49 protein-coding genes, 3 tRNA genes and 3 rRNA genes (1 of these 55 only partly in view) are annotated in these 57,671 nt (G+C 39.3%); 10 read left to right on the top strand and 45 right to left on the bottom strand.

Translation table 11 applies throughout. The features are described 5' to 3' along the window. Window positions 1-89 precede the first annotated feature (89 nt). Both LG375_RS08470 and mutY read left to right on the top strand, forming a co-directional pair. Window positions 90-1,043 carry a hypothetical protein gene (locus LG375_RS08470; RefSeq protein WP_225745619.1) on the top strand — a complete coding sequence of 318 codons (954 nt, stop codon included), beginning with the start codon at window positions 90-92 and terminating at the stop codon, window positions 1,041-1,043. A 1,167-nt stretch (window positions 1,044-2,210) separates the two neighbouring features. Beyond that, window positions 2,211-3,362: an A/G-specific adenine glycosylase gene (gene mutY, locus LG375_RS08465; RefSeq protein WP_070575310.1), complete on the top strand. Its 1,152-nt coding sequence runs from the start codon at window positions 2,211-2,213 to the stop codon at window positions 3,360-3,362. 143 nt (window positions 3,363-3,505) lie between these two features. On the opposite strand, the gene LG375_RS08460 is transcribed toward mutY, so the two are convergent. The 11 genes from LG375_RS08460 to LG375_RS08410 all read right to left on the bottom strand — a co-directional run bounded on the left by LG375_RS08460 (window position 3,506) and on the right by LG375_RS08410 (window position 19,592). Continuing rightward, window positions 3,506-3,706: a Blp family class II bacteriocin gene (locus LG375_RS08460; protein WP_021143608.1), complete on the bottom strand. Its 201-nt coding sequence runs from the start codon at window positions 3,704-3,706 to the stop codon at window positions 3,506-3,508. A gap of 267 nt (window positions 3,707-3,973) precedes the next feature. Then, window positions 3,974-5,035 (bottom strand): DUF6287 domain-containing protein, encoded by a 1,062-nt coding sequence (locus LG375_RS08455; RefSeq protein ID WP_225745618.1) that lies wholly within the window; start codon window positions 5,033-5,035, stop codon window positions 3,974-3,976. A 67-nt stretch (window positions 5,036-5,102) separates the two neighbouring features. After that, window positions 5,103-5,414 carry a hypothetical protein gene (locus tag LG375_RS08450; RefSeq protein WP_225745617.1) on the bottom strand — a complete coding sequence of 104 codons (312 nt, stop codon included), beginning with the start codon at window positions 5,412-5,414 and terminating at the stop codon, window positions 5,103-5,105. A 67-nt stretch (window positions 5,415-5,481) separates the two neighbouring features. Beyond that, a complete protein-coding gene (locus tag LG375_RS08445; protein WP_225745616.1) occupies window positions 5,482-6,057 on the bottom strand; it encodes a hypothetical protein in 576 nt (191 codons plus the stop codon). A 60-nt stretch (window positions 6,058-6,117) separates the two neighbouring features. Then, the gene (locus tag LG375_RS08440; protein WP_225745615.1) at window positions 6,118-8,724 is read right to left on the bottom strand and encodes an LPXTG cell wall anchor domain-containing protein; all 2,607 of its coding nucleotides are present in this window, start codon (window positions 8,722-8,724) and stop codon (window positions 6,118-6,120) included. 719 nt (window positions 8,725-9,443) lie between these two features. Beyond that, window positions 9,444-12,083 carry a DNA polymerase I gene (gene polA / locus LG375_RS08435; RefSeq protein WP_225745614.1) on the bottom strand — a complete coding sequence of 880 codons (2,640 nt, stop codon included), beginning with the start codon at window positions 12,081-12,083 and terminating at the stop codon, window positions 9,444-9,446. Window positions 12,084-12,163: 80 nt separating this feature from the next. Then, window positions 12,164-12,760: a response regulator gene (locus LG375_RS08430; RefSeq protein ID WP_037598477.1), complete on the bottom strand. Its 597-nt coding sequence runs from the start codon at window positions 12,758-12,760 to the stop codon at window positions 12,164-12,166. After that, window positions 12,741-14,297 (bottom strand): sensor histidine kinase, encoded by a 1,557-nt coding sequence (locus tag LG375_RS08425; protein ID WP_002891869.1) that lies wholly within the window; start codon window positions 14,295-14,297, stop codon window positions 12,741-12,743. The genes LG375_RS08430 and LG375_RS08425 overlap by 20 nt, the downstream gene beginning before the upstream one ends. Window positions 14,298-14,351: 54 nt before the next feature. Further along, a complete protein-coding gene (locus tag LG375_RS08420; RefSeq protein WP_002891872.1) occupies window positions 14,352-16,358 on the bottom strand; it encodes an FtsX-like permease family protein in 2,007 nt (668 codons plus the stop codon). A gap of 471 nt (window positions 16,359-16,829) precedes the next feature. After that, complete coding sequence (locus tag LG375_RS08415; protein ID WP_013991193.1) at window positions 16,830-18,848, bottom strand: FtsX-like permease family protein; 2,019 nt, start codon at window positions 18,846-18,848, stop codon at window positions 16,830-16,832. A gap of 9 nt (window positions 18,849-18,857) precedes the next feature. Beyond that, a complete protein-coding gene (locus LG375_RS08410; RefSeq protein ID WP_002889290.1) occupies window positions 18,858-19,592 on the bottom strand; it encodes an ABC transporter ATP-binding protein in 735 nt (244 codons plus the stop codon). Window positions 19,593-19,796: 204 nt separating this feature from the next. Between LG375_RS08410 and LG375_RS08405 the strand changes: the two genes are divergently transcribed. Continuing rightward, the gene (locus tag LG375_RS08405; RefSeq protein WP_225745613.1) at window positions 19,797-22,145 is read left to right on the top strand and encodes an endonuclease MutS2; all 2,349 of its coding nucleotides are present in this window, start codon (window positions 19,797-19,799) and stop codon (window positions 22,143-22,145) included. 102 nt (window positions 22,146-22,247) lie between these two features. Here LG375_RS08405 and LG375_RS08400 read toward each other — a convergent pair whose 3' ends face one another. Together LG375_RS08400 and zapA are read right to left on the bottom strand one after the other, a co-directional pair. Beyond that, on the bottom strand, window positions 22,248-22,790 hold the full coding sequence (locus LG375_RS08400; RefSeq protein WP_225745612.1) for a CvpA family protein: 543 nt from the start codon (window positions 22,788-22,790) through the stop codon (window positions 22,248-22,250). Then, window positions 22,787-23,101 carry a cell division protein ZapA gene (gene zapA, locus LG375_RS08395; RefSeq protein WP_004183554.1) on the bottom strand — a complete coding sequence of 105 codons (315 nt, stop codon included), beginning with the start codon at window positions 23,099-23,101 and terminating at the stop codon, window positions 22,787-22,789. The genes LG375_RS08400 and zapA overlap by 4 nt, the downstream gene beginning before the upstream one ends. Window positions 23,102-23,417: 316 nt before the next feature. Here zapA and rnhC point away from each other — a divergent pair, with 316 nt between their 5' ends. Genes rnhC through LG375_RS08380 form a run of 3 tightly spaced genes read left to right on the top strand, consistent with a single transcriptional unit; the run spans window position 23,418 to window position 27,515 of the window. Beyond that, a complete protein-coding gene (gene rnhC, locus LG375_RS08390; RefSeq protein WP_225745611.1) occupies window positions 23,418-24,308 on the top strand; it encodes a ribonuclease HIII in 891 nt (296 codons plus the stop codon). An 18-nt stretch (window positions 24,309-24,326) separates the two neighbouring features. Then, window positions 24,327-24,950, top strand: coding sequence for a signal peptidase I (gene lepB / locus LG375_RS08385; protein WP_013991198.1), 624 nt, complete (start codon window positions 24,327-24,329; stop codon window positions 24,948-24,950). Between the two features lie 60 nt (window positions 24,951-25,010). Continuing rightward, entirely contained in the window at window positions 25,011-27,515 is a 2,505-nt protein-coding gene (locus LG375_RS08380) for an ATP-dependent RecD-like DNA helicase (RefSeq protein WP_225745610.1), read from the top strand. A gap of 51 nt (window positions 27,516-27,566) precedes the next feature. On the opposite strand, the gene LG375_RS08375 is transcribed toward LG375_RS08380, so the two are convergent. The 5 genes from LG375_RS08375 to tsaB are packed head-to-tail and all read right to left on the bottom strand — an operon-like array spanning window position 27,567 to window position 30,738. Beyond that, window positions 27,567-27,893 (bottom strand): AzlD domain-containing protein, encoded by a 327-nt coding sequence (locus LG375_RS08375; RefSeq protein WP_073686400.1) that lies wholly within the window; start codon window positions 27,891-27,893, stop codon window positions 27,567-27,569. Continuing rightward, entirely contained in the window at window positions 27,880-28,572 is a 693-nt protein-coding gene (locus LG375_RS08370) for an AzlC family ABC transporter permease (RefSeq protein WP_225745609.1), read from the bottom strand. The genes LG375_RS08375 and LG375_RS08370 overlap by 14 nt, the downstream gene beginning before the upstream one ends. Window positions 28,573-28,623: 51 nt before the next feature. Then, window positions 28,624-29,637, bottom strand: a complete 1,014-nt coding sequence (gene tsaD / locus LG375_RS08365; RefSeq protein WP_225745608.1) for a tRNA (adenosine(37)-N6)-threonylcarbamoyltransferase complex transferase subunit TsaD — start codon at window positions 29,635-29,637, stop codon at window positions 28,624-28,626. After that, a complete protein-coding gene (rimI, locus tag LG375_RS08360; RefSeq protein WP_225745607.1) occupies window positions 29,637-30,092 on the bottom strand; it encodes a ribosomal protein S18-alanine N-acetyltransferase in 456 nt (151 codons plus the stop codon). The genes tsaD and rimI overlap by 1 nt, the downstream gene beginning before the upstream one ends. Continuing rightward, on the bottom strand, window positions 30,052-30,738 hold the full coding sequence (gene tsaB / locus LG375_RS08355) for a tRNA (adenosine(37)-N6)-threonylcarbamoyltransferase complex dimerization subunit type 1 TsaB (RefSeq protein ID WP_225745606.1): 687 nt from the start codon (window positions 30,736-30,738) through the stop codon (window positions 30,052-30,054). The genes rimI and tsaB overlap by 41 nt, the downstream gene beginning before the upstream one ends. A 260-nt stretch (window positions 30,739-30,998) precedes the next feature. Between tsaB and LG375_RS08350 the strand changes: the two genes are divergently transcribed. Together LG375_RS08350 and rnjA are read left to right on the top strand one after the other, a co-directional pair. Continuing rightward, a complete protein-coding gene (locus tag LG375_RS08350; protein WP_002884752.1) occupies window positions 30,999-31,229 on the top strand; it encodes a DNA-dependent RNA polymerase subunit epsilon in 231 nt (76 codons plus the stop codon). 4 nt (window positions 31,230-31,233) lie between these two features. Then, entirely contained in the window at window positions 31,234-32,916 is a 1,683-nt protein-coding gene (gene rnjA, locus LG375_RS08345; protein ID WP_002884294.1) for a ribonuclease J1, read from the top strand. Between the two features lie 99 nt (window positions 32,917-33,015). Here rnjA and LG375_RS08340 read toward each other — a convergent pair whose 3' ends face one another. The 15 genes from LG375_RS08340 to rsgA all read right to left on the bottom strand — a co-directional run bounded on the left by LG375_RS08340 (window position 33,016) and on the right by rsgA (window position 48,210). Further along, complete coding sequence (locus LG375_RS08340; RefSeq protein ID WP_002891908.1) at window positions 33,016-33,648, bottom strand: CHAP domain-containing protein; 633 nt, start codon at window positions 33,646-33,648, stop codon at window positions 33,016-33,018. A gap of 186 nt (window positions 33,649-33,834) precedes the next feature. Continuing rightward, window positions 33,835-35,178: a type I glutamate--ammonia ligase gene (gene glnA / locus LG375_RS08335; protein WP_002884322.1), complete on the bottom strand. Its 1,344-nt coding sequence runs from the start codon at window positions 35,176-35,178 to the stop codon at window positions 33,835-33,837. A gap of 48 nt (window positions 35,179-35,226) precedes the next feature. After that, a complete protein-coding gene (locus tag LG375_RS08330) occupies window positions 35,227-35,601 on the bottom strand; it encodes a MerR family transcriptional regulator (protein WP_008535631.1) in 375 nt (124 codons plus the stop codon). A gap of 173 nt (window positions 35,602-35,774) precedes the next feature. Continuing rightward, window positions 35,775-36,278: an FUSC family protein gene (locus LG375_RS08325; protein WP_037602725.1), complete on the bottom strand. Its 504-nt coding sequence runs from the start codon at window positions 36,276-36,278 to the stop codon at window positions 35,775-35,777. 188 nt (window positions 36,279-36,466) lie between these two features. Continuing rightward, a complete protein-coding gene (locus LG375_RS08320) occupies window positions 36,467-37,666 on the bottom strand; it encodes a phosphoglycerate kinase (RefSeq protein ID WP_002891914.1) in 1,200 nt (399 codons plus the stop codon). Window positions 37,667-38,307: 641 nt separating this feature from the next. Continuing rightward, window positions 38,308-39,318, bottom strand: coding sequence for a type I glyceraldehyde-3-phosphate dehydrogenase (gap, locus tag LG375_RS08315; protein WP_002884461.1), 1,011 nt, complete (start codon window positions 39,316-39,318; stop codon window positions 38,308-38,310). A 187-nt stretch (window positions 39,319-39,505) separates the two neighbouring features. Beyond that, the gene (gene fusA, locus LG375_RS08310) at window positions 39,506-41,587 is read right to left on the bottom strand and encodes an elongation factor G (protein ID WP_002891917.1); all 2,082 of its coding nucleotides are present in this window, start codon (window positions 41,585-41,587) and stop codon (window positions 39,506-39,508) included. Window positions 41,588-41,798: 211 nt separating this feature from the next. Continuing rightward, on the bottom strand, window positions 41,799-42,269 hold the full coding sequence (rpsG, locus tag LG375_RS08305) for a 30S ribosomal protein S7 (protein ID WP_002884746.1): 471 nt from the start codon (window positions 42,267-42,269) through the stop codon (window positions 41,799-41,801). Window positions 42,270-42,287: 18 nt separating this feature from the next. Beyond that, window positions 42,288-42,701, bottom strand: a complete 414-nt coding sequence (gene rpsL / locus LG375_RS08300) for a 30S ribosomal protein S12 (RefSeq protein WP_002884809.1) — start codon at window positions 42,699-42,701, stop codon at window positions 42,288-42,290. Between the two features lie 228 nt (window positions 42,702-42,929). Beyond that, window positions 42,930-43,745, bottom strand: coding sequence for a pur operon repressor (purR, locus tag LG375_RS08295; protein ID WP_002891918.1), 816 nt, complete (start codon window positions 43,743-43,745; stop codon window positions 42,930-42,932). 93 nt (window positions 43,746-43,838) lie between these two features. Then, window positions 43,839-44,780: a 3'-5' exoribonuclease YhaM family protein gene (locus tag LG375_RS08290; RefSeq protein WP_037599070.1), complete on the bottom strand. Its 942-nt coding sequence runs from the start codon at window positions 44,778-44,780 to the stop codon at window positions 43,839-43,841. Continuing rightward, window positions 44,770-46,044 (bottom strand): DNA recombination protein RmuC, encoded by a 1,275-nt coding sequence (rmuC, locus tag LG375_RS08285; RefSeq protein WP_073685459.1) that lies wholly within the window; start codon window positions 46,042-46,044, stop codon window positions 44,770-44,772. Before rmuC ends, LG375_RS08290 begins: the two co-directional genes overlap by 11 nt. Window position 46,045: 1 nt before the next feature. Beyond that, window positions 46,046-46,678 (bottom strand): thiamine diphosphokinase, encoded by a 633-nt coding sequence (locus tag LG375_RS08280; protein WP_073685461.1) that lies wholly within the window; start codon window positions 46,676-46,678, stop codon window positions 46,046-46,048. Continuing rightward, a complete protein-coding gene (gene rpe / locus LG375_RS08275) occupies window positions 46,671-47,330 on the bottom strand; it encodes a ribulose-phosphate 3-epimerase (RefSeq protein WP_002884311.1) in 660 nt (219 codons plus the stop codon). Before rpe ends, LG375_RS08280 begins: the two co-directional genes overlap by 8 nt. Window positions 47,331-47,337: 7 nt before the next feature. Then, window positions 47,338-48,210, bottom strand: coding sequence for a ribosome small subunit-dependent GTPase A (gene rsgA / locus LG375_RS08270; RefSeq protein ID WP_064523136.1), 873 nt, complete (start codon window positions 48,208-48,210; stop codon window positions 47,338-47,340). Between the two features lie 134 nt (window positions 48,211-48,344). On the opposite strand from rsgA, the gene LG375_RS08265 reads away from it, so the two are divergent. Then, a tRNA-Leu gene (locus LG375_RS08265) sits at window positions 48,345-48,427 on the top strand. A gap of 39 nt (window positions 48,428-48,466) precedes the next feature. On the opposite strand, the gene rsmA is transcribed toward LG375_RS08265, so the two are convergent. From rsmA to trxA, 5 genes are all read right to left on the bottom strand, one after another. Beyond that, on the bottom strand, window positions 48,467-49,339 hold the full coding sequence (rsmA, locus tag LG375_RS08260; protein ID WP_049546081.1) for a 16S rRNA (adenine(1518)-N(6)/adenine(1519)-N(6))-dimethyltransferase RsmA: 873 nt from the start codon (window positions 49,337-49,339) through the stop codon (window positions 48,467-48,469). A gap of 126 nt (window positions 49,340-49,465) precedes the next feature. Further along, a complete protein-coding gene (gene rnmV, locus LG375_RS08255) occupies window positions 49,466-50,026 on the bottom strand; it encodes a ribonuclease M5 (protein ID WP_049546080.1) in 561 nt (186 codons plus the stop codon). Beyond that, window positions 50,019-50,795: a TatD family hydrolase gene (locus LG375_RS08250; RefSeq protein WP_225745605.1), complete on the bottom strand. Its 777-nt coding sequence runs from the start codon at window positions 50,793-50,795 to the stop codon at window positions 50,019-50,021. The genes rnmV and LG375_RS08250 overlap by 8 nt, the downstream gene beginning before the upstream one ends. A 53-nt stretch (window positions 50,796-50,848) precedes the next feature. Next, complete coding sequence (locus LG375_RS08245) at window positions 50,849-51,280, bottom strand: CoA-binding protein (protein WP_225745604.1); 432 nt, start codon at window positions 51,278-51,280, stop codon at window positions 50,849-50,851. Between the two features lie 65 nt (window positions 51,281-51,345). Continuing rightward, entirely contained in the window at window positions 51,346-51,660 is a 315-nt protein-coding gene (gene trxA / locus LG375_RS08240) for a thioredoxin (RefSeq protein ID WP_225745603.1), read from the bottom strand. A 194-nt stretch (window positions 51,661-51,854) separates the two neighbouring features. On the opposite strand from trxA, the gene LG375_RS08235 reads away from it, so the two are divergent. Continuing rightward, window positions 51,855-52,637, top strand: a complete 783-nt coding sequence (locus tag LG375_RS08235; protein WP_155198312.1) for a protein-ADP-ribose hydrolase — start codon at window positions 51,855-51,857, stop codon at window positions 52,635-52,637. A 34-nt stretch (window positions 52,638-52,671) separates the two neighbouring features. Here LG375_RS08235 and LG375_RS08230 read toward each other — a convergent pair whose 3' ends face one another. From LG375_RS08230 to LG375_RS08200, 7 genes are all read right to left on the bottom strand, one after another. Continuing rightward, complete coding sequence (locus tag LG375_RS08230; protein WP_155198313.1) at window positions 52,672-53,082, bottom strand: acyl-CoA thioesterase; 411 nt, start codon at window positions 53,080-53,082, stop codon at window positions 52,672-52,674. Window positions 53,083-53,099: 17 nt separating this feature from the next. Further along, window positions 53,100-53,435 (bottom strand): conjugal transfer protein TraF, encoded by a 336-nt coding sequence (traF, locus tag LG375_RS08225; protein WP_225745602.1) that lies wholly within the window; start codon window positions 53,433-53,435, stop codon window positions 53,100-53,102. Between the two features lie 114 nt (window positions 53,436-53,549). Further along, a tRNA-Asn gene (locus LG375_RS08220) sits at window positions 53,550-53,623 on the bottom strand. Between the two features lie 5 nt (window positions 53,624-53,628). Continuing rightward, a 5S ribosomal RNA gene (gene rrf, locus LG375_RS08215) occupies window positions 53,629-53,744 on the bottom strand. 83 nt (window positions 53,745-53,827) lie between these two features. Next, window positions 53,828-56,727: ribosomal RNA gene (locus LG375_RS08210) — 23S ribosomal RNA — on the bottom strand. 146 nt (window positions 56,728-56,873) lie between these two features. Continuing rightward, window positions 56,874-56,946 (bottom strand) — tRNA-Ala (locus LG375_RS08205). 54 nt (window positions 56,947-57,000) lie between these two features. Next, window positions 57,001-57,671: ribosomal RNA gene (locus tag LG375_RS08200) — 16S ribosomal RNA — on the bottom strand (it continues 877 nt past the right edge of the window). Together the 16S, 23S and 5S rRNA genes with 2 tRNA genes alongside form the textbook arrangement of a ribosomal RNA operon.

Genomic DNA, 57,671 nt, shown 5'->3' with positions numbered 1-57,671 from the left:
TGAATAGATAGAAATTTGAATCGCTAAGAAAAAAATTAAGCCTTATGAGTCGTCTTTTCTCCGGCCAAACTTCATGCTAAAATAAGAGAATGCTTTATCATAAAAAGAAATTAGGAGAAAAACTAGGGCTTCCAACCTTTAACCACTACTATAATATTCCTATTACTTCCCTAGAATATAACCTTAAAAACTTAGGTCCGAGTGATACCTACATTATCACTTTCAAACAGGACAATAACCTCTTTGTTGTTGACATAAGACATCAACTTGGTCATACCAGTCATTTTGATACCGTCTCCCTCTTTGAACAAGACAATCTCTTATCAGGTATCGCTGCTGTCCCTTTAGCCTCTGTTCCTAGCATACAAATCTTGTCTTTTCCAGACAAGTTACACTCTCTGGACCCTAGTCAGCGTCTAAAAAATCTCGTCGCTCTTTACTACAAGGATGAAGAAATCATGCGTTACCTCAAGACCACAAAAAATATCGGTGACCAGGTAACAAGATATCAATTAGAGGCTGATCAACTAGAAAGACAAGGTAAGAGTTTTGACTTCTTCAAGTACACCAGTCGTGGCAAAATACGAGAAGAAAACGGTCTTTCGGAAGTATCCAGCAAGGACTACGACTTCATTCCTGATTTTCATCCCTTCTTAACCTCACCAAGAAGCCAACAGGTTCTAAGCGTACCAGTAACCTACTGTGATGACAAAACGAAACAGACCGCTAAAATAGACATCATGGGGTGGTATATCAAGGACCAACAACTTAAGATTCGTTGGAAACCCAAGTACATGCGCAAACGTCGATGGCGCTCATCACGTATCTCAATTGATATCGTGACCGACAACTACTTCTTCCAAGGACAAATCTATAGAGACAGTAGCGCCCCCATATTTCTGAACAACCTAAGCTTTGATAGCAAGATTTCTAAGAGCTTCCTGCCACATCTCCAAAAACAGTACCAAATCTTTATGGCTCTAGTCGAAGAACAAAAAAGACTGGCTCTCCTACGAAAGGTCCAGTTAAACAATAAGGACTAAGAGTCTTTCACTAAAATTCAACATATCAAAAAGCTCATTCTTACACGCTAGAATGAGCTTTTAAGATTCTTCAATTGTCATTAGAACATCCTTTTGGAATTTTGTAAAAAATATTTTCATAAGGAGGAGTCATTGTGTGTCACCATTTTTATACCTAGCAATCATAGATTACCTCCATCAACTTACAAATAACTTTTATGTACTGTAAATTCTCTATTACATTGGTATCACTCCCTAAGCTATTTTATGCAATAACTTGAAGTGTCTCCATTTTTATAACGTCCTAAATTCATCGTCATAGTAATCACCTCTGATTCGTATGATTTGAGACCTATCTCCCCATTGACCACTCAATGAGTTTTACTTGTCGCCGTTCTTATAACGACTTACATCAAACATCAACATAAGCGTCACCTCGGTACTTTGTTACAAGATTTAAGCATTTAACTTTTGTCGATAGTTTACTCATTTGGCATCGGTATCACTCCTTAAGCTATTTTACGCAACAGCTTAAGTGTCTCCATTTTTATACCTACTAACATTTCTCATGAGCCTTACCTCACTTTTTGACGTTAATCTTGAGTTTAGCTTTCGATTTCTGGTGGTATCACTCCCTTGTAGCTATTTTATGCAACATTTTTAATCGCCGTTTTTATACCTACTGATATTTTTCATGAACTCACCTCGTTCATCTTAAGAATATAGGATTTACGTTTCGTGTGGCATGGGTATCACTCCTTAGGCTATTTTACGCAACAACCTAAGTGTCTCCATTTTTATACCTACTAACATTTCTCATGAGCTTTACCTCACTTTTTCTTAAGTTAACAGATTTGAGTTTGGCTTTCGACTTCTGGTGGTATCACTCCCTTGTAGCTATTTTATGCGACTGAATTAATCTCCGTTCTTGTAACGTCCTACTGTCATGCGGTCACGCTCCTCAGAGATGATTGGTAAAGTTATTTGTTTTGCCTACTGTTTTGTTTAGAGATCTTAGTCTCCGTTTTTGTACCTTGAAATATTGACTCTCACCATGGCTTTTACCTCCTTGATGAATCCTTATCTTCTTTACACTCTAAGTATAATGTAAACGCTTACTTTTGTCAATCTTTTTAACAGAAAAACGCATAATTTTTTGAAAAAAGATTTCTTTGCTACAATAGAGACATGTTAGATTTAAAAGAATACGGCATTGTCATGTGGGATGCTGAGAAAATCGCCTCTTTTCGTCGTACCCTCCTGGACTGGTACGATCGAGAGAAACGAGACCTACCGTGGCGTAGAACTAAAAATCCCTACTATATCTGGGTCAGTGAAATCATGCTACAACAAACCCAGGTTCAGACTGTCATTCCCTATTACGAGCGCTTTTTAGACTGGTTCCCAACAGTTAAAGATTTGGCTGAAGCTCCAGAAGAGAAGCTTCTCAAAGCTTGGGAGGGGCTAGGTTACTATTCACGTGTCCGAAACATGCAAAAGGCTGCTCAACAAATCATGGATGATTTTAATGGTCAGTTTCCAGATACTTATGACAATATTGCCAAACTCAAGGGCATCGGACCCTATACTGCTGGTGCTATTTCTAGCATCGCTTTTGGACTCCCAGAGCCCGCTGTTGATGGTAATGTTATGAGAGTTATGGCTCGCCTCTTTGAGGTTAACTACGATATCGGAGACGCCAAAAATCGTAAGATTTTCCAAGCGATTATGGACATTTTGATTGACCCTGACCGTCCAGGAGACTTTAATCAGGCGCTTATGGACCTTGGGACCGATATCGAATCAGCTAAAAATCCAAGACCAGACGAAAGTCCAATTCGCTTTTTCTGTGCAGCCTATATCAACGGAACTTATGACAAGTACCCTATCAAATTGCCTAAGAAGAAGCCTAAACCTATGCAAATTCAGGCTTTTATTATCAGAAATGCAAAGGGTGAATTTCTGCTCGAAAAAAATATCGAGGGACGTCTGCTAGGTGGTTTCTGGTCCTTTCCTATCATGGAAACGGACTTTATCGACCAACAACTCAGCCTTTTTGAAAAGGATGATAGTATTCTCGAGACAGTCTCTCAAAAGGCTATTTTTGAGGAAAATTATGCCCTCAAACCAGAGTGGACAAACAATAGTTTTACACCCGTAAAACATACCTTCAGCCACCAAAAATGGACCATCGAGATGGTGGAAGGGATCGTCAATGACAACAAACTCACTACCGATAAAGAGCTATGCTGGGTAGCGGCTGAGGACTTCGACCAGTTCCCAATGGCCACACCACAGAAGAAAATGATTAAAACTTATAAAGACAGCAAAAAAGGATAGCAGTGAGTGCTACCCTTTTTATTATGCGTCAAGTTTAGCGTGCTTCCGGGCACGCAAAGCAAGATATACCTTTGAAAGAACTACTCCCAGAAAGATATAAAACAATTCCAAATAAGTCACATTTTTTGACATCAAAAATTCAATCATACCCAACACAACGCTCCGTAACTTACTGCTCCTCCAGCTAATCCCAACAAGGCTCCTCCTGGACCACTAGTGATAAGTCCCGTGATACTTGTTCCGAGGGCTGCCTTAGCTGCATTGTTCCAACTACATCCACCACCTACAACCACTGATAATTCCTGATGTGTCAATACTTGTTGTGTCATTTCTGATGTTTTCAATATATTTTCTCCTTATTAATACTAATTTTTCTATTTATGGTAATTGTGAGTTGCAAATCTCTTAGTGTCCTCACTAATCACTAAGAGATATCCTAAAATTAACTGTCTATTCTATCTCCTTTCATTTTAAAAACAACTGTCGCTAGCTCTCAGTTATATCCTTAAGTTATGCTTTTATTATAGGTGAGATGGCCAATAAAAAATAGTGACATAAATGTCACTATGGAGAACGAAACAATTGAGAATATGAATTCCAACCGTTATATTTTATTTACGATAATAAAAATCAGATGATTGACCAAACTCTAGGTCATTTTGTGTTCCTAAAAGTCTATCTTTACTATTATCAGATTCGTTATTGTTTGGAATAGAAACTCCCGCAGGGATCATAAAAAGTTGTGAACCTCCTACAGGTCCCCCCGCCCAACTATACTCCTTCAAAATACCGTCTTTTACTTCTCCGAATTTCAATGTAATAGTTGTACCAGATTGTGTGACTCTATCCTTGCTAAATACAATAGTGTCTCCTCTTCCATTTTCCCAAGTTCCTTCAAGACTACTAAAATCACCATTTTGGATAGCATTGATGTCCATACTAGTCTCTTTATTTGACTTGCTGTCGCTACTGCTATCTTCTGTCTCGTCGCTACTTGAGTCGTCAAAGTCATACCAATCTTCGGAAGATAAATCCAAAGTCTGTTCGTTACCTAAGCCAACCTTACTGGCACCATCAGTTGTCTCAGACATACTGAAATCAACCGATTGAAGTTGATTAAAGACTCCATCCTTGATTTCATAGGTCTCAGCCTTTGCTTCAGGCTTCATTCTATGAAATAACTGAGAATAAATAATCCCATTTTTATAAAAATGCAGTGTATTCAAGTAACCACCCTTGGCAAAGGTTCCAGCACTTATAGCAAAAACAGGCTTATCATCATTATCAAGATAATATAGAGCATGAACACTATCAGGAGTACCAATCAAAAGCTCAGCTGAGCCATCATCGTTGATGTCTACATAGCTATATTGGACTTTTTCACCCACTCTATTGGCTTCAAAAATCGTATTAGTTGAATAAGCTTCCTCAGTTGAGAGGTTACTTGGAACCGCTGATGTATCGCCGTTCAGAGCAATGGGACGATAGAGGTCCAAGACAGAAGCGTAGAGCTCATCGTAGCTCACTTCCTCAGTCTCAGATGAATCACCACTCACTTGCTCAGACTTAGAGGTGCTGTCGCCTGAACCTGAGATGTCCGTATTTGTCGCGTTACAAGCCGTCAGCAAGAACAAACTTGATAAGATCACAAATCCTGTAAATTTCTTTTTCATAACTATCCTTTCATAAGAAACGACCTAACGTTATTTTTAGCGTTAAGCCGTTTTTGCATAAGTCTATCTATTTTTCTTTAGTAAACTTAATAGTCACACCGCCACCAGAAATAGCTAAAGTATCTCCATCTTGAGTATAGTTATAAGTTGCACCAGTATCAGATTTCATCGTTTTCTCTTTAGCATTAATGATAAGCTCTTCTTTAGTTTCTCCCAACCAACTAGATTCACCCGTCATAGTACCTTTTTTACCATCAACTTGGAGCGTTACATCGGATCCCATCAACTTTCCTTTATAGGTTCCTTTAGGTCCTGAACTACATGCTACCAATACCACACTCATAGCTAAAAATGTCAATCCTAAAAATAACTTTTTCATTGTTCTTAATTACTCTCCTTCTTATACAAAGAGACCAAGTTGTTTCTCTCAATCTCTCTAATGATTATTAACGTCTAGACGATATTGCACCAACTGTAGCAGCAAAGGCAGCTGTTCTAGCTGATTTAGCGACATCAGCTTGCAATGCAACCATTTCTTCTTGCATTGACAATTTTGTTTCTTGATACTGTTGTGTCTCCAAAAGATTGAAAGCTTCTTTAAGTTCGTCTGCACGTCCTTCCTCAATCAATTTATAAAGACGATAGATATCCGTATAGTTATAAAACTTATTTGGAAAACCTTTAGAACCTTCAATATAAGCTGGTGTACTAGCTTCCGCATCACAAACCGCTTGAACTTCTGCAATTTCTCTCTTTTTCTTAGGAATAGCGTAAAAATACTTTACACCTAAAGCAATGAAAATAAAGAAGAAAAAGAATGTTGGCCTCATACTTGTCGTACCAAAATCTACCAGTACAAATAGAATAAATAATCCTAAACTAGCGTAAGCCAAGAAGTTATATAGCGACTTCACACTAGCTAAACTTTCTTCTCTTTTTTGCTTTTCTTGTTGAGCCACAGCAAGTGGTGCAACAAGTTGTCTTTTTTCTAATAAGTAATCTAAAATTTCTTGTTTTGTCATTTTCATTTTCCTTCATAACTTAATTCTTTGTCATAATCTTACAAGCTGTGACTATTTCTCTTAATTACGACGTTCTTTATTTACAAGGCCTACTCCCGCAAGTCCAATCATCCCCAAACCTGCCAAGACATAAACAGCTGTATCTGCTTCACCTGTTTGCGGAAGGACTGCTTGGTAGTCTGTTGTACCACGGCGATTAACTACTGCTTGTGTAGCTTCCACGGTAGCGACTTGATTAGTAGAAACTTGTTCTAACTTAGCTGATACTACATAAGCTTTCTCAACTTTTGGTGTTTTTTGGCTAACAGCTACTTGTGGTTTAGTTGATACTGCAGGTTTCACAGCTGGACGATGTTGTTGATCAGGTTTGATTTCTGGTTTCAATTCAGACTTTTTAGCTGGTTGCTCTACTTGTTTAGGAGCATCTACTTTGGTAACCTTAGTTCCAACATAAACAACCTTTTCAACCATAGGTGTAACAACTTTAGTTTCACTTGATGTGATTTCCCCTGTTACAGGATTTAACTTGTACGTAGTTGTTACTGTTGTGTAACCTCGTGAACCAACATGTTTGTCATCTGCTTTTTCTACTCCTTTATCAAGAGTTGCATCTTGAACATACTTGATAGCAGTAGGAATCACATCAGTAATAGCAGTTTTTGTCTTAGTTCCTTTAGTCACCACTTTATCAACAGCAGCAATATCAGACAAGACTTTTTCAACTGCTTCAGGTTTATTATCTTTCAAAACGTAGCTTGTGCGGATAATCTTTTCACCATTCTTACCACCAACTTCAGCAATATAACCAAAGTCCTTGCTGTCATCTGACTTATAAATAACTTTAAATGGTGTTATTATTGTTTTTTCAGTAGGTTTAGCACCGTAAACCACAAGACCATTTTGAACATCGGTTTTAGTCTTTTTGACAGTAGCTACTTCGACTTTAATATCTTGAGGTTGTTCAAAAAGTTTATTGTACAAATCAGCATAGTACCACATCGTTAACTCGAACGGATTTGACGCATTCTTGTCATTGTAATGTTCTTCATTTTCCCACGCCGCTCTAATAACTCCATCTTTTATAAAATAATGAATGTAAGGAATTCCATAAATCTTATATCCTAAGTATCTTCCCATTCCTTCAGCAAATGCTTCCTCGGGATTTTTACGATAATAATCAACTAACAACGGACTTTCTTTATAATATTTATTATAAATATTTTGAAATTCTTTTGTATTAGAAAAGCCATCAATTGGTGCCACGATTGGGCCTGACGCTGCTAGACCGCTATCATGATCAAAATTATGAGAGAGCTCATGAAGTAGGAGTCGAAGTATAGCACGATGCGCCAGATTCTTGGTATCATCAATATCAGTTACATTTTTCGTATTGATTTCTTTTTTTACCTCTTCCTCTATACCTGTCTGACGATTTCTTTCCAAGAAGGTTCTTGTATAAGAATCTTGAAAATTCATCCAAATTTCACGACCTCTATGAAGAGAGATAGCAATGGCATTATCAGTTTTATCAGCTGAAGGCATTTTATCATTAGTCACAACCAACTTTAAAAGATTCTGTTTAATGGAGTTAGGTAACTTATCAATCTGTCTTTCAAACCATACTCTATCTTGTTCAGACATATTCACATTACGATAATCAATATTAACCTTATAAACACCTTTACTGTTATTATATCGCTGAGTTAAAGTCTCAAACATTCCCTTAACATCTTCAAGATTTTGGACCTCATCTTCAGAAAAAAGTGATTTATGAGACATAATCTCTTCATAATAAAATTTCATCTGAGCATATAATTGGTCAGAGATATACTTACTACCAAAGTAACGTCTGAAATTGTCTTCCGAATCAACCATATCAACAGGGAATAAGTTAGTTGCTCGCAAATATCCAGTTGACGAAACCAACATCATTGTATATTGCAAGTCATAAATGCTTAGATTATCAATGATTTTATCTTTATCTGGTGACTGAACAATTATTTGATCACTAGGTAATTCTTTGCTTTTATCAACCGTAAATGGAACCCATGTTTTAATTCTATCATCTAGTCCCTTTTTGTCATCAAATTCAGGAAGAACGGGTGCTATGCGATATTTAGTAGTTGTTGTCTCAACACCATCCTCAGGTTTAGTGACCACTTTCTCAACACCAAAAGGCTTATCTTCATCCAATCGATATTCTGTCGGAGCCTTTGTTATTTTAGTGCTGACAGTTGGTTTAGTTCCTACGATTTCTTTCGTTTCAATTGGTTCTTCACGTTTAACAGTTAATTCATCTGCCTGTTTTTCAAAGATTAGTTTACCATCTTTTCCTTGATTCTGAATTTCGCGCACCCCGACTTCCTTTGTCTCATCAGCAATATACGAAACCGGACTATTTATATTCCTTGTCTCAACATTAGCACCTGTTTCCATCTCTGTCACACTTGTAGGGGAAACTGTAATTGCCTCTGTAGATACTGGTGTTGTCGCTGATGTATTATCTCCTCCACTTGTAGCTACAAGCTCTGTAACTGGGTTCGTTGTTGTATCTACGCTATCTGCATGTGCTACCAGTGGAGCTCCCCCGATAATAGCCATTCCTAAAATAACAGAGCACAATCCAATTTTCTTTTTACGCAAAGAAAAAAGTTGCTTCTTTTTCATAATTTTCTCTCCTTTTAACTTTATGTTAGAATTTTACTCCCGAAATTTAAGAGTGTCAAGTATTTTTTGAAAATTTAAATTATTATTTCGGATTGCTAAATCTTTTTAAAATAAGGTTTTCCAAGATATTCTAGAACTAGTATTATCATTTTATTATTATTAAGATTAGATTGATAATTAAAAAATAACTGTTTTTACACAATTTTAAAAATCGTAAAACTATTACAATTTCAGTGATAATGTCAATATATGTTTGTTTTATTTTCCTTTAATTTTTTGAGAATATAGAAAGCTAAACCTTCACACATTTATCATGATTTCTAATTTAATTTTTCTTAAAAGCATCCAAATAATTCTACTCTTTAAAAATAAAATTTTTATAAATAACTGTATATTTTTCCCTAAATATTGAAAAACACTCCCCATAAAAGATACCATCAACACAATTTAGTTCAAAATACATAAATACGACACACAAACTTAATATCATTTTATAAAGTAACTCAAAACTTTTAGAAAAGAAGCTCATAATATTCACACAAAATACTTAAACGCATCAAAAAAAACCGGACCTCAGCCCAGCTTTCATCTGTCTATTTCTACTTGGTCATAAAGTAGGTGATAATCACCAATACTGCTACAATACCTAGGATAACAGCCAGAAATCCTAGCATGTAACGCAAGAGAAAATAGGTAAATGGAAAATTTTCTTTCATGTTTTACTTTGCCTCATACCATGTACGGCCGTCATTCTCATCTGCAATGAGTGGGACAGCGAGTTCGACTGCAGCTTCCATGGTTTCTTTAACCAAGGCTTTCATCGCTACAAGTTCATCGTTTGGCACCTCAAGGACGATTTCATCGTGCACTTGGAGGAGCATCTTAGTTTTATAGCCACCTTCTACCAAAGCCTTGTCTAAGTTAATCATAGCAATCTTGAGGATATCCGCGGCACTTCCCTGGATAGGCGAGTTGATAGCTGTACGCTCTGCGAAGTTGCGAACATTAAAGTTACGAGAATTGATATCTGGCAACTCACGACGGCGATGGAAGAGGGTTTCTACGTAGCCCTTATCCTTAGCTTCACGAACCACATTATCCATATAGGCCTTGATGCCAGGATAACGCTCAAAGTAGGTGTCGATATACTCCTTGGCCTTCTTACGGCTAATGCCAAGGTTGTTAGAAAGGCCGAAGTCAGAAATGCCATAAACGATACCGAAGTTAACAGCCTTGGCGTTACGACGGTCGTTAGGCGTGACATCCTCTGGCTTTTCAATACCAAAGACACGCATGGCTGTAGAGGTATGGATATCTGCCCCCTCTTTAAAGGCTGCAATCAAATGCTCATCTCCCGAAATGTGGGCAAGCACGCGCAACTCAATCTGTGAGTAATCCGAGCTTAAAAGTACTGCGTCCTCAGTCGATGGGACAAAAGCCTTACGGATGAGACGACCTTGCTCCAAGCGAACAGGGATATTTTGCAAGTTTGGATCCACTGATGAGAGGCGACCTGTCTGTGTTAAATCTTGCACATAACGGGTATGGATTTTGCCATCCTCAAGGATATAATCCTGAAGTCCCAAGACATAGGTAGACTGAAGCTTGGTGATTTGGCGGTACTCCAAAATCTTAGCTACGATTGGAGCAATTGGTGCCAAACGTTCAAGGACATCCACAGCCGTTGAATAACCTGTCTTGGTTTTCTTAGTGTATTCCAAAGGTAGTCCCATCTTTTCGAAGAGGATGACACCCAACTGTTTAGGCGAGTTAATATTGAACTCCTCACCAGCCATTTCGTATATTTCTTGGGTTAATTTATCAATAACCACTTGGTTTTCCACTGCCATCTCGTTAAGGGTTTGTCCCTTAACCTTAATACCAGCGATTTCCATCTTAGCTAGCACATTTGCCAGTGGTAATTCCATATCAAAGAGAAGCTCTGATTGGCCGTGTTCAGCCAATTTTTCAAGCATGACAGGTTTAGCTACCTGAAGGACCTTGACTTTTTTAGCTAGGTGGCTGAGCAAGACCTCTGTTTCAGGAACGGCACGTTTAGCTCCTTTACCATAGACCACTTCATTTGTTTCAAGCGGCAAGTCTGTATAGAGACGGGCAATGGTTGACAATTCATTGTCTTCGACGGTTGAGAGTAGGTACTTAGCCAAACGGGCATCAAAATTAGCCGTAGGCAAGTCAATACCTAGATGACTCAAAAGGACCTTACTACGCTTGAAATCGTAGATATTAACAGCTTTAGAAAGAGCTGCCTGGAAGGCGTCTGATTTGAGTAGACCAGTATCTGTAGACGCATAAATCTGCTTGTCGTTACCCCATGCAAAACCGATGATAGGCTCAGTATGATAATTCTCATCAAGGATTTCAAAATAAAAGAAATCGTCAGGGCTGAAGTGATCTTCTGTCACTTGGCTTGGCTCAGTATAGGCCACATCAAAATCTTTTAGCACAGCCTCGCCACCAAGGGCATTTTTAAACTGAACAAAGCCCATCTCGTCATAAAAGGCTGCCAATTTTTCAAGGTCAGGCCCTGTAAAGGCCGTGTCATCAAGACCAATTTCAATAGGTGACTGGGTATCAATAGTCGCCAGGGTCTTAGAAAGAAAGGCTTGTTCCTTGTCATTGATGAGATTTTCCTTCATTTTGGACTTCTTCATCTCATCAATATGGTCATAGATACCTTCAAGGGAACCGTGTTCCAAGAGGAGCTTGAGACCAGTCTTTTCACCAATCTTAGTCACTCCTGGAATATTATCGGACTTATCACCCATGAGGGCCTTAAGGTCGATGAATTGCGCTGGAGTAATCCCCATTTTCTCCATGAGGTAGTCAGGTGTGAAGGCTTCAAACTCAGCCACACCTTTTTTCGAAATCTCAACGACTGTATTTTCGTCAGTCAGCTGAATCAAGTCTTTATCCCCAGAAACAACTGTGATTTGGTAGTCCTCACTGGTATTTTCAGCCATCTTAGCTAAGGTACCGATAATGTCATCTGCCTCGTACTGAGCCAAGTCGTAATAGGCAATGCCACGTGCAGCCAACATCTCACGGATATAAGGGAACTGCTCACGGAATTCCTCTGGAGTCTTGGCACGACGAGCCTTATAGTCCGCAAACATCTCGGTACGGAAAGTTGTTTTACCCGCATCAAAGGCTACCAAAACATGGGTCGGCTGGATTCGCTCAAGTAGGTTGTCCAACATGAGGTGGAAACCGTAGATGGCATTGGTATGAAGGCCGTTATTGTTACGAAAACGGTCAATTTGATTATAAAGTGCGAAAAAGGCACGAAAGGCAACGGATGAACCGTCGATTAGGAGTAATTTTTTCTGATTAGTCATAGGTTTATTATAGCATAGATGGGAGAAATGGATGGGATGAGAGTATTTAAAAAGCACAGGAACAATTCCTGCACTAGGTTCTAATCCGGTGAAAAATATCCGAGCATCTCTGCTTTCAAAATGGCTTCCTGTCTATTATTCACAGCCAATTTTGAAAAAATATTACCTAGATGATTGGACACTGTCCGTTTGCTCACAAAAGCTTGTTCACAAATTTCTTCAATGCTCAAACCTTGTCTTACTAATTTTAAAATAGCGATTTCTCTGTCTGTTAGGATGTCAATCATATCATCTGTTGTAAAGACAATTCCACCTTGATCAATGTTTTTTAATAGGAAAACCAACTGTTCAATATCAATACTTTTATCAATAAAACCCCTAGCACCCATTTCTTTCGCACGATGGCTGTACATTGGTTTGGAATATCCCGTTAGCATAACAATCTTAACAGCAGGATCTTCTGCAATAATTTCTTCTGCCAGGGTTAAACCATCTTGTTCATATAGCGTTGTTAGATTGATATCTACCAAAACAATATCGTAATGATCACTCAAAGGATACTGTAATTTTGTGATTTCGTCCACGGTGTCTACTTTTTCGAAGTCATCGTAAATCTCCAAGCTCATTTGAATACTTTTACTAAACAACTTATGATCATCAATCAATAAAATTCTCATGGCACAACCCCTTATCAATTGGAATAGTAATATAGACACTAAATGTTCCGTTTTCATTTGTTATCGAATAATTACCACCTAACACCAGTGTACGCTGTTCAATAAATCTCAATCCATAGCCGATCCTGTTCACAGACTCATCTGAACCATTTTCTAAATGAATATGAATCATATCATTCGCAGTCCAAAGTTCCAAATTACTAACCATTCTAGTTGAATGCTTAATGGAATTATTTGCAAGTTCTTCCAATAATCTATACACGATGAGGTCATATGGAGACAACAGAATAATGTTATCATCTACCTGAAAATGAATTTCCCGCTCCGTATGTGACTTAGCCACAATTCTAGCTATCATCTCACGATAGCTTTGGGCTATACTTTGTTTTCCCTCTACAAATGGTTGATAAGTATCTAAACGTTCTCTTATTTCTGTAATAACAGATTGGCTAATTTGATTGATCTGTTCCCTAAAGATTGGCTTATCCCCCTGCTTATTAAAATTTTTAATTGCAATAACACTCTGGAGAATGTCATTATGTAGGAACTCTGAAAACTGATTTTTATACTCTTCATCCTCCAGTAGCTCTTTTACCATTGTATTTCTTTTTAAAAATAAGGTTTTGAAATGCTCAGAGCTTCCTTCATTCAATTCTTTACCAAAAACCTGGAAGGACTGTATAAAGGCAAAAGCAAAAATCAGAATATAAAAATTAAGTAGTAGGAAGCTTAATTTTGCATCAAGTTGCAAAAATAAACAAGAGACAATAAACGTAATAATCGATCCAAAAAATATCCGAAATATCAGTCCAATATATTCTTTTTTTACGTTTTTAACAACTTGACTGAACTTTTCAAAGATAATCCTTAGGTGAAAAAAGCTTATTAAGATGAACGTTCCCAAATACCATATTAGTAATGAAACATTACTAACTTCATAAGTAAGAATAAGAAATATAGTAGCCCATACTGAGAGTATCACTAAATAGCGACGCTGACTTCCTAATATAGTTTTTAATTCTTTGGCATACATAACTAGAAATATGATAGGAAGAAGCGAAGTAAACAGTGAACAAAAGAAAGAGAAAGTAACAAATAATCCCTTATTAATAAAGAACAAGCCCTCTGTTATCAGAACAACAAGGAAGTAGGTTACAAATAACTCCTTACCAACCCATTGTTTTCCAAGTAAAATAATTGAAATAGCACTAAAAATCATCATGAAAAAAATAATGGGATTCAATAAATCTGTTAATAACATCACAGAACTACTTATGGAACTGTTTAAAATGAGCTGCCACATCAATAAATTGATACTGACATATAAAAAAAATTTCAGCAGGATTGATTTAAAATGGACAACAGAACACACATAGCTAAAGATAACCAGAATAGTTACAATGGAAAACATCATGACTGTCTGGAATGTGATTGGGGAAACTCCTTGATAAATCACCAGTAGCGCCAACACCTGACTTAAGGATGTTAACCAAAACAAGATTAATGGATATCTTGACAAAATATTATTTCTTATCATATAGCATCACCTATCTCCATTATACCACAGTAGTAAGATCCCTTTTTTCTCTCGTTAACGCTTCTCTGTACGCAACAATCGTAAACTAATAGTATATGTGAACGCAATATATAGCCCAAACAATAACCAATAGATCATTAAATAACTGAAATTAAAGTCAACTTCAGTATTGGCATAATTTGCGAAATATCCTAACATACCTTTTGACAAAGCTATAAATGCTGGTAACCCAATCAACTCTGGAACAAGAAAATAAAAAAGAATCTGTTGAAAAAGAAGTCCTCTATTTTGCTTACTTCCTAATAAAAATAGAATGTCGTAGTCTCGTTGGCTATCCAAGGTCGATGCAAGAGTTTGAATGGAAAGAATGCTCAGTGAAATAATGGTAAAAATGAGTCCGACAAAAATCAATACAAGAACAACTACACCAACAAAACCAAGATACATATTAATCAGTCGATCTTTGGTCTGATAAACGTAGGTTTGTTCATTTCCAACCACATCTTCTTTTTTCAGGTGTTCAAGGAAATCCTTAATATAGTCTTTATTAGCGTTCTTCCGATAGATAGCATCATAGTTTCTTTGGTAAATAGATAGCCCATCTACAGTATTATCTGGAACAACTAAGGTTCCCCTATCATTATTTCCAACTGACGTCATGACATAAACATTAGACAAGACCTGTGGTGATGCAAGCTTAAGTTTTTGATTTCCAATCAAAAGAGTCTTAGTACTCTTAACAAATTTCTGTATCTGTTTTTCTGTCCCCTTATAATTGGCATTAACAAAATACTCACCATCATTTAATGAGATTCCTTTTTTCCCTTGAAGACTTAACGTCTTATTATAATCACTAACACTGATAATAGGAACTGTTCTATTTCCCAAATCCTTGTCTAGTGACCATAACTGACTGGTATCTAAAACGTCTTTATACAAAAGATTACTTGCATAGATAGTAATCTCCGTATCCTTCTTGATATTTGAGAAATCAAAACTATCTTCCCTCAATTTAGATTTAATAGAAATACTTACCATACTGTTTGAACCATCCACACTTTGGATAATTGACATGCTATAGGGGATATACTTTTGTAGTTCATTTGATACAGCATTATAGGCACTTCCACTCACTGTCAGCAGAGTCATTGATAAAGCCATACAAAATGATAAAATTGCTATGGTGATTGCATTTTGATCAGCTTGTTTAAATAATTGTCTAACTTTAAATGAATTATATTTATGGAAATAAATACTATCAAATCGTTTAATGATTCTCACCATCGCATCGCCCATAGTGCTATAGAAAAATATCACTGCCAATACAAAAGCCAAAACTAGAAGTACTCCCCAACCTTTAAAGTATTGAAAATTTTGTTCATTACTAACGAAAAATAAGGAGAAGACGATAACAACAACTGATATGATAAATTCACATAAGACTACAAACCTATTATTTGCGACAAGGATCGAATCACTTCCCTCATATTCAGTAATCAAGGAAATGAGTCGTTTTTTTCTAAATGTTAATATGTTCATCAACACAATGATAAAGCTAGTCAATCCGTAGGCTATGACTAAGAGCAAAATAGATGGCAAATCAATATAAAATAATCCCCCAGTGTACCCTGATTGAAACATGATATCTGCTATTTTCGCAAGTATACTGAGAAAACCTGTCCCAACACATAATCCTAAAGCAAGAGACAAAAGATTAATAATTAAGGTTTCAAATGATAGTATACTGACAATCTTAGGAGTACGCATACCTAAAACCGAATATAAACCCAATTCCTTTTTTCTTCGCTTTAATACGAAATTGGTAGAATAGACCACCAAAAAGATAACGATCATAATAATGACATAGGCTAGAATCCCCATATACTGACCAAAAATGTTAGTCATATTTGCCTTTGCACCACTTAAACTCCCCATAACAGGATGATGCGGAACTGCATTGAAGGCATACAGTAATGCATATATGATAGATAGACTTAAAAAATATATTAAGTAAACCTGTAGGTTTCTCTTTACGTTTCTCAATATTAAATTAAAAAGCATAGTTTACCACCTCATCTAACAGTTAAAATTTATAGCTTCGTATTTCTGTAGGAATTCACAGCCCTACCCTTTCCAATATCGTACCATTTTATTAATCCAGAAGCCTGAGTATTTTCGGCAAAAAAAGAGTTGAGAAAACTTTTTCATGGTCTTCTCAACTCTTTTAGACTGAGTCTATTTCTTCCGATTATTTCTTCTCTTCATGAAATAGACAATCCCGATGATTAGTACTCCTAAGAGGAAAATAGGAGCATAAAATTCAAATGTACCAAGCAGTGCAGCCATAAAACATCCTCCTATTCATACACTAAACTACTCTACAAATCATAATAAGCAACTCAATGACATAAAATACAGTTACAAACTATAAGAAGTCAATTTTACCTACCACTTATTTTAACAAACTATCTTTTAAGGCGTCAATTGACATCATCGCTTTATTTACAACGAACATCATGAAAAATATACACATTAATTATTTTGTATTATTCTACTACAAATCCTATGAGTCAGTATCAGATAAACAATAAATAACACAACCGTCAATCCGAGATATCTTAAATCTACAACAACATCTGTATTGGCAAAATGTGTAAAATATCCTAATAAACTATTTCCAAAAGCAATACTGAGTGGGATGGCCAATATAAAGGGTGTCAGAAAATATAAAAGAATTTGTTGGAATAAAAGTTTCTTGTTGGATCCATATCTATTTCCCAACAAATATAGAATCTTGTAATCACCAGCGCTATCGAGAGAATTTGTCAAGGCCTGCAACGATAAAATACTAAAGGAAATTACCGTAAACACGATTGCTACGAATATCATAACAAAAACAATAACCCCCATGGAACTGATACTCAGTTCCGATAAACCAAGCTTTGTTTGATAGGTAAAGTCATTACTCTCTCCCTCACTCGTCTTAAAATAATATCCTTCAAGCCAGTTTTTCAAAAATAATTCGACTTGACGCATATCTGTTTTTTCTTTATATGTTGCAACATAAGCCATGCTATCTACTGACAGTTCTTTTGCAACTTTATCTGGAACAATAAAGGTACCAAAATCATTTGTGCCGACAGATGAAAGAAAATACACATTTTCAAGAGGTGTTTTAGAGAACGATTTCAAACTGTACCCACCAATAGTTAATGTTTCACCTTTTTTAAGAAAGTCTTTAATTTGTTTTTCTGTTCCTTTATAATGTTGATTTACAGCATATTCATCATTTTTGAGGGCAATTCCCTCTTTTCCCTGTATCTTCATTAAATGATTGTAACTTGACAAACTGATTACTTTCAAAGGAGTATCAGGTAGATACTTATCATGCGGCCAAAGATGATTGGTGTCAATAATATCTTTATAAGTACTATCTGCCTTATGAATAGTATATTGATACTCTGTATCAACCACATTGAAGTTAAAGCCATCTGCTTTCAAACAATCCTTGGTCGTCATATTTAAATAATGAAAATCCTCGCCTCGATAAAGAGAGACTTCCATATCGTATGGAGTGTAGGTCTCAATATCCTTTTCCATACTTGTATAGGTACTGCCACTAAAAATCAGTAGTGTTAATGTGAGTGTCATAAAAAGGGACAAAACTGCTATGACAATAGAATTGTTATCCGCTTGCTTTGAAAACTGACGAACTTTAAAGCTGTTATATCTTTGAAAATATAGTTTCGGTGTGGTACTAATCAACCTCAAAATAAACTGACTCAAGGAAGTATAAAATAAAACAACCACAATCAGAAATAGTACAATAAAAGCTAAGGCATGATTTTTCAAAAATCTCAAATGACTATAATTTGAAAGATAAAAGCAAATCACACAAAACAATATCGTACTTATTGTAAACAGGAATATCTGCCATTTACCATGAGCTTTTGAAATAATAGTTCTTTTTTTTTCATTATCTTGGATGAGACTGATAATTTTTTGCTTTCTAAAAGATAACACATCCAGTGCACCAATGATAAGGCTCGTCACCAAGTAACAGACAACTAACAATTCAACTGAATAATTGTCCCAAAATAATTTTCTTCCAAAATAATTTCCCATAAAGAAGTCTGAAGCAAGAGATGAGACAGGAATCAATATCATCAATCCAAACAAGAGCCCAACTACTAATGAGAGCAAATTAATGAACAAGGTCTCACAAAAAACAACTCCCATAATATGACATTTCTTCATTCCCAAGCTCGCATAGAGACCTAATTCCTTCTGTCTTCGTTTTAGAACAAAATTTGTCGAATAAACAATCAAAAAAATAACAGCTCCAACAACCATATAAGATACTATTCCCATATATTGGGTCATAATGGTTGTTAACATTTTTTTAGAACCAGACAAACTAGTCATAACTGGATGATTTGGAAGAGCATTAAAAGCATAAAGCAGGCTATAAATTAATGTTAAACTAAAAAAATAAATGCTATACGTTTGTATGTTACGCAAAACGTTACGGATAATTAATTTTGGATACATATTATCCCCTTATCTAGTCTTTTGATAAATAGTTTCCAAATATGCATCATTAGACATGCCATTGCGATACAAATCCTCGATAATATGACCATCTTTTAATAAAAGCATCCGCGATGAATATTTAGCTGCCGCAGGATCATGGGTAACCAGAATAATAGTGATCTCAAATTTTTGATTGATTTCTTGTAATAAAGCCATCAGATTTTCCGAATTTGCAGAATCTAGAGCCCCCGTAGGTTCGTCAGCGATTAAAAGCTTAGAATCATCTACCAGCGCCCTTGCTGTAGCTACACGCTGCCGTTGTCCACCTGACAATTGATTTGGGAATTTATTTCTAAGTTTTGAAATAGATAATTTTTCCAAAACTTCCTCAATTTTTTTCTTAGATAAACTAACTCTCTTTCCTTGAATTTGCAATGGTAAGACAATATTTTCATATACTGTCAACGTCTCTACTAAATTATAGGATTGAAAAATATAGGAAATGTTTTGTGACCGATAATCAGCTAACTCACTGTCTTTTGCATGAACAATATCAAACCCTTCGAAAGAAATATCTCCAGAAGTTGGCTCGTCAATAGTAGAAATACAATTCAATAAGGTGGTCTTACCACTACCACTGGACCCCATAATAGCGAGAAAATCACCTTTATCTACATCAAATGAAACATTGGACAAAGCATGGACAAGATTATCATCCTCACCAAATATTTTACTGACATTTTTTACAATTAATTGACTCATTAGCCAATCCTCCTACTTTTTTATTTTCATAAACAGTATAAGTCAGCTGACCTACATTGGCATGAGTAATTCATGCAGTAAAATGCTAACACTGTATTTGTAAATAATCATGAGTAAAATATGCATAAATTTACTATTTTTGTGAGCAAATCAATTCATTCCACCACCCCGCCCCTCTTGACAGGGTGTGCTATAATAGAAGCTATGAACACAAAGATTTTAGACCAATTAGAATTTAACAAGGTCAAGGACCAGTTCACAGAATACCTGCAGACTGAACAGGCTCAGGCGGAGTTGCGTGACTTGGTGCCTATGACCAATCCAGAAAGAATTCAAAATCAATTTACAGAAATTCAAGAAATGGCAGAGATTTTCGTAGAGCACCATGGCTTTGCCATTGGTAGCTTGCGAGATATTTCTGAGCCCTTGCGTCGTTTGGAACTGGATGCTGACCTCAACATTCAGGAGCTCATTGCCATCAAGAAGGTGCTACAAGCTTCAGCTGACCTCGGTCGCTTTTACGCTGACCTTGAAAATGTAGAACTTATCGCCCTTAAACGTCTTTTCGAAAAGATTGAAGCCTTCCCAAGTCTACAAGGCAGTCTTCAGAGCATCAATGACGGTGGTTTTATTGAGCATTTTGCTAGCCCAGAGTTGCAAAATATTCGTCGTCAACTCAAATCTTGTGATGATGCCATTCGCCAGACCTTACAAGACATTCTCAAGAAATCTGGCCACATGTTGGCTGAGAGTTTGATTGCTAGTCGTAACGGTCGTTCGGTGCTTCCTGTCAAAAACACCTACCGTAACCGTATTGCTGGAGTTGTGCATGACATCTCAAGCTCTGGAAACACAGTATATATCGAGCCACGTGCCGTTATCCAGCTTAACGAAGAAATTACACAATTACGTGCAGACGAACGCCACGAGATGGCTCGTATCCTGCATGAACTGTCTGATCAACTGCGCCCACAAGCTACTGCTATCGCTAACAACGCTTGGATTTTGGGTCACATGGACTTCATTCGAGGAAAATACCTCTATCTCCATGATAAAAAAGCGGTTATTCCAAAGATTAGTGACAACCAAACACTCCAACTGCTTAACGTCCGTCACCCTCTCTTGGTCAATCCTGTAGCCAACGATTTGCACTTTGATGAGGACCTTACGGCCATTGTCATCACAGGTCCCAATACTGGTGGTAAGACCGTCATGCTTAAAACGCTAGGACTAGCACAACTAATGGCTCAATCTGGTCTGCCAATTTTGACTGATAAGGGCAGCCGTGTCGCCATTTTCCAAGAGATTTTTGCGGATATCGGAGATGAACAGTCTATCGAACAAAGTTTGTCAACTTTCTCTAGTCACATGACCCACATTGTTGAGATTCTGAATGCTGCCGACAGTAACAGTCTGGTCTTGGTCGATGAGCTTGGGGCTGGTACCGACCCTCAGGAAGGAGCTAGTCTAGCCATGGCAATCTTAGAGCACCTCCGTTTAAGTCAGATTAAGACCATGGCTACCACTCACTATCCTGAGCTTAAGGCCTATGGGATTGAGACACAACATGTGGAAAATGCCAGCATGGAGTTTGACACAGCGACTTTAAGCCCTACCTATCGTTTTATGCAAGGGGTTCCTGGTCGTTCTAATGCCTTTGAAATTGCTCGACGCCTCGGTTTGAATGAGATTATTGTCAAGGAGGCAGAAAACCTCACGGATACTGATAGTGATGTCAACCGTATCATCGAGCAACTTGAAGCCCAAACTGTGGAAACACAAAAACGTCTGGAACACATCAAGGACGTGGAGCAAGAGAACCTTAAATTCAACCGTGCGGTCAAGAAACTCTATAACGAATTCTCCCATGAATACGACAAGGAACTCGAAAAGGCTCAAAAAGAAATTCAAGAGATGGTTGATACCGCTTTGGCTGAGAGCAATAGTATTCTCAAAAATCTCCACGATAAGAGTCAACTCAAACCTCATGAAGTTATCGACGCCAAAGGAAAACTCAAGAAACTTGCCCCACAAGTGGACCTCTCTAAGAATAAGGTCCTTCGTAAGGCTAAGAAAGAAAAGGCTGCGCGTGCCCCTCGTGTTGGAGATGATATCATCGTTACCGCCTATGGGCAACGGGGTACCCTTACCAGTCAAGCCAAAAATGGTAACTGGGAAGCTCAGGTCGGTCTCATCAAGATGACCCTCAAGGCAGACGAATTCACTCTGGTTCGTGCCCAAGCTGAAGCCCAACAACCTAAGAAGAAACAGATTAACGTGGTTAAAAAAGCCAAGAAGACATCTGGCGGTCCTCGTGCCCGTCTAGACCTTCGTGGGAAACGTTACGAAGAAGCTATGCAAGAGCTTGATGCCTTTATTGACCAAGCCCTACTTAATAACATGAGTCAGGTGGACATCATCCACGGTATTGGTACAGGTGTCATCCGTGATGCTGTTACCAAATATCTCCGCCGTCATCGCCATGTTAAAAGTTTTGAATATGCCCCACAAAGTGCTGGTGGTTCCGGATGTACCATTGCAACCTTAGGGTAAAAATAGATAAGAAAGACTGAGACCTTGTGTTCAGTCTTTTTTCATATGTTACTAAAACAAAGAACAAAAAAGTCTCCCTTAATCAAGGAAGACTTCTATTTTCTATATCACACTTGTCCACAAGTGCTGGATAATCTGACTAACTGGAAAATTCCAATTAATCAAAAGGCGCAAAACCCAGCTAGATGACAAGACCGTTTGAATGTTATTCATGGGAACAGTCGCAAGAATATTCCCCAACATAGTCAAAGGCACAAGACTTACCAAGGAAGCCAAAACACCACCTACCACTTGAAATCGTCTCTGGTCAAGTCGCTCAATTCTCACAAAATGGAAGAAAATCCCAAGAAAGCGCAAACCATAATAAGCCACACAGTAAATGGCAAAATAGGCAACACCTGCATAATAGACGCGGTCAAGTGAAAAAATATTTTGGTCTGTAAAAAAAGCTATACTAGCATCTTTGGTTGGATTGGTATAAGGTACCCAAAGATTGATAGCCTCTCCTAGCGACCGGTAAAAGTAGGCCGCTACACACATGGCAATAATGACTGAAACCACGTAATAAGCTTGCATAAAGAGGCCTCGACGGTAGCCAATGTAGAAATTCCAAGCCACGATAGCTAAGACAAGGAGTCCAATCATGCGTCATCCTCATCGTCATTTGTAGCTGTCGCCTTGACCTTAAGTTGTTCAAGTTGCTTAGCTCTCAATGTTTCCAACTCTTTTTCCATATCTTCAACTTGGATTTCACGTTCCAACTGAGTCGACAAAGAATTGATAGCCATTAGGATAGCAATCGTTTCATTGTCAGCGTTTTTCATCTGCTCTTTGATAATTTTATATTTCTCGTGGGCAACACGCTCAACCTCTTCCATGAATAGGTTATCTTTATCAGTTGTTAGCGTGAGGTTCTTCTCTCCAAAATGAAATTTGTAACGGTTCTTATTTGCCATTTGCTTGTTAGCTGCCAATCAATGGTGGTCACGGATTCGCCACCGCAGCTTCTCCTTATTTTATTGCTTTTATATCGCCATTTTTTAGCAAGATTCAGACACTTACTCTGAGGCGTGTTCGACACTTAAATGCCAACCTATTTCTTCTAATTGTGGAAAAAAGAGCAGGGTTAGGCATTCTCTTTTTAATCATTATATCCTAAATTTTAACTTTCGTAAATTTTAGACTTTGCACTTCTCTAGAAAAATAATTTTCAGGGATTCCGAGTCTGTAAAATATCTACCAATTCTCCTTTTTTGTGCTAAAATAGATTTCATGGGCACAATCGTATTAAAAATGACAGCAGAGCAGATTTCGACACTCCAGAAGGACCTAGCAAGCTATGCGACTGCGACTAAAAATCCTTATGCAAGTTTTTCAGCCAAGGTCGATGGAATAAGTGTCATCGCCTATACTTCAGGAAAGGTAACTTTCCAAGGTGCTAAGCCAGAAATCCTAGCTAGCCGTTTTGGATACCAAGCTGAACCTAAGCATTCACCTGATGGGCAAAACCTAGCCCTAATTGGATCAGACGAAGTCGGAAATGGCTCCTATTTTGGTGGTCTAGCTGTTGTAGCTAGTCTAGTTACCCCAGCTGACCATGCCTTTTTGAAATCTCTAGGAGTTGATGATTCTAAAAATCTTAACGATATCAAGATTCGTCAGATTGCACCTATTTTGGAGAAGAAAATTCCTCACAAGGCACTCCTTCTTTCGCCTAGAAAGTACAATGAAGTGGTTGGAGACGGTAAGAGTCATAATGCTGTGTCCGTTAAAGTAGCCCTCCATAATCAGGCTATCTTCCTATTGTTACAATCAGGTGCTAAACCAGATAAGATTGTCATCGATGCCTTCACCAGCGAGAAAAATTATCAAAAATATCTCAAGAACGAACGTAATCGCTTTGACTTTCCTATTACTTTAGAAGAAAAAGCCGAAGGTAAATACCTAGCTGTCGCTGTGAGCTCTATCATCGCCCGCAATCTCTTCCTGGAAAATCTGGATAAACTCAGCCAAGAAGTAGGTTATACTCTTCCTTCAGGTGCTGGTGCTAAGTCCGACCAGATCGCAGCCAAGCTTCTTCAAGCCTACGGAGATCAGGCTCTCCAAGCTACTGCTAAATATCATTTCGCCAATACTAAAAAAGCCTACCAACGCTTAAAATAACCCTGAAAGGCCTTAACTATGAAAAACAAATGGACCCAATACTTTCTCATTTTCCTTCGTGAATGGGGACTCTTTATCCTCTTTATCACATTCTTCCTCTTGACTCGCCTCTTCCTCTGGCTTCCTGTTCAGGTTGACGGCCACTCAATGGATCCAACTCTCGCCAATAACCAGCGTGTTATTGTTTTGAAACACACGTCCATTGAACGCTTTGACATTGTCGTTGCCAAAGAGGTTGAAAATGGTAAGACGAAACAAATCGTAAAACGTGTCATTGGGATGCCAGGTGATACCATTACCTATCAAAACGATAAACTTACTGTCAACGGCAAAGAAGTCAAGGAAGAATACCTCAAAGAATTTCAGGCTGCCTTTGCCAAAGATAAGCTACAAAAAGAGTATGCATACCGCGATTACTTCCAACAACTGGCTAAAGAATCTAAGGCCTTCACTGTCAACGCGGACAAAAACACTACTTTCTCTGTCACTGTTCCTGAAGGCAAATATTTCCTACTTGGAGATAACCGTATCGTTTCAAAAGATAGCCGCGAAGTTGGTTACTTTGACAAGAGTGCTCTTGTAGGGGAAGTCAAATTCCGCTTCTGGCCACTTAATAAAATTGGTACCGTTGAAGACAACTAAAACCACTAAATAAGATAAGGTTGGGGAAACCCAGCCTTATTATGTATCTAGGAAAAACACATGCAAGAATTTTATTTTTCAGGAACTATCGAACGCGTCATTTTCGAAAACGCTAGTAATTTTTTTCGTATCTTACTCTTAGAGATTGACGAAACGGACAGTGATTTTGAAGACTACGAAATCATTGTCACAGGAACTATGGGGGATGTCATGGAGGGTGAAGACTATACCTTCTGGGGCCAACTAACCAATCACCCTAAATATGGGGAACAGCTACAAATGACCCGCTACGAGCGTTCAAAACCTTCTGCCAGCGGTCTTATCAAATATTTTGCCAGCGACAATTTCAAAGGAATCGGTAAGAAAACGGCCGAGCGTATTGTCGAAATTTACGGAGAAGACCCTATTGACAAGATTCTCGAGGATCCTAGCGAGTTAGAGCAGATCCCCAACCTCTCCAAGGTCAATCGAGAAGCCTTTGTTGCTAAGTTAAAAATCAATTATGGAGCCGAGCAAGTCCTGTCCAAACTTTCTAGCTATGGCCTCACACCAAAGGCCGCCTCACAAATTTTCAACCAATATAAGGAAGAGTCACTAAATCTTATTGAGGAACACCCTTATCTATTAGTAGAGGAGATTCAAGGAATCGGTTTTAAAATGGCTGACCAACTAGCCGAACGTCTCGGAATTGCTAGCGATGCTCCTGAACGTTTACGAGCTGCCTTGATTCATTGTCTACTAGAAGCCAGTATGGAAGAAGGCGACACCTACATAGAAGCCAAAGCCTTGCTTGAACGGACCATCATTCTTTTGGAAGGTGCTCGTCCGATTGAACTTGACCCCGCCTTGGTCGCTAACCAATTAACCAATCTTATCCAAGAGGATAAGGTGCAAAATGTAGAGACTAAAATCTTTGATAATACCCTATATTTTGCGGAACAGGGCATCTATACCCACCTAACTCGTATCATGAAGGACCAACCTGATGTCAGCTCTGAAGACAAAATCTTAGACAGCCTTGAAGGGGTGGAAGAGGAGCTTGGTATTACTTATGATCAGGTTCAAAAAGATGCCATTATCAAAGCCCTACAAAGCAAGGTCTTTATCCTAACAGGTGGTCCCGGAACAGGGAAAACCACTGTTATTAACGGCATTATTAAAACCTATGCTGACCTTCATGGCCTAGATCTCAAAAAGTCTGATTTACCTATTATTTTAGCAGCACCAACGGGACGGGCTGCTCGTCGGATGAACGAACTCACCCAACTACCTAGCGCCACTATTCATAGACATTTAGGCCTCAATAGCGAGGACGATTTTAAGACCTTAGAGGACTATCTCGATTGCGATTTGATTATCATCGATGAGTTCTCTATGGTTGATACTTGGTTGGCCAATCAACTCTTTGAAAGTATCTCTGATTCAACACAAGTTATCATTGTGGGTGACCAAGACCAACTACCTTCCGTAGGCCCTGGCCAAGTCTTGGCTGACCTTTTGCAGATTGATAACTTGCCTAAGGTTTCCCTAACCAAAATTTTCAGACAATCCGAGGATTCCACTATCGTTACCCTGGCTAGTCAGATGCGACAAGGCCAACTACCCGCTGATTTCACAGAGAAAAAGGCTGACCGCTCTTACTTTGAGGCCAATGCCAACCATATTCCACAGATGGTTCCTAAAATCGTCTCTGCTGCGATAAAGAGTGGGATTGCAGCTCAGGATGTTCAGATTCTAGCCCCCATGTACCGAGGACAGGCTGGTATTAACAATCTCAATACCATTATGCAGGACCTACTTAATCCTCAAGAAAAGGCCAATCAGTTCGCCTTTAATGATATCTTCTTCCGCAAGAATGACAAGATTCTCCATCTAGTAAACGATACAGAACTCAATGTCTTCAATGGCGACATCGGAATCATTACTGATCTCATCCCTAGTAAATATACTGAAAGCAAGCAGGACGAAATTTACATGTCCTTCGACGGCAATGAGGTTATCTATCCTCGTAACGAATGGAATAAGATTACTCTGGCCTATGCTATGTCAATCCACAAATCCCAAGGGAGTGAGTTCCCAGTCGTTATCCTTCCCATCACACGCCAAAGTGGGCGTATGCTACAACGTAACCTCATTTACACCGCAATCACACGCGCCAAGAGTAAACTAGTCATGCTAGGGGAAATCGCAGCCTTCGATTATGCTGTTCACAACGAGGGGGCTAAACGAAATACTTATCTCATCCAACGTTTTCTACAAACTTATACACAAGCTGTTGATAAGTCTGTAGAAAAGATTGTTAAAAACGAGGCAACAGACGCATCCAATCAAACCAAAAAGGAAAACAACGGATCCTCAGAACCCCTTGAAAACAAAGACATTTCGGGAAATATAAATCTATCTCCAGCTCTTATTAACACTTATTCACAGCCTGTGGATAAGTCTGTTAACAAACCTGTGCAAACCGAAGAAAACTATCGTTTAACTGAAGATAATTGGTCAACTGTAGATCCAATGATTGGTCTCAGTGAAGACGATATTGCTGCCTTTTTTAACAATAACTAAAAAAGACTTGGAAAGCGACTCACTAAGAGCAACTCCAAGTCTTTTCATTTACTAAAACACTAAACGAATCAGGGCCATAGACACTATACCGACGATTACTGCATAGAGCAGATTTTTGCTCTTAAATGCTACAATTACCGTTGGCACAGTAGCCAGTATTTCCATCCACTTAAACTGTGGCAAGTGACCAATCTTCTCAGTCGTGAGACTAGAGAGAATCAGAGCAAAGAGGATAGAAACTGGTAAGTAGTGCAAAAATCGAACAACGATATCTGGTAAGCCCTTGTATTTCACTAAAACAAAGGGGAGAACACGGGGCACCCAGCTGACCACAAACCCAAGTAGAATAGCAATGAGAATAAACTTATTGACAGCCATCACACATCACCCCCACACTACATCCAACCAAAGTAGCCACTAAAACAGCCAAAGATTCCGACAAGATGACACTAAAGCTCAGATAAGCCACAGCAATAGATAGTAAAATCAAGAATAGCTTACGCACGCCTTCACCTAACAAAGCATCTATCTGACTACTTAACAAACCTATAAACATGGCAATCAAGGCAAAATCCAAACCAAAAAGCTCAGGATTAGGAATCATGGAACCAATCAAACACCCAACAACTGATGATACAATCCAAACCAGATAGCTGAAAATATTGTTCCCATGCATCCAGTTCGCAGAAATATCTTTATGATGCACATATTCTCCCAACAAGACACCATAACTTTCATCCGTAATCAGACTACCAATTCCCAGCTGATTCCAGAGGCTTGTTTTTGTAAAAATCGTCGTTGCATGTAAACTCATCAACATGTTACGCAAATTAACTAAGAAAACAGTCAAGGTTAACTCACCAAGGCTAGCTCCTGCAACTACTAATGCACACATAGCAAACTGAGCCGAGCCACCATAGACCAAGGCACACATGAGGCCAACCTCAAGGGCCGATAGACCAGAAGCCGCCGCTACAACACCAAAGGCTAGGCCAATAGCCACATATCCTAGGGCTGTCGGTACTGCAGCTTTTACACCTAAACGAAAGGCAGACATACTCAATTCCTTTCTAAAGGAACCTCTTACCAGACTAGTAAGAGGTTCTTCTTATTCTTCAAATCCTGCAAAGGCAAGACTTGGTTTTGCATTCAAGTCCAACTCAGCAAAATGTTTCTGATCACATTCAATGGCAGCTGCTAGGGCAATCATGCCAGCATTATCACCACAGAGACGTAAAGGCGGAATAACCACATCTACATCCGTAATTTCTTCAGCCAAACGTTCACGTAAGCCCTGATTAGCTGCTACGCCACCAGCAACAACAAGTGTCTTAACAGGATAACGTTCCAAGGCTTTCTTAGTCTTAGCTAGGAGAATATCCAACACAGCAGCTTGGAAGGAAGCACAAAGGTCCTCTTTGACTAGAATTTCTCCCTTCTGTTCTGCATTGTGATGCAAATTGATGAAAGCAGACTTTAGGCCTGAAAATGAAAACTCCAAGTGGTCTTCCTTAATCATAGCGCGTGGAAAATCATAAACATCTTTCCCTTTATGAGCCAATTCATCAATTTCACGCCCAGCTGGGTAGGTCAAACCCATCACACGCCCAACCTTATCATAGGCCTCACCAACTGCATCATCACGTGTCTCACCAACAATCTTGTAATTTCCTGGTTCTGACACATAAACCAACTCTGTGTGTCCCCCAGACACCAAAAGGGCTAGGAGGGGGTATTCCAATTCTTGCACCTCACGCGCTGCCATAAGATGCCCAGCCATATGATTAACTGGAATCAAAGGCAATCCATGTGCCCAAGCGAAGGCCTTAGCCGCTGCCATCCCGACCAAGAGCGCTCCGACCAAACCAGGACCATAGGTTACTGCTACAGCATCTAGTTGTTCAGCAGTAATACCCGCCTCTGAAAGGGCATCCTTAATGCAAAGAGTCACCACTTCCACATGGTGACGACTAGCCACCTCAGGGACAACACCACCAAAACGTTTATGGCTTTCCACCTGACTGGCAATAATATTACTCAAAAGTTCCTTCTCATTTTTCAAAACAGCAACTGAAGTCTCGTCACACGAGCTCTCCACTGCCAAAATATATCTATCTGCCATTAGACTTCCTCTCGCCTCATGATAACTGCATCTTCTTGAGGCTCATGATAATAATTTTTCCGAATTCCTAGACTTTCAAAACCAAATTTTCTATAAAGCGCCTGAGCGACTTGATTTGAAGTCCTCACTTCTAGAAATATAGGCTCACTACGATTTTCCAAATGCTTCATCAACTGACTAGCATAACCACGCCCTTGATAAGCTTTTAAAACGGCGATATTGGTCACCTCAAGCTCACCCACCAAATTTTGAAGGGCTAAAAAACCAACAACTTCTTCCTGATCATACACATAGAAATATTCCGTAGTATCTAAAGCCAAGTCTGCTACCACTTGTTCCATCGTCCACGGAGACTTGTCATAAACATCCGACAAAATCTGATAAATCAGTTGAGCTTGCTCTTGGCTACTCAGTCTAGACGCGCTTGATGTAGTTGTCACGGTTAGTCTCCTCATGCGTCTTAAGCCAATTCTCCTCTGCCTCAACCCGCTTCAAGTAATGTGGAACAAAAGCATCCACATCAACAGAAGGCAAGGACAAGCCTAAATGACCAATTAACTGAGCTGATGGAAGGCTAGACAAAATCGTTGCCTCTGGAAGATTTTCCTTAATCTGATCCGCAAAATTAGCCACTTCACCGACAAATGTCACCTTTTCATAAACTTTAGCTTGCTCAAGAACATCTGTAAAGGCAGCATGACAATCAGGGACGATAGCCTGACCATTTTCATAAAAACCAACGTAAACATTATTACGACGGGCATCCATGATAGGAATCACAACACCGACAACCGAAAGGTTTGTCAGCGCCTGTAGACTTGAAACCCCCACTAAATCAATGTCAAGCGCATAGGCTAACGTCTTAGCTGTTGCGACAGCCACACGAAGCCCGGTGTAGGATCCAGGCCCCTGTGCAACCACAATACGTTCTAAATCAGACGGCTGCCAGCCTGCCTGAGCAACTAAAAAATCAATGGTGGGCATTAGACTAATACTGTGGTTCTTTTTTACTGTGACAGTTGTCTCTGCCACTAGTTTCTCATCTTCTAACAAGGCTACTGATAAAGCAGTGCTAGAAGTATCAAATGCTAATATTTTCATCTTTTTTCCTTGTTTCCTTTTATGCTTTTCTATTATAACACAAGTCACTGTTTCCCAGAAACGAACATTTTCCAACTTTTTCCGCCATTTTCTTTATCTAGCCCTTATCTTATGGTACAATAATAGTAATTGTTAAACGAATCAAGGCTACTAGCTATTACTCATAAAGTGAATATCATAACGTCAAGTAAATCATGGAAAGATTAACTTGACCGGTTTTTTTATAGAATGGCAGAGCCTTTTGGAAAGAAAGGAAAACCATGATTTATAAAGTCTTTTACCAAGAAACTAAAGAGCGTAATCCACGCCGTGAACAGACAAAATCACTCTACCTAGATATCGATGCAGAAACTGAACTTGAGGGACGTATCCAAGCTCGTCAAATCATCGAAAAAAACACTGCCTATAACATCGAATTCATTGAGCTCCTCTCAGAAAAAGCCCTTGAATACGAAAAAGAAACAGGCGTTTTTGAAGTAACGGAGTTCTAAGACCATGGCATCAAAAATCAATCTAAAACCTGAAGAAGTTGGGGTTTATGCGATTGGTGGTTTGGGGGAAATCGGTAAAAACACCTATGGTATTGAATACCAAGATGAGATTATCATCGTCGATGCGGGTATTAAATTCCCCGAAGACGATCTTCTCGGAATCGACTATGTCATCCCAGACTATTCTTACATCGTTGAAAACGTTGATCGTGTAAAGGCACTTGTCATTACCCACGGTCACGAAGACCATATTGGTGGGATTCCCTTCCTTCTTAAACAGGCAAATATCCCAATTTATGCAGGACCGCTTGCTCTTGCTCTTATCAAAGGAAAATTGGAAGAACACGGACTACTTCGTGACGCACAACTCTACGAAATTAATGCTAATACAGAGCTTACTTTCAAAAATATGAGCGTGACCTTCTTCCGCACTACTCACTCAATTCCAGAACCTCTCGGTATTGTCATCCATACACCTCAAGGTAAAATTGTGTGTACCGGTGACTTTAAGTTTGACTTCACCCCAGTAGGGGAACCAGCAGACCTTCACCGTATGGCTGCACTTGGTGAGGAAGGTGTTCTTTGCCTCCTCTCAGACTCAACCAATGCTGAAGTACCAACTTTCACTAATTCCGAGAAGGTTGTTGGCCAATCCATTATGAAAATTATTGAAGGCATCCACGGACGTATTATTTTCGCCTCATTTGCCTCAAACATTTTCCGTCTTCAACAAGCTGCCGAAGCCGCTGTAAAAACTGGCCGTAAGATTGTTGTCTTCGGACGTTCTATGGAAAAAGCCATTGTCAATGGGGTTGAACTAGGTTACATCAAGGTTCCAAAAGGGACTATCATTGATCCTAGTGAGATGAAAAACTATCATGCCAGTGAGATTCTTATCATGTGTACCGGTTCTCAAGGGGAGCCTATGGCGGCCCTTGCACGTATCGCCAATGGTATGCACCGCCAAGTGACACTACAACCTGGTGACACTGTCATCTTCTCATCTAGTCCTATTCCAGGGAACACCACTAGCGTTAACCGTCTGATTAATACCATTCAAGAAGCTGGTGTTGATGTTATCCACGGTAAAATCAACAATATCCATACCTCTGGACACGGTGGTCAACAAGAGCAAAAACTAATGCTTCGTTTGATAAAACCAAAATTCTTCATGCCTGTTCACGGTGAATACCGCATGCAGAAAGTCCACGCAGGTCTTGCTGTTGATTGTGGCGTTCCCAAAGATAATATCTTCATTATGGAAAATGGTGATGTCTTAGCCCTAACAAAAGACTCTGCGCGTCGTGCAGGTCACTTCAATGCCCAAGATATCTATGTTGATGGTAATGGTATTGGGGATATCGGAGCCGCGGTTCTTCGTGACCGTCGTGATCTTTCTGAAGATGGTGTTGTACTTGCCGTAGCTACTGTTGACTTCAAGTCTAAGATGATTCTAGCTGGTCCAGACATCCTCAGTCGTGGCTTCATCTATATGCGTGAATCTGGCGATCTTATCCGCGAAAGCCAACGCATTCTATTCAATGCTATTCGTATCGCTCTTAAGAACAAAGATGCTAGCATCCAATCTGTTAACGGAGCTATCGTCAATGCTTTACGCCCATTCCTATATGAAAAAACAGAACGTGAACCAATCATTATTCCAATGATTCTCACACCTGATAAATAAAAAATGGTAGCCATCTAGCTACCATTTTTTAAGTTTAAATCTAGTCCAATACACAATCCTTCAGTAAGTAAAAAAGCGCTATAAGCGCTTCTTTTCGTTTTATGCACCTGGATAAATGTAAGATACTGAACCTGGTGTTAGTGAATTTTGTGGATCAAACCAACCACGATAGTTATTGATTTGTTGTTGACCTTGATAATTTGACTCCAAGATCTGAATTTGACCATCTTGACCAACTTGTGTTACATAACCAACGTGACCATAACCACCATCAGTCCAACATACAATTGATCCTGTCACAGGTGTTGAACCTACAGCATAACCTTGGCTAGCAGCGCTTCCGGCCCAATCGCCACCATTACCCCACCAGTTACTTGCCCATGGAGCGACTTCCTTAACACCCCATGTACATTGACCAACTGGATAACGATTCCAAGTAGCATCTGAATCAGTAGCTGTTACCTCTGAAGAAGAAACTTCTGTTGTTTCTTCAACTGCCGTAGTAGCTCCTGAAACTTCCAAGCTTCCACCAGGAACAATTGTTGACCAAATAGTCATGCCATTTTCAGCTGCTAATTGATAAGGATCTACACCATACTGACTAGCAATCCCGAAGAATGAATCTCCATTTTGAACTGTATAAGTATCAGCATTAACTGTTTGTGCGACTGTAAGACCGAGCAATAATGCACTTGAGGCTGCTGCCAAAGCAGCTTTTTTTGTAGTTTTCATATTTCCCCCTGAATAAGATTAATATGGAATTAGTTTAACACTCTCATATTTTAATGCGATTAAGGAGAAATAAAGAAATATGACAAAAGAAAACAGCTCAGTTAAAACTACGTAATTTGTCCAAGAACTTAATAAATTAAAAAGAAAAAGAAAACCAGGCATAACCTGATTTTCAAATTTAATTTCTTAATAAATGTCCAAGTAGTTATCAATTTCCCATTGTGAAACAAAGGTAGCATAGCTTGCCCATTCCATACGTTTCGCATCAAGGAAGTTTGTATAGATATGATTACCCAAAGCTTGACGAACCACTTCATCTGTTTCCAATGCTTTAAGGGCGTTACGAAGTGTTGATGGCAAATCAATAATACCTGCTTCTTTACGTTCTTCAGGAGACATTGAGTAAATGTTTGTTTCAACTGGATCTGGAGCATCAATCTTGTTAATAATACCATCAAGACCAGCTTCCAAAAGAACAGCAAGTGCCAAGTATGGGTTTGCCATTGGGTCTACTGAACGCAATTCCAAACGTGTACCCATACCACGAGACGCAGGAACGCGGATCAATGGTGAACGGTTGCTACCTGCCCATGCAATATATACAGGAGCTTCATATCCAGGAACCAAACGTTTGTAAGAGTTAACTGTTGGGTTAATAATTGCAGTATAGTTATATGCATGTTTCATCAAACCACCAAGGAAGTAGTAAGCGTCTTGAGACAATTGCATACCACGTGGATCCTCTGGATCAAAGAATGCATTTCCTTCTTCAGTGAAGAGAGACATGTTACAGTGCATACCGCTACCAGCAATACCATATTTAGGTTTCGCCATAAATGTCGCATAAAGACCATGTTTACGAGCGATTGTCTTAACAACCAATTTGAAAATTTGGATATTATCACAAGCCTTCAAAACATCTGTATACTTGAAGTCGATTTCATGTTGACCAACCGCCACTTCATGGTGAGATGCCTCAACATCAAATCCCATTTCTGTCAACACATTAACGATTTCACGACGTGTGTTGTCTGCAAGGTCAGTAGGAGCAAGGTCAAAATAACCACCTTTATCGTTAACTTCAAGCGTAGGATTACCTTGCTCATCTAATTTGAAAAGGAAAAATTCTGGTTCTGGTCCAAGGTTAAATGATTTATAACCAACTTCTTCCATATGACGCAAAGCTTTTTTCAAGTTACCACGAGGGTCACCAGCAAATGGTTCACCCGCAGAAGTATAGATATCACAAATAAGACCAGCTACTGCACCATTTTCATCGCCCCAAGGGAAAACTGTCCACGTATCAAGATCTGGGTAAAGATACATATCAGATTCGTTGATACGAACAAATCCCTCGATTGATGAACCATCAAACATAGCTTTATTTGAAAGTACCTTATCCAACTGTTCATCTGTCGCAGGAATTTCAACGTTCTTCATAACACCAAGGATATCAGAGAACATTAAACGCAAGAAAGTAACATTCTTCTCTTTGACTTCGCGACGAATATCAGCTGCTGTGATTGCCATAATAGGGGTCTCCTTTATAAAAACCAAAAATAAAAGTTCAAAGCGTAATTAGATACGCAAGTTACCAAATTGTTGTGACGGGGTCGTAAAACGGCCTTGCTGAAGGAGTTCATCATGCAAGATACGTCGAACGTCCGCATCTGTTAAAGCCACTTGTTTTTGTTGGGCACGAACTTCACGCTCTTCGTACTCATGTTTAATCGCTGCAATATTGTAACCATCATCCAAAAAATCTTTGATTTCCAATAAACGATCCATATCATTTAATGAGTACATCCGACGATTTCCAGCTGTACGTTCAGGTTGAATTAAACCTTGATCTTCATAGTAACGAATTTGACGAGCGGTTAAATCCGTCAACTTCATAACTGTTCCAATCGGAAAAACAGCTAGAGAACGCCTTAATTCTTTCTCTCTTGCCATGATCATCCTCCTTTCCTAACAATTATATTCTGAATATTTCTACATGTCAACAGTTTATGTCACTTTTTCTTACACAATAAGCAATTACCGAACATTACATTGTATATTCGCTCTAATTTAAGGATTTTATCGAAAAATCATAAAAAATAGAGTCCAATAGAACCCTATCATTCTTATTTTAAATGTTTAAGTAGCCAATCATAATCATAATTGACAAGGATTGCTATAAAGACTCCACAGAAAGTTTCAAAGACTCTAGCAATAACATAAGTAAAGGTATTATCAGGTGGAATAGACAAGGTAATAATCAAAAGTGCAGCCACCCCTCCAATAACACCAGAAGCATTATTAAAAGACACATTAATGACAATCGTTAACATTGTCAAAATTGGAACCAATAGCAAGGTCACCCAAACTGAATGATGAAACCACATATTCACAAAGTAAAATAATAGCGACAAAAGACCTCCAACCGTATTCGCAAAAATACGTGATTTACCAAACTGAATACTTCTATCAAAGTTTTCTCGAAGACTAAAGACTGCTGTCAAACAACCAATCTGAAGCCCTTCCCAACCTAAAGCAGAAAAAAGACCTAAAACAAGAAAGACAGCAAGGCCCGTCTTAAGTGTACGCATACCAAATTTAAATTTTTTCGGTTCAAATTTCAATCCCATTTTACCATTTTAACATTATTATGAACCATTTGGCTACTTATACAGTATATTACTGCAAAGTTCTAACTAATAATCGCCAATTTTTAGAGAGAAACTTACTTTCCAATAATAGTTTTAGCCTCTATCAAACACTCAATGAGATGACACAAAAAAGAGTTGGTTTCCCAACTCTTATCATTCTAATAGACTTATTTATCAGTAAGTGCAGCCAATCCTGGAAGTTCTTTACCTTCAAGAAGTTCCATAGAAGCACCACCACCAGTAGAGATCCATGAGAATTTATCTGCACGACCAAGGTTGATAGCTGCGGCAGCTGAATCACCACCACCGATGATTGATTTAACGCCTGGTTGTTTTACGATAGCGTCCATCACACCGATTGTACCAGCTTGGAAGTCAGGGTTTTCAAATACACCCATAGGTCCGTTCCATACAACTGTTTTCGCACCAGTCAAGGCTTTATCGAATTCAGCAATTGATTTAGGACCGATATCCAAACCAAGGAAACCTGGGTCTACTGCTTCACCTTCAGTGTCTTTCACTTCAGTGTAGTCAGCAAATGCATTAGCTTCTTTTGAGTCAACTGGCAAGATCAATTTACCGTTTGATTTTTCAAGAAGAGCTTTAGCAACATCAAGTTTATCTTCTTCTACAAGTGAGTTACCGATTTCGATACCTTGTGCTTTGTAGAACGTGTAAGTCATACCACCACCGATAAGAACTTTATCAGCTTTTGCAAGAAGGTTTTCGATAACACCAATCTTATCAGATACTTTAGAACCACCAAGGATAGCTACGAATGGACGTTCTGGAGTTTCAACTGCTTCTTTAATGTAAGCAATTTCGTTTTCAAGAAGGAAACCAGCAACAGCTTTGTCAACATTTGCTGAGATACCAACGTTAGATGCGTGTGCACGGTGAGCTGTACCGAATGCATCGTTTACGAAGATACCATCTCCAAGTGATGCCCAGTATTTACCAAGTTCAGGATCATTTTTAGATTCTTTCTTGCCATCAACATCTTCAAAACGAGTGTTTTCAACCAAGAGAACTTGTCCATCTTCAAGAGCATTAACAGCTGCTTCCAATTCTGCACCACGTGTAACGCCTGGGATAAATTTAACGTCTTGACCCAATTTAGCAGCCAAGTCAGCGGCTACAGGAGCAAGTGATTTACCATCCTTATCAGCTTCTTCTTTTACACGTCCAAGGTGAGAGAAGAGGATTGCACGTCCACCTTGTTCAAGAATGTACTTGATAGTTGGAAGAGCAGCAGTGATACGGTTATCGTTAGTGATCACGCCATCTTTTACAGGTACGTTGAAGTCAACACGAACGAGAACTTTTTTCCCTTTCAAGTCAACGTCTTTAACAGTCAATTTAGCCATTTGATCAGACTCCTTAATTTTTTAATACGTTTTCATTATATCACAAAATGCATAAAAGAGATAGCAAAATCAGAAGGATTTCTGGCTTATTGCTAGTATAAAACATTTAGCATATAATCGAAATAGAAAGATAGAAAAGCTATGAAAAACAACTAAACAATAGGCAGCAACAAGCTGACCATGATCTAAATGTAATCCTCTTTCTTCCTCTTGTTCCTCTGCTCCTCTTTCTTACTCTTAAACCAACTCTTTTTTCTAAAACTGATCAAACCTCAGTACCGCTATAGCTTCGATTAATCTTATTAGCCAGTTGTCAATTTGCCATAGCAGGCTTGGGAACCAGCACTGTTATGCTTTATCGTAAAGAATCTTTCAGATACTTTAGATTAATCACAAAAAATCTATTTCCTACCCTTTTTCAATCTCTTCTTATAGCCTTACCACTTTATGGTATGCTAGCCATTCAAAAACACAATAAAAACTCCTGGGGTTGTGTCATGCTCTTTCTACTTATTTGGAATTCCTTCTAGCTTATTCATAAATCACAATACTACTAAGATTATTACAGCCAATTTATACGGCTGTTTTATTATTTTGAGAAATAAAAAAAGAGCCGAAGCTCTTCTTTTTATACAATTGAATTATTTAGCGATTTTCGCGAAGTATTCAAGAGTACGTACAAGTTGTGAAGTGTATGACATTTCGTTGTCGTACCAAGAAACAACTTTAACCAATTGTTTACCATCAACAGTTTGTACTTTAGTTTGAGTTGCATCAAACAATGAACCGTAAGAAATACCTACGATATCTGAAGATACGATTGGATCTTCAGTGTAACCGAATGATTCGTTTGAAGCTGCTTTCATAGCTGCGTTCACTTCATCAACAGTAACGTCTTTTTCAAGAACTGCTACCAATTCAGTAACTGATCCAGTTGGAACTGGAACACGTTGTGCAGCACCGTCAAGTTTACCGTTCAATTCTGGGATAACCAAACCGATAGCTTTAGCAGCACCAGTTGAGTTAGGAACGATGTTTGCAGCACCAGCACGTGCACGACGAAGGTCACCACCACGGTGTGGTCCGTCAAGGATCATTTGGTCACCAGTGTAAGCGTGGATAGTAGTCATCAAACCTTGTTTAACACCGAAGTTATCTTGCAATGCTTTAGCCATTGGAGCCAAGCAGTTTGTAGTACATGAAGCACCTGAGATAACTGTTTCAGTACCGTCAAGGATGTCGTGGTTAGTGTTAAATACAATTGTTTTAACATCGTTTCCACCAGGAGCAGTGATAACAACTTTCTTAGCTCCACCTTCGTGCAAGTGTTTTTCAGCAGCATCTTTCTTAGCAAAGAAACCAGTTGCTTCAAGAACGATTTCTACACCGTCGTTAGCCCAGTCAATTTGTTCTGGGTCACGTTCAGCAGAAACTTTAACGAATTTACCGTTAACTTCAAATCCACCATCTTTAACTTCAACAGTACCGTCGAAACGACCTTGAGTTGTGTCGTATTTCAACAAGTGTGCAAGCATAACTGGATCTGTAAGGTCGTTGATGCGTGTAACTTCAACACCTTCTACGTTTTGGATACGACGGAAAGCAAGACGACCGATACGACCGAAACCGTTAATACCAACTTTAACTACCATTAGTGATTTCCTCCTTATGAAAATCAAATAAATATAATTTTGAGAGCAAGCTCTCCCTATTGTGAAAAGATTAACTTGAGCGCTTTCAACTCAACCTTTCAACAGTCATATTATATAATTTTTTTCAAAAAATTGCAAATAGAAAAGGCACTTACTTTCATAAGTACCTTAACTTTATAAGTTCTAATTAAGCTTCACCAGAATTTTTCTTGATGATTTCTTCTTGAACTGATTTAGGAACATCTTCATAGTGGTCAAATACCATCATGAATGTACCACGTCCTTGTGTTGCAGAACGAAGTGTTGTTGCATAACCGAACATTTCAGCAAGTGGAACATATGCACGAACAATTTGGCTGTTACCATGTGCTTCCATACCATCAACACGTCCACGACGAGCTGTAACGTGACCCATAACATCACCAAGGTTTTCTTCAGGAACAGTGATTGTTACAAGCATCATTGGTTCAAGGATAGTTGGTTGTGCAGTCTTAGCAGCTTCTTTAAGTGCAAGAGACGCAGCAATCTTGAAGGCAGTTTCAGATGAGTCGACATCGTGGTATGAACCATCGTAAAGTTTAGCTTTGATATCAACCATTGGGTATCCAGCAAGGACACCGTTAGCCATAGATTCTTCCAATCCTTTTTCTACTGCAGGGATGAATTCACGTGGAACCACACCACCGACGATAGCATTTTCGAATTCGAAACCTTTACCTTCTTCATTTGGAGTAAATTCAATCCAAACATCACCAAACTGACCTTTACCACCAGATTGACGTTTGAAGAAACCACGTGCTTGTGTAGCTGCACGGAATGTTTCACGGTATGATACTTGTGGAGCACCTACGTTTGCTTCAACTTTGTGTTCACGTTTCAAACGGTCAACAAGGACATCAAGGTGAAGTTCACCCATACCAGAGATAACTGTTTCACCAGTTTCAGGGTTAGTTTCAACACGGAATGTTGGATCTTCTTCAGCAAGTTTTTGAAGACCGATACCCATCTTATCTTGGTCAGCTTTAGTCTTAGGCTCAACCATCAATTGGATAACTGGTTCTGGAACTTCGATTGACTCAAGAATAACTTTAGCTTTTTCATCAGTCAATGAGTCACCAGTTGTAGTATCTTTCAAACCGATAGCAGCAGCGATATCACCGGCGTATACTTGTTCAATTTCTTGACGGCTGTTAGCGTGCATTTGAAGGATACGTCCGATACGTTCACGTTTACCTTTAGATGTGTTCATTACGTATGAACCTGATTGAAGGATACCTGAGTAAACACGGATAAATGTCAAACGACCTACAAATGGGTCAGTCATGATCTTGAAGGCAAGAGCTGCAAATGGCTCATCATCAGATGCTGGACGAGTTTCTTCTTCGTCTGTATCTGGGTTGATACCTTTGATTGCAGGGATATCAAGTGGGCTTGGAAGGTAATCGATAACCGCATCAAGCATCAATTGAACACCTTTGTTCTTGAAGGCAGAACCACAAAGAACTGGGAAGAATTCAACATTGATTGTTGCACGACGGATAGCTGCTTTCAATTCCTCGTTAGTGATTTCTTCACCTTCAAGGTATTTCATCATCAAATCTTCGTCAGTTTCAGCAACTGCTTCGATCAATTTTTCACGGTATTCGTTTGCTTGATCAACGTAATCTGCTGGAATATCTTCTTCAAGAATATCTGTACCAAGGTCATTAGTATAGATTTCAGCTTTCATTTTAATCAAGTCAATGATACCACGGAAATCATCTTCAGCACCGATTGGCAATTGGATTGGGTGAGCGTTTGCTTGAAGACGATCGTGAAGTGTGCTTACTGAGTAAAGGAAGTCTGCACCGATTTTATCCATTTTGTTGGCAAATACGATACGTGGAACACCATACTCAGTTGCTTGACGCCAAACTGTTTCAGTTTGAGGTTCTACACCTGATTGTGAGTCAAGAACGGTTACGGCACCATCCAATACACGGAGTGAACGTTGTACTTCGATTGTGAAGTCCACGTGTCCTGGTGTATCGATGATGTTAACGCGGTGACCATCCCATTGTGCTGTTGTAGCGGCAGATGTGATGGTGATACCACGTTCTTGTTCTTGCTCCATCCAGTCCATTTGTGATGCACCTTCGTGAGTTTCACCGATTTTGTGGATTTTACCAGTGTAGTAAAGGATACGCTCTGTTGTAGTTGTTTTACCGGCATCGACGTGGGCCATGATACCGATATTACGAGTTTTTGCAAGTGAAAATTCGCGTGCCATTAGGTTTATTCTCCTATAAATATTTTAGTTTACTTATTTATTATAACATTATTGTCAAAAAACGGATAGGCAGGACCTACCCGTTTTTCACTAATATTTAACTGGTTTTCAAATGATAGGAATGATATTATTTGAATTCAAAGTCAGCCTATTACAAATCCATAATCTTATCTTATGAATATATGACTGTAATTCAGCTTGAAACTTATGATTACCAGCGGAAGTGTGCAAAGGCACGGTTTGCTTCAGCCATTTTGTGAGTATCTTCACGTTTCTTAACTGATGCACCAGTGTTGTTTGCAGCATCCATGATTTCTTTTGCAAGACGATCTTTCATAGTGTGTTCACCACGCGCACGTGATGCGTTAACCAACCAACGAAGACCAAGAGTTGTACGACGTTCTGGACGAACTTCAACTGGGACTTGGTAGTTTGAACCACCTACACGACGTGCACGTACTTCAAGTACAGGCATGATGTTGTCCATAGCTGTTTCAAATACTTCAAGAGCATCGTTTCCAGTTGCTTCTTTAATTTGCTCGAAAGCATCGTATACGATTGTTGCAGCAGTACCACGTTTACCGTCAAGCATTACACGGTTGATAAGACGTGTAACGATTTTTGAATTGTACAATGGATCTGCCAATACTTCGCGTTTAGGCGCTCTATTTTTACGACTCATTTTATCTTATCTCCCTTCTTATCCTTTAGGACGTTTAGCACCGTATTTAGAACGGCTTTGTTTACGATCAGCTACACCTGCAGTATCAAGTGCACCACGGACGATGTGGTAACGTACCCCTGGAAGGTCTTTTACACGTCCACCACGGATAAGAACAACGCTGTGTTCTTGGAGGTTGTGTCCGATACCTGGGATGTAAGCAGTAACTTCGATAAGGTTGCTCAAACGTACACGAGCGAATTTACGAAGGGCTGAGTTAGGTTTCTTAGGTGTCATTGTTCCAACACGTGTTGCAACACCACGTTTTTGTGGTGAAGATACGTTAGTTTGAACTTTTTTGTGGCTATTGTAACCAACGTTCAAAGCTGGTGATTTAGATTTAACAACTTTTGATTGACGTGGTTTACGAACCAATTGGTTAATTGTAGGCATCTACATTCTCCTGTGTTTTTTTATTTTTGGTTGATATGGCACTTGGTGACAGCCCATATCTGTGTGTACTTTTGCAACTTATGTCAGCACGTCTCTGTACACTTTTGAGAGACCAAAAGTAAAAAGTACCGTCTAGTATAATATCATTTTTCGATAGTTATTGTCAACAGTTTCTTGTTAAAAAGAAAAATTCCTAATCATCAAATTAGGAATAATATCGTAGATTAATTACTTGTCAAAAATATTACCGACTTCAACTTCTACCTTCTGTGCTTTTACATCAATGTCAGAAACAGTAAGTAATGATTTATATTCATGGATATCACGATCGCCCTTGGCATTTTCTGCGAATACAGCTACACCTACTAACTCACTATCAAATTCTGAAAGCAAGCTAATCATACCCGTAATGGTACCACCACCTTTAAGAAAATCGTCAACAATAAGGACGCGGCTATTGGGTTTCAAACTACGTTTTGAAAGGAACATCTTTTCAATACGGTCACTTGAACCACTAACGTAGTTTACCGATACAGTTGAACCTTCTGTAATTTTTAAGTCACGGCGAACAATAACAAACGGAATGTTCAAGACATCTGCTACTGCATTTGCTAAAGGAACTCCTTTAGTTGCTACAGTCATAACGGCATCAATTTTTTGTCCCTTAAAGGCACTAGCAATGATACGACCAACATTTTTCAAAATAGATGGTGTACTCAATAAATCAGATAAGTAGAGATAACCACCTGGTAAGATACGATCACTCTCTGAAAGACGTTTACAAAGATCTTCAACCAGACTTCTTGCATCTTCATCAGAAATGGTCGGTGTAAACATAACACCGCCAGATGCACCAGTTACTGTTTCGATTTCTCCTATTTGACTTTCCTCAAAAGCTTTTTTAATGATAGCAACATCTTCTGAGATTGAAGACTTAGCAGCTTCATATCGCTCTGCAAAAGTATTGAGACTTGTCAATTGATAGGGATTATTAATTAGGTAGTTTGAAATCACTACCATGCGTTCACTTCGTTTTAATTTCATATGTTACCTATATTTTCTGTACTTTTTAACTATTATACCATAATACAGCAAAAAACGAACATTTTCATATAAAATGCTCGCTTAATTTCGATTTTAATCAAATTTTGGCTTGTAGAAGGAACGATTATCCATAGCAAAGAGACGATTTGTCATTTCTCCTGGTCCTACTAGGTTAAGAGCTGTCGTCATCATCATCATACTGGCATCAAGATTATCAATCATATGAATAATTTCTGCTTCCATAATACGCGGGCGAACTGGGCTACCATACTCCAGTTGTCCGTGGTGGCTGAGAATAACATGACGCAAAACAACGACATCCTCACGCGTATCGTCAATATTAAGTTCCACAAGGACCTTGGTAATTTCTTCATCAATCAAGGCAATATGACCAATTAAGTTCCCACGAACCGTATACTCAGTGTTTTCAGGACCAGTAAGTTCAATAACCTTAGCTAAATCATGAAGCATAATCCCTGCAAAAAGTAGACTCTTATTGAGCTCTGGATAAATATCTCCAATGCTGTCCGCTAGGCGAACCATAGTAGACGTATGATAGGCTAGTCCACTTTCAAAAGCATGATGATTTGTTTTAGCAGCTGGAAAAGTGAAAAACTCTTTATTATACTTTCGATAAAGAGCACGAACAACACGCTGCCAAGTTGCTTCCTCAATCTTGAAAATCATTTGCTCTAGGTATTCGCGTACTTCAGAAGGATTTACCGGTGGTTTCTCTTTGAAATCAGCTGGATCATTTGGCTCACCAAATGTAGGCAAGCGTAAGGTTATTTGGTTTACCTGAGGAGTATTATTATAAACTTCTCGACGCCCCTCCATATGCACTACTTTACCTGCGGTAAATTCTTCGACATTATAAGGCTGAGCATCCCACAGGTTTCCTGAAATCTCTCCAGTATCATCCTGAAAAGTAAAGGCAATATAATCCTTTCCTGCTCTTGTCTTACGTACCTCTGCACGCTTAATCAGATAAAAACCTTCAAAATACTCGTCTTTTTTCATTTGATTAATCTTCATGCTTGTCCTCGTTTTCTAATCGTGGTAAATCTAACAAACTTTGTGTCGCACAGTCTTGATAGGTTTCAATTGTATCAAGAGCTCTAACAATTGCCCTACTCCTTGTGTTGAGAAGACTATCGACTGTTTTACTTGCTGTATTCAATTGTCTCTGAGCTTTAGCTAACATATCTCCAAACTTGTTAAATTCTAGTTTGACATTGCCTAAAACCTTACTAATATCATCTGCATTCTTTTGAATATTCAAAGTCCTAAATCCTACGGACAATGAATTCAAGAGTGCTGATAAAGTTGACGGCCCTGCGATAACAATATTCTCCTCGCGACGAAGGGCGTCAAAGAAGGCTGGTTGGCGTACTACCTCAGCATAAAGTCCTTCCGTCGGCAAAAATAATATACCAAAATTTGTGGTTTCAGGTGGGTTAAGATACTTCTTGTTAATATCCTTGGCAAATCGCTTAATACTAGTCAAAAGAGACTTACGGTGATTCTCAATTTCCTCTTTATTACCAGACTCATAAGCATCTTCCAGACGATAGTAATCTTCCAAAGGAAACTTAGAATCAATGGGAAGGTAGATATATTCGTCTTTGTGGTTTCCTGGCATTTTGATTGCATATTCAACTCGTTCACTTGAACCTGATACCGTAGGAAATTCTCGTTCGTACTGATTAACAGTCAATATGTCTTCAATAATTTGTCCTAATTGAAGCTCTCCCAGAATGCCTCGTGTTTTTGTATTTGAAAGGACCTTGTTAAGACTGCCAACATCCTTGGCTACATTTTTCATTTCCCCCAAGCCCTGGTTGACTGACTCTAACTGTCTTGAAACTGTCTCAAAAGAGGCTTGTAAACGTGTTTGTAGGGTTTGCTCAAGTTTCTCTTCAACTGTCTGACGCATTTGTTCCAAGCGTTTCTCATTGGAATCCTGCATATCTTTAACAGCTTTGGTTAAGCTTTGGTTTATTTGCTCAAGACGTTGGTCAGAACGGTCTCGATTATCAGACAAATTTTGATGTAAAACTTCTCGGATATCTGTCAACTGTTGATATAGTTCCATCTGCAATTGGTTCAATTGCTTTGTCGTTTCCAGTTGGTTTGTCTTAGCAAAACTTTCCAATTGAAACGAAATTTGATCTGAAAGATTATCTGCATTTTCTTCCAAACCCTTATTAATCTGTTCTTTTAACTCCATATTTCTCAAGAAAAGAACAATAAGAATCCCAAAGCTTAATAAAGTTAAAAGTGTAAGTAGATAGATCATACTAACTCCTATCTTTAGTCTGGATGACAATCACATATCCATTTGGCACAAGCACTTGAATTGGACCATCAACAAATTCATTACTAGAGTAGATTTTCTTTTGAAAATAATTCATACTAGTTAATTCGTATTTTGCTCCCAAAATCGTCAGTTCTCCATCACCTTCATGTAAAAAAGAAACATATGTCATTCCAGGTTCTGGTAAAACTTTATGACTTCCTTCTGAATAATAAGTAATCTTATTTTGCTTATCTCGCAAACAGATATGCCTCATAAAAGGAACTAAATCAGGATCGCTGACCAAAAATATATTTGATAACATATGATCAATTCTGCCACCAAAAGCACCGAAAATAGTTACTTCCGCCTCAGCGTATAATTGAAATATAATTTTTAGGGCTAACTCTGTATCCGTGTCATCCTTTTCAGCTGGAGCAATCCTACAATCTTTGGCAGCTGATTGAATCATCTCTAACTCTGACCGCGATACTGAATCAAAGTCTCCGATAGCCAAATCAAGAGGCAAACCCAACTCCAACAAACGTAAGCACGCGCGATCCACCCCAACAAAATAATCAAAATCGGTAGTGAACCACTCTAGCTCACCACCGACAAATAAAGCTATTTTAGGCATCGATAGCATCACGAAGCGTTTGAACTTGCGCTGTCAAATCAGGATTTTTGAAGAGGTAAGAGCCCGCTACAAAAACATTAGCCCCCGCCTTGGCACATGCTGCAATGGTATTGTTATCTACACCACCATCAACTTCAATATCGAATGAATAGCCACCTTTTTCGCGAAGCTCCACAACACGCTCTACTTTAGACATCATTTCTGGAATGAACGCCTGACCACCAAAACCTGGATTTACAGTCATAATAAGTACTTGATCCACTAAATCAAGTACAGGAATAAGTGCCTCGACTGGGGTTCCAGGATTAATCACAACACCTGCTTTCATACCAGCAGCTTTGATTTTCTGGAGGGCACCATGGATATGTTTAGTGGCTTCAACATGAATAGTCATGATATCTGCACCTGCTTGTGCATAGGCATCCACATAACGTTCAGGATCAACAACCATAAGGTGGCAATCAAAAACCAACTTGCTATGTTTACGCATGCTAGCGACCACATCTGCTCCCCAACTGATATTAGGGACAAATTGACCATCCATAATATCAATGTGAACATATTCCGCACCTGATGCATCAATACGAGCTAGTTCTGAAGCAAAATTAGCATAGTCAGCAGCTAGGATAGACGGAGCAATTTTATAAGACATGAGAGACCTACTTTCTTTTTACAGTTTTCTTATATGTTTCACGACGGTTTTCAATTTCACTTAAAAATTGAAGGTAATTATCATAACGGACTTGCCAAATTTGACCATCTTCAACCTCATCCTTAACAGCACAAGAAGGCTCATGGGTATGAGTACAAGAACGGAATTTACAGCCATGACTAGCTTGACGGATTTCTGGAAAAGCTTCACTCAAGTCCTCGGCATTATCCACTTCATAATCTAGCGAAGAGAATCCTGGTGTATCAGCAATCTTCCCTCCATGAACATCATAAAGACTTACAGCCCTTGTAGTATGACGCCCACGACCTAAACTGTCTGAAATCTCACCTGTTTCTAAATGTAACTGTGGGGCAATACGGTTCAACAAGGTTGATTTTCCAACACCTGTCTGTCCCATAAAGACTGTTATTTTATCAGTCAAGAGCGGCAATAGTTCTTCCAAACTGAAGATAAAATCAAAACCAATTTTTTGATACTGTTTTTGAATGGCTTTCATTTCTGAATCATCTTCAACCAAATCCATCTTAGAAATATAAATTACAGGTTTTATATTTTTATGCTCTAGTAAAACCAAAAAACGGTCCAGAAGATTACTATTGAAATCCGGTTCCTTAGCAGACATAATGACCACAGCCTGATCTATATTGACAATGGGTGGGCGCACTAAGCTATTGATTCGTTGACCAATTTTAAGGATATAGCCTTCTGAATTTTCCTCTGCTGAAAATTCGACAAAATCCCCAACGTAAGGTGTTTGTCCTTTTTTTCTAAAATTTCCTCGCGCACGCGTCTGGTATACAACACCATCATGCTCTACATAATAGAAACCTGCCAGTGCTTTGATAATTCTTCCTTGCAAGTGAACTCCTCAATCGTTTAATAGCCCTATTATACCACAAAACAACACGCTTTTCTGATCCAAAACAAACCACATTTCCATTTCCTTAAGCTCCTTGCATTTTTAGTAATTTGCAGTATAATAATCCTATCACTGCGGAGGTGGTGGAATGGCAGACACGCATGCTTCAGGCGCATGTGCTTTTTCAAGCGTGAGGGTTCAAATCCCTTTCTCCGCATAGCTAAAAATCCCACTGAAATTCAGTGGGATTTTTGAATTATAGACCTGCTTCACTCAAAGCATCTGATAAGTGTGCAAAATCAGAAATAGATAGAGCCTCTCCACGAATAGAAGGTTTTATATCAGCAATTTCCAAAGCCTGCTCAAGTTTGGTTTTCACTTCTTCAGATTTACCAAAATGATTTGTTAAATTATTCCACAATGTCTTACGACGATGGACAAAGCTAGCCTTAGCCACTCGGAAAAGGAAATCCTCATCTTTAACTTCAACCAACGGTTGTTCACGGCGCGTCATCTTCAAAATTGCTGAGTCAACATTCGGGGCTGGTACAAAGACTGTACGAGGGACAACAAATGCCACTTTAGCGGTCATATAATACTGCACAGCAATTGATAGAGAACCATAAGCCTTGCTATTAGGCTCTGCAGAAATGCGGTCAGCAACCTCTTTTTGCATCATAACAACAAATTCTGCAAAAGGAATCTTACTCTCAATCAAATGCATCAGAATTGGCGTCGTAATATAGTATGGCAAGTTAGCTACAACCTTGATTGGTAGTTCTGGATTTTTAAACTCTTTGACACGTGTCTGTAAATCCGCCTTGAGAACATCTTCATTAATCACGTTAACATTTTCATGGTCACGTAATGTATCCTCTAAAATCGGAACCAACCGATCATCAATTTCAAAAGCCATAACTTCCGCAGCATTTTCAGCTAAGAATTCTGTTAATGCTCCGATACCAGGTCCAATTTCGATTACATTGACATTTTTATCGATCTCTGCCGTATCAACAATTTTTTGTAAAATATTTGTATCTGTTAAGAAGTTCTGTCCAAAAGACTTCTTAAAGGTAAAGCCATGGCGTTCAAGGACAGCCTTGGTCACGCTATAATCTGCAATTCTCATTTATTCTCTTTTCTTATTATTTTCACGATTTTTATACTTGGACACAAAACAGGTCCAAACCCTTAATTATCCCAACCTCAATAATAAGCTACTTAGTAGCGATTTGATGTTAAAATCACTGGTAATCTAGTAATTTGACATAGCCTCTTCTAGCTCCTCTAATGTGATTCCAAACAATTCCAAACGCTTTAAAAGCTGCTTTCCATTACAATAACCAATACGAAGCACCTCGCCCAAATATTCTCGACGCTTTCGACTATCTGCTCCCATTAGTAGCCCTAACTTCATAAGATTTGATTTACTAATATCAAACTGATTATCATCATCGTAACTACCTAAAACTCCAGATAAGGCCTTTTGAAGATCCTCAAAACTCGCATGCTCAACACCCAATGAACGACCTTTAGTCTTAGATTTTGGTGTTGCTTCCCCACGGTTTAAAAAAGCATGCTTTGCTGTCGGAACAGCTTCCATAATGATTTTACGGATACGCTCACCATTATAGTCTGGATCAGTAAAAACAATCACTCCGCGTAAGTCATTAAGCTTATCGATACGCTCTAAATCATCCTCATTAATAGCGGATCCTCTAGTCTCATAGGTATCCACCTCATAAAAACGTCTCAAATTTGCCGTGTCATCCTTACCTTCTACAACGATGACTTCTTGAATCTTTATTTTATTCATCCAGACCAAAAATCCTCATCGCATTGTCATAAGTAGCCCTAGCCACTTCTTCACTCGTTAAACCACGAAGCTCAGCAATCTTGTCTACTACGTAACGTGTATAGCCTGTACGATTCTCACGACCACGTTTGGGAACAGGTGCCAAATACGGTGCATCCGTTTCAACCAGAATCTTATCTAAAGGTAACTTCTGAGCAGCTTCTTGGACATCCAAAGCCTTCTTAAAAGTTACAACACCTGAAAATGAAATCATCATTCCAAGATCAACAAATTTTTGAGCCATTTCTAGGGATCCTGAGTATGAGTGCATAATCCCCCCACGAGGACCAACACCAACTTCTTTAATAACAGCGTAAGTATCCTCAAGTGCATCACGTGTATGGACAACAAAAGGTAAATTGTGTTCCTTTGACAAAAATATTTGACGCTTAAAGACATCAATCTGAGTTTCTTTAGGATCCTCCATCCAATAATAATCCAAACCGATTTCCCCAAGTGCCACTACTTTCGGATTATCTAATTGTGATACAATCCTATCCTCAATTTCCTGAGAATAGGACCCCGCTTCCGTAGGATGCCATCCAATCGTACTATATAATTGATCATATCTCTCTGATAGTGCTAAAGATTTATTTATTGTTGGTTTATCAAAACCAACAATATTCATTTTAACAACACCTAGTTCAGCTGCAAAATCTATTTCTTCTTGTTCTTTTCCTGCAAAATTATCCACATTAAGATGGGTATGCGTATCAAAAATTTCAATCATAGCTCTATTATAACAAAAACGAGCGAGCATAGCTCACTCACCTTTTCATTTTATTAAACAAAGAGTCGCATATATTCTCTCTTTGTACAACGATTCATTACAATATCCTGTCTATTCGCTTGACGAAGAATAGTCTCAGCCTCCTCATTCTCAAGACCAATTTGACTCCAAAAAACTGTTGCATCCGTTTCAAGAATATCATAGGCAACATCTGGTAAAAGCTCACTTCGTCTAAATACATCAACAATATCAATCGAAAATGGGATATCTTTAAGATGAGCATAAACATGCTCTCCTAGAAGCTCCTGACCTTCTAGTTTGGGATTTACTGGTATAATACGATAACCAGCAGCTTGTAGAAAATGAGCAACCTGATAAGATGCTGCCTCCTTGCGATGAGATAAACCAACAATTGCAATCGTCTTTGCAGATTTTAAATAAGATTCTATAACCTCATCACTAGGATTTTGAAATGAATAAGACATATGATTCTCCTCGTCGTTTGAATAAACTAAAAATAAAAATCCCCAAACGGGACTGTGACGATTAGTTAGATAAGCTCGGCAACGATAGCTTTAATTTGTTCTTTTGTATGTACACCTGCTACTTGCTTAACAACCTCACCATCTTTTTTGAAGAGTAAAGTTGGAATAGACATAATTCCAAACTTCTGAGCTGTTTCTGGGTTCTCATCAACATCAATTTTAACAATCTTAAGTTCATCTTCTGAAATTTCTTCAGAAAGTTGCTCAAGAATTGGTGCTTGCATCAAGCAAGGCCCACACCAAGTTGCCCAAAAATCAATCAAAACGAGGCCTTCAGCTGTTTCTTGTTCAAATGTAGCATCTGTTACTACTTGTGTCATTTAATCATCCTCCTAGACATTATAAAACTTTTGTAGACCTATTCTATATGATTCTAAAGGCTATTGCAAGAATTTGACACATACATAAAAAATTCTTATCAAATATTAGTCATTACCTATCATAGACATCACTTGCCCACAGGCAGTCTTGGGAGTATAATAATAAAAAACTATAAAAATAGAAATGAGTAAATATGGATAAAGATGCAATGATTACCTATCTCATAGGTGAACTCAAAAAAGAAAATCTAGAATTACATGATTTGATTATCCCAGAAGAACTCGAGGAAAAACAAAAACTTCTCAGAGCACTCTTTAATACACGTAAACCAATGGCAGCATCAACACAATTCTTAACAATCCAAGACCTTTACCTACAAGTTAGAAAAGGGGAAAGAGGATTTGTACAACTCAATTCGCTCCAGCCCATTCCACAAGATGATCGAATCTACCTCTGGAAAGGTGATATTACAAAACTCGAAGTAGATGCAATCGTAAATGCAGCTAATAAAACCTTACTTGGATGTATGAAACCACTTCATGATTGTGTAGATAACGCTATTCATACATACGCAGGTGTTCAATTACGCCAAGCTTGTTTCGAGCTCATCTTAGAACAAGGATATGAAGAACCCGTTGGCATGGCTAAAATCACCCCAGCTTACAATCTTCCTTCTGCCTTTGTCATTCATACAGTAGGTCCAAAAATAGTAGATCAACCGACACAAATTGATGAAGATCTTTTAGCAAAAAGTTATCTTTCAGTATTAGCACTAGCTGAGAAAAATAACATTGAATCAATTGCTATACCATGTCTATCAACTGGAGATTTCAATTTTCCAAAACAAGAAGCTGCCAAAATCGCCATTCAAACAGTCAAAACCTTTATTGACGAGTCAAGTATAATAAAAAAAGTAATATTTAACGTATTTGATGATGAAAATTTAGCTATTTATCAAAAACTCCTTGCCGAATAAAAGAAGAAAATCAAATTGATTTTCTTCTTTTTTATTACATAACTAAATGCTCTTTTAAAAGATTAAAAAATAACGAATAATCTCTTTTAAGATTGACAAAACTACCGTCCTTAGACAAGAAACTATGTTCAGAAACAGCTGTACAAACAAGGATTCCGTTTTGATTTACCATATTGTATACAAAAGTAAGTTTAGCAGATTTAACTCTTTTAACATTAATCTCGATAGAAATTACATCTGCAAAAGTAGAAGTAGCTTTATAGTCACAGGAAATTGAAGTAACAGGAGAGATAATTCCCTCCTCTTCAATTTTTTCATAAGGCCAACCTATCTCTCTTAGAAAAAAAGTTCTCGCCTCTTCCATCCATCGAACATAATTAGAATGATGAGTAATACCCATTCGATCTGTTTCATAATACTGGACCTCGTGTTTACAAATAAACATAAGAACCTCCAAAAAGACTAAGAAATAAAATCTAAAATATCATCCTCAGAAAGAGATGAGTCACATACAACCTTAGCAGCTCCATTTTCTGAAACAAAGAGAGCAGGAACTGTAGCAATACCATATCTTTTACGTAAAGCTTGAATATCTTCTAATTCTTCACTATTTTCGCTAATAATATAGAAAATAGTAAGATTTGAATTACGTGCCACATTTGATAATTTAGATTCAAAAAGTTGACAATATGGACAAGAAGGACGTCCAATAAATAAAATAAATTTATCAGCTGTATCAATATTCTTCTTAGCCGAAGAAACAGAAATAGGTGTAAAAGCAGATGCAAAATTTGACATAATAATACCTCTCAATTTAAAATATAGTATTATCATATCTGAAATTTAAACTTTTAACAAGTAAATAACTTAACAATAAAAAAGCTAGACCTAGGTCTAGCAATAAGAATTATACTCCGCCAGTAGGACTCGAACCTACGACATCATGATTAACAGTCATGCGCTACTACCAACTGAGCTATGGCGGATAAACGCTAAGCGACTACCGTATCTAACAGGGGGCAACCCCCAACTACATCAGGCGTACTAGGGCTTAACTTCTGTGTTCGGCATGGGAACAGGTGTATCTCCTAGGCTATCGTCACTTAACTCTGAGTATTCTCAACTCAAAATTGAATATCTATACTGTATCAAGAAACCAAATCGTTGTCAATATGTCTCAGTTACTTTCTTTGGATAAGTCCTCGAGCTATTAGTATTAGTCCGCTACATGTGTCACCACACTTCCACTTCTAACCTATCAACCTGATCATCTCTCAGGGCTCTTACTGATATAAAATCATGGGAAATCTCATCTTGAGGTGGGCTTCACACTTAGATGCTTTCAGCGTTTATCCCTTCCCTACATAGCTACCCAGCGATGCTCTTGGCAGAACAACTGGTACACCAGCGGTAAGTCCACTCTGGTCCTCTCGTACTAGGAGCAGATCCTCTCAAATTTCCTACGCCCGCGACGGATAGGGACCGAACTGTCTCACGACGTTCTGAACCCAGCTCGCGTGCCGCTTTAATGGGCGAACAGCCCAACCCTTGGGACCGACTACAGCCCCAGGATGCGACGAGCCGACATCGAGGTGCCAAACCTCCCCGTCGATGTGAACTCTTGGGGGAGATAAGCCTGTTATCCCCAGGGTAGCTTTTATCCGTTGAGCGATGGCCCTTCCATGCGGAACCACCGGATCACTAAGCCCGACTTTCGTCCCTGCTCGAGTTGTAGCTCTCGCAGTCAAGCTCCCTTATACCTTTACACTCTGCGAATGATTTCCAACCATTCTGAGGGAACCTTTGGGCGCCTCCGTTACCTTTTAGGAGGCGACCGCCCCAGTCAAACTGCCCGTCAGACACTGTCTCCGATAGGGATAACCTATCTGGGTTAGAGTAGCCATAACACAAGGGTAGTATCCCAACAACGCCTCACTCGAAACTGGCGTCCCGAGGTCATAGGCTCCTACCTATCCTGTACATGTGGTACAGATACTCAATATCAAACTGCAGTAAAGCTCCATGGGGTCTTTCCGTCCTGTCGCGGGTAACCTGCATCTTCACAGGTACTAAAATTTCACCGAGTCTCTCGTTGAGACAGTGCCCAAATCATTACGCCTTTCGTGCGGGTCGGAACTTACCCGACAAGGAATTTCGCTACCTTAGGACCGTTATAGTTACGGCCGCCGTTTACTGGGGCTTCAATTCATACCTTCGCTTACGCTAAGCACTCCTCTTAACCTTCCAGCACCGGGCAGGCGTCACCCCCTATACATCATCTTACGATTTAGCAGAGAGCTGTGTTTTTGATAAACAGTTGCTTGGGCCTATTCACTGCGGCTGACCATAAGTCAGCGCCCCTTCTCCCGAAGTTACGGGGCCATTTTGCCGAGTTCCTTAACGAGAGTTCTCTCGCTCACCTGAGGCTACTCGCCTCGACTACCTGTGTCGGTTTGCGGTACGGGTAGAGTATAATTAACGCTAGAAGCTTTTCTTGGCAGTGTGACATCACTAACTTCGCTACTAAACTTCGCTACCCATCACAGCTCAATGTTATAGATATAAGCATTTGACTCATATCACACCTCACTGCTTGGCCAGATACTTCCAATCGTCTGGTTTAGTTAGCCTACTGCGTCCCTCCATCACTATATACTCTAGTACAGGAATATCAACCTGTTGTCCATCGGATACACCTTTCGGTCTCTCCTTAGGTCCCGACTAACCCAGGGCGGACGAGCCTTCCCCTGGAAACCTTAGTCTTACGGTGGACAGGATTCTCACCTGTCTTTCGCTACTCATACCGGCATTCTCACTTCTATGCGCTCCAGCACTCCTCACGGTACACCTTCTTCGCACATAGAACGCTCTCCTACCATACCTATAAAGGTATCCACAGCTTCGGTAATATGTTTTAGCCCCGGTACATTTTCGGCGCAGGGTCACTCGACTAGTGAGCTATTACGCACTCTTTGAATGAATAGCTGCTTCTAAGCTAACATCCTAGTTGTCTGTGCAACCCCACATCCTTTTCCACTTAACATATATTTTGGGACCTTAGCTGGTGGTCTGGGCTGTTTCCCTTTCGACTACGGATCTTAGCACTCGCAGTCTGACTGCCGATTATATCTCGTTGGCATTCGGAGTTTATCTGAGATTGGTAATCCGGGATGGACCCCTCACCCAAACAGTGCTCTACCTCCAAGAGACTTAACATCGACGCTAGCCCTAAAGCTATTTCGGAGAGAACCAGCTATCTCCAAGTTCGTTTGGAATTTCTCCGCTACCCACAAGTCATCCAAGCACTTTTCAACGTGCCCTGGTTCGGTCCTCCAGTGAGTTTTACCTCACCTTCAACCTGCTCATGGGTAGGTCACATGGTTTCGGGTCTACGACATGATACTAATGCGCCCTATTAAGACTCGGTTTCCCTACGGCTCCGTCTCTTCAACTTAACCTCGCATCATATCGTAACTCGCCGGTTCATTCTACAAAAGGCACGCTCTCACCCATTAACGGGCTCGAACTTGTTGTAGGCACACGGTTTCAGGTTCTATTTCACTCCCCTCCCGGGGTGCTTTTCACCTTTCCCTCACGGTACTGGTTCACTATCGGTCACTAGAGAGTATTTAGGGTTGGGAGATGGTCCTCCCAGATTCCGACGAGATTTCTCGTGTCTCGCCGTACTCAGGATACTGCTAGGTATAAAGACTATTTCGAATACGAGGCTATTACTCTCTTTGGCCTACCTTCCCAGGTAGTTCTTCTATACTCTTTAAGTCCACGTTGCAGTCCTACAACCCCGAAGAGTAAACTCTTCGGTTTGCCCTCTTGCCGTTTCGCTCGCCGCTACTAAGGCAATCGCTTTTGCTTTCTCTTCCTGCAGCTACTTAGATGTTTCAGTTCACTGCGTCTTCCTCTACATTACCTTAACAGTAATGAGTGACAGGCATTACCTGCCGGGTTCCCCCATTCGGACATCTCTGGATCATTGCTCACTTACAGCTCCCCAAAGCATTTCGTCGTTAGTCACGTCCTTCATCGGCTTCTAGTGCCAAGGCATCCACCGTGCGCCCTTATTAACTTAACCTTATTTTGGTCTTTCGACCTAACTCATTAAATATTCACAGCGTTTCGGTTTATTTTCTTGTTACTATCTATATGTAATTAATTACATATGGAATTTGATATAGATATTCAATTTTCAATGGACAATACTTGAATCTTTCGATTCAATGGAGCCTAGCGGGATCGAACCGCTGACCTCCTGCGTGCAAAGCAGGCGCTCTCCCAGCTGAGCTAAGGCCCCACAAGACCTCTCAAAACTAAATAAGAAACTCAAGTACATTCCGTTTTTCCTTAGAAAGGAGGTGATCCAGCCGCACCTTCCGATACGGCTACCTTGTTACGACTTCACCCCAATCATCTATCCCACCTTAGGCGGCTGGCTCCAAAAGGTTACCTCACCGACTTCGGGTGTTACAAACTCTCGTGGTGTGACGGGCGGTGTGTACAAGGCCCGGGAACGTATTCACCGCGGCGTGCTGATCCGCGATTACTAGCGATTCCGACTTCATGTAGGCGAGTTGCAGCCTACAATCCGAACTGAGATTGGCTTTAAGAGATTAGCTTGCCGTCACCGACTCGCAACTCGTTGTACCAACCATTGTAGCACGTGTGTAGCCCAGGTCATAAGGGGCATGATGATTTGACGTCATCCCCACCTTCCTCCGGTTTATTACCGGCAGTCTCGCTAGAGTGCCCAACTGAATGATGGCAACTAACAATAGGGGTTGCGCTCGTTGCGGGACTTAACCCAACATCTCACGACACGAGCTGACGACAACCATGCACCACCTGTCACCGATGTACCGAAGTAACTTTCTATCTCTAGAAATAGCATCGGGATGTCAAGACCTGGTAAGGTTCTTCGCGTTGCTTCGAATTAAACCACATGCTCCACCGCTTGTGCGGGCCCCCGTCAATTCCTTTGAGTTTCAACCTTGCGGTCGTACTCCCCAGGCGGAGTGCTTA

The organism is Streptococcus sp. Marseille-Q3604 (assembly GCF_916619785.1).
Classification (GTDB): domain Bacteria; phylum Bacillota; class Bacilli; order Lactobacillales; family Streptococcaceae; genus Streptococcus.
The sequence above is the reverse complement of the archived record's forward strand: the minus strand, read 5'-3'. Positions and strand labels throughout refer to the sequence as shown.

Coding starts and splice junctions, on each gene's coding strand:
- LG375_RS08450 (WP_225745617.1), bottom strand. CDS start 5,414: ATGAAAAAGTTATTTTTAGGATTGACATTTTTAGCTATGAGTGTGGTA.
- LG375_RS08375 (WP_073686400.1), bottom strand. CDS start 27,893: ATGGCTGTCAATAAGTTTATTCTCATTGCTATTCTACTTGGGTTTGTG.
- LG375_RS08370 (WP_225745609.1), bottom strand. CDS start 28,572: ATGTCTGCCTTTCGTTTAGGTGTAAAAGCTGCAGTACCGACAGCCCTA.
- rpe (WP_002884311.1), bottom strand. CDS start 47,330: ATGTCTTATAAAATTGCTCCGTCTATCCTAGCTGCTGACTATGCTAAT.
- LG375_RS08420 (WP_002891872.1), bottom strand. CDS start 16,358: ATGCTTTTTAATTTAATATTGAGAAACGTAAAGAGAAACCTACAGGTT.
- rsmA (WP_049546081.1), bottom strand. CDS start 49,339: ATGAGAATTGCAGATTATAGCGTGACCAAGGCTGTCCTTGAACGCCAT.
- mutY (WP_070575310.1), top strand. CDS start 2,211: ATGTTAGATTTAAAAGAATACGGCATTGTCATGTGGGATGCTGAGAAA.
- LG375_RS08410 (WP_002889290.1), bottom strand. CDS start 19,592: ATGAGTCAATTAATTGTAAAAAATGTCAGTAAAATATTTGGTGAGGAT.
- glnA (WP_002884322.1), bottom strand. CDS start 35,178: ATGGCAATCACAGCAGCTGATATTCGTCGCGAAGTCAAAGAGAAGAAT.
- LG375_RS08440 (WP_225745615.1), bottom strand. CDS start 8,724: ATGAAAAAGAAGCAACTTTTTTCTTTGCGTAAAAAGAAAATTGGATTG.
- LG375_RS08470 (WP_225745619.1), top strand. CDS start 90: ATGCTTTATCATAAAAAGAAATTAGGAGAAAAACTAGGGCTTCCAACC.
- fusA (WP_002891917.1), bottom strand. CDS start 41,587: ATGGCACGCGAATTTTCACTTGCAAAAACTCGTAATATCGGTATCATG.
- LG375_RS08405 (WP_225745613.1), top strand. CDS start 19,797: ATGAACACAAAGATTTTAGACCAATTAGAATTTAACAAGGTCAAGGAC.
- LG375_RS08330 (WP_008535631.1), bottom strand. CDS start 35,601: ATGGCAAGAGAGAAAGAATTAAGGCGTTCTCTAGCTGTTTTTCCGATT.
- polA (WP_225745614.1), bottom strand. CDS start 12,083: ATGACTAATCAGAAAAAATTACTCCTAATCGACGGTTCATCCGTTGCC.
- rimI (WP_225745607.1), bottom strand. CDS start 30,092: ATGAGGAGACTAACCGTGACAACTACATCAAGCGCGTCTAGACTGAGT.
- LG375_RS08235 (WP_155198312.1), top strand. CDS start 51,855: ATGGATAAAGATGCAATGATTACCTATCTCATAGGTGAACTCAAAAAA.
- LG375_RS08430 (WP_037598477.1), bottom strand. CDS start 12,760: ATGAGAATTTTATTGATTGATGATCATAAGTTGTTTAGTAAAAGTATT.
- gap (WP_002884461.1), bottom strand. CDS start 39,318: ATGGTAGTTAAAGTTGGTATTAACGGTTTCGGTCGTATCGGTCGTCTT.
- LG375_RS08230 (WP_155198313.1), bottom strand. CDS start 53,082: ATGTTTATTTGTAAACACGAGGTCCAGTATTATGAAACAGATCGAATG.
- traF (WP_225745602.1), bottom strand. CDS start 53,435: ATGTCAAATTTTGCATCTGCTTTTACACCTATTTCTGTTTCTTCGGCT.
- rnmV (WP_049546080.1), bottom strand. CDS start 50,026: ATGAATAAAATAAAGATTCAAGAAGTCATCGTTGTAGAAGGTAAGGAT.
- LG375_RS08340 (WP_002891908.1), bottom strand. CDS start 33,648: ATGAAAACTACAAAAAAAGCTGCTTTGGCAGCAGCCTCAAGTGCATTA.
- LG375_RS08445 (WP_225745616.1), bottom strand. CDS start 6,057: ATGACAAAACAAGAAATTTTAGATTACTTATTAGAAAAAAGACAACTT.
- LG375_RS08325 (WP_037602725.1), bottom strand. CDS start 36,278: ATGGGATTGAAATTTGAACCGAAAAAATTTAAATTTGGTATGCGTACA.
- purR (WP_002891918.1), bottom strand. CDS start 43,745: ATGAAATTAAAACGAAGTGAACGCATGGTAGTGATTTCAAACTACCTA.
- LG375_RS08290 (WP_037599070.1), bottom strand. CDS start 44,780: ATGAAGATTAATCAAATGAAAAAAGACGAGTATTTTGAAGGTTTTTAT.
- rnhC (WP_225745611.1), top strand. CDS start 23,418: ATGGGCACAATCGTATTAAAAATGACAGCAGAGCAGATTTCGACACTC.
- LG375_RS08250 (WP_225745605.1), bottom strand. CDS start 50,795: ATGATTGAAATTTTTGATACGCATACCCATCTTAATGTGGATAATTTT.
- LG375_RS08380 (WP_225745610.1), top strand. CDS start 25,011: ATGCAAGAATTTTATTTTTCAGGAACTATCGAACGCGTCATTTTCGAA.
- LG375_RS08350 (WP_002884752.1), top strand. CDS start 30,999: ATGATTTATAAAGTCTTTTACCAAGAAACTAAAGAGCGTAATCCACGC.
- LG375_RS08415 (WP_013991193.1), bottom strand. CDS start 18,848: ATGTATCCAAAATTAATTATCCGTAACGTTTTGCGTAACATACAAACG.
- zapA (WP_004183554.1), bottom strand. CDS start 23,101: ATGGCAAATAAGAACCGTTACAAATTTCATTTTGGAGAGAAGAACCTC.
- rnjA (WP_002884294.1), top strand. CDS start 31,234: ATGGCATCAAAAATCAATCTAAAACCTGAAGAAGTTGGGGTTTATGCG.
- LG375_RS08455 (WP_225745618.1), bottom strand. CDS start 5,035: ATGAAAAAGAAATTTACAGGATTTGTGATCTTATCAAGTTTGTTCTTG.
- lepB (WP_013991198.1), top strand. CDS start 24,327: ATGAAAAACAAATGGACCCAATACTTTCTCATTTTCCTTCGTGAATGG.
- rpsG (WP_002884746.1), bottom strand. CDS start 42,269: ATGAGTCGTAAAAATAGAGCGCCTAAACGCGAAGTATTGGCAGATCCA.
- rmuC (WP_073685459.1), bottom strand. CDS start 46,044: ATGATCTATCTACTTACACTTTTAACTTTATTAAGCTTTGGGATTCTT.
- tsaD (WP_225745608.1), bottom strand. CDS start 29,637: ATGGCAGATAGATATATTTTGGCAGTGGAGAGCTCGTGTGACGAGACT.
- LG375_RS08400 (WP_225745612.1), bottom strand. CDS start 22,790: ATGATTGGACTCCTTGTCTTAGCTATCGTGGCTTGGAATTTCTACATT.
- rpsL (WP_002884809.1), bottom strand. CDS start 42,701: ATGCCTACAATTAACCAATTGGTTCGTAAACCACGTCAATCAAAAGTT.
- LG375_RS08320 (WP_002891914.1), bottom strand. CDS start 37,666: ATGGCTAAATTGACTGTTAAAGACGTTGACTTGAAAGGGAAAAAAGTT.
- tsaB (WP_225745606.1), bottom strand. CDS start 30,738: ATGAAAATATTAGCATTTGATACTTCTAGCACTGCTTTATCAGTAGCC.
- LG375_RS08245 (WP_225745604.1), bottom strand. CDS start 51,280: ATGTCTTATTCATTTCAAAATCCTAGTGATGAGGTTATAGAATCTTAT.
- LG375_RS08280 (WP_073685461.1), bottom strand. CDS start 46,678: ATGCCTAAAATAGCTTTATTTGTCGGTGGTGAGCTAGAGTGGTTCACT.
- LG375_RS08425 (WP_002891869.1), bottom strand. CDS start 14,297: ATGATAAGAAATAATATTTTGTCAAGATATCCATTAATCTTGTTTTGG.
- trxA (WP_225745603.1), bottom strand. CDS start 51,660: ATGACACAAGTAGTAACAGATGCTACATTTGAACAAGAAACAGCTGAA.